The sequence below is a fragment of the Chromobacterium sp. W521 genome (assembly GCF_052805975.1).
The window spans coordinates 1-47,383 of the sequence record NZ_JBRBAF010000022.1; the positions used below are offsets into that span (position 1 = coordinate 1).

The window sequence follows — 47,383 nt, forward strand, 5'->3', positions numbered from 1 at the left end:
TCCCGACTATCCATGAAAAACGGACCGGCGAAACGCCGGCCCGTCACACCCTAGATACTCCTATTTATATAGAAGCGCCTCCGAAAGATCAGTCCTCGCTACGGCGCTTACTGCTGCTCCGACGCACTGACGGCTTGCGTTGGCGCGGCGCAGGCGAAGCCCCCTCAACCGAAGGCTTGCGCTCAATAGCACCAGACTTATCCGCAGCAGCCTCAACCGCCGGCATCGACTCCGCAGACACCGACTTGGATGCCACGGACCGTTTAACAACGGGTTTGGCTGTCGCGGGCGTTGCCCCTGCGACTTTCGGAGCAGTCAGGTTCGACACGGGCTTATTTTCAACAGGCTTGGCCGCGGAGCTCGTTGCTGGCTTGCTCGCTACTGGCTTGCTCGCTACTGGCTTGCTTGCTACTGGCTTGCTTGCTACTGGCTTGCTTGCTACTGGCTTGCTTGCTACTGGCTTGCTTGCTACTGGCTTGCTTGCTACTGGCTTGCTTGCTACTGGCTTGCTTGCTACTGGCTTGCTTGCTACGGGCTGATTCACCACTGGCTTCGGCGCCGGCGATTGGACAGTCCCCCGGCTTCGTCCCTTGGGCGCAGCCGGCAATGCAGAGGGCTTCGCTTCCACGGACTTGGACTCGGAGCCCCTACGCGGACCAGCTGGGCGCGCCCCAACACTACGTGCGGGAACCGGCCTAGGAACCTGCAGGTCCCCCTCCTTGACCAGAGCGAAGTCGACTTGGGCACTTTCCAGGTTAGCGCTCATCACCTTCACAGTCAGAGTATCGCCCAAGCGGTATTGCATGCCGCTTTTCTCCCCGACGATCGCCTGGACGTCCTTCTTGAAGTGGAAGTAGTCCTTGCCCAACTCCGAGATATGCACCAAACCCTCGACATACACATCATCCAACAACACGAATACGCCAAAGCTGGTCACCGCACAGATCTTGCCCTTGAAGATCTCACCCACCTTGTCTCGCATATAGTAGGTTTTCAGCCAGGACTCCACATCACGGCTGGCATCGTCCGCCCGGCGTTCGGTCATTGAACAATGCACGCCCAGTTGCGCCCACTTGCCAGGCTTGTATTTACCGCCTTTAAGCACAGCCTTGATCGAGCGATGCACCAACAGGTCCGGGTAGCGGCGAATCGGAGAAGTGAAATGAGCGTAGGCCTCGTAAGCCAGACCAAAGTGCCCGTTATTGTCCGGGGTATAAACCGCTTGCTGCATGGAGCGCAGCAACATGGTCTGCAGTACCGGCGCGTCGGGCCGTCCATGAATCTGCTCAGCCAATTTGGCATAGTCTTTAGCGGTGGGTTTTTCACCGCCGCCCAAGCTCAAGCCGACCAGGCGCAGATAGTTGCGCAGACTCTCCAGCTTCTCTTCAGTCGGCCCTTCATGCACCCGATACAAGGCTTTGTGCCCGTTCTTCTCCAGGAAATCAGCGGCACAAACGTTGGCCGCCAGCATGCACTCTTCAATCAGGCGGTGCGCGTCGTTGCGCACAACGGGCACGATGCGTTCGATCTTGCCCGCGTCATTGAAGATCATCTGGGTTTCCACCGAGTCGAACTCGATCGCCCCGCGCTGACTGCGCGCCGCAAGCAACACCTTGAACAACGAGTACAAGGTCTGGATCTGCGGCAACACCGGGCTGTCGCTTCCCTTCTGAATCCACTCCCAAACCTGGTTGTAGGTCAACCTCGCCTTGGACAGCATCACCGCCGGATAGAACTGATAGCGTTTGACCACGCCCTTGGCGTTGATCTGCATATCGCAGACCATACACATCCGCTCCACATCCGGATTCAGCGAGCAGATCCCGTTGGACAGGGCTTCCGGCAGCATCGGAATGACGCGGCGCGGAAAATAGACCGAAGTGCCGCGGTTAAGCGCTTCCTGATCCAAAGCGTCGCCGGGCTCTACGTAAAAGCTGACGTCGGCAATCGCCACGATCAAACGGAAGCCCTTGCCCTGCTTCTCGGCATATACGGCATCATCAAAGTCGCGCGCGGTTTCGCCGTCTATCGTCACCAAGGGCAGATCACGCAGGTCGACTCGATCCTTGGTCCAATCTTTCTTGCGCACCTTTTTCGGTGTCGCCTTTGCTTGCGCCAGCGCTGCCTCAGGGAATTGATGAGGCAGATCGTGCTTGCGCAGCGCAATTTCGATTTCCATGCCTGGGTCGGCGTAGTTGCCCAGCACTTCCACTACTTGGCCAACAGGCTGACGGTAGGCATCCGGGTATTGAAGGATTTCCACCATGACAACCTGGCCATCCTTGGCGCCCGCCTCTCCGCCCGGCTCAATCAGAATGTCGTGGTTGATGCGGCGGTCTTCCGCCGCCACCACCCACACGCCCCGGACGCGGTTGATGCGGCCGACCAGCCGCGTCACCACATGATCCAACACCTCGACGATCTTGCCTTCCTGCCGGCCTCGGCGATCAAGGCCCGACGGGCGGACCATCACCCGATCGCCATGCATCGCTTTTTTCATTTCCCGCTCGGGCAGGAAAATATCTCCGCCCTGGCCTTCGCTTTCATCCGGGATGGCAAAACCGTAGCCATCGCGGTGACCGGACACTTTGCACTTGATCAAGTCCAGCTTTTGAGCGACGCAGACTGCGCCTTTGCGATTGATGATGACTTCGCCGTCTCGCTCCATTGCCCGCAAGCGGCGTTCGAAATAAATAGATTCGGCTCGCGTAATCGACAACATGCGCGCCAATTCATCAGGAAATAGCGGCACCCCCTGCTCGGCCAAAATTTTTAAAACGAACTCTCGGCTCGGCAAGGGATTGGAATATTTAAGTTTTTCCCGTTCCAGGAAGGGGTCCTGTTCGCGGAGGGACAGGGTCTTTTGTTTTTTTTGTGTTCTAGCCATTGACACCCTCAAGAATATGTCTATAATTCGCATCTCGTTGCAGAGATGCAGCGAAATAATACAGCAAAGCGAAGCCCAGGTGGCGGAATTGGTAGACGCACTAGGTTCAGGTCCTAGCGCCCGCAAGGGTGTGGAAGTTCGAGTCTTCTCTTGGGCACCACTGATTTACTCTATTGTAATCGTGATGTTCGCTCTGTATAGTAACAATTTGGTTGGCCCAGGTGGCGGAATTGGTAGACGCACTAGGTTCAGGTCCTAGCGCCCGCAAGGGTGTGGAAGTTCGAGTCTTCTCTTGGGCACCAACAGTTTAAATGACTCCGATGATGTTTATATCGTAGTCCAGCAGTAAAACAATTTAAGTTTTATGCCCAGGTGGCGGAATTGGTAGACGCACTAGGTTCAGGTCCTAGCGCCCGCAAGGGTGTGGAAGTTCGAGTCTTCTCCTGGGCACCAATAAAGCCCCGTTGATCTATGATCAACGGGGCTTTTGCATTTCTCTTCTCAGCGCGAGGCCAACTCTTCCCCGGCTCGCGGATCCAGCGTGGCAAACATCAGGCTGGACAACATGGTCAAGGCGCCCATAATGGCGAAAGCCCAGGCAAAATCGACCACGGTCAAGACTGCATGCCCCTGCATTCCGCTCACTCCCTGCACGACAAAAGCCCCTGCCGTCACCCCGCAACCCGCAGCCAACTGCTGCGCCACCCCTGAAAGACTGGTGGCATGGCTCATGCGTCCCGACTCAACCTCGGCAAAAGAAATCGCGTTCAGGCTGGTGAACTGCAAAGAGCGGAGACAACCTCCCAATACGAAGACCAGCAACATCCAAACATAACTCGGCGCCTCGTAGAACATGGCGTACGCCGCGATGGAAAGGCCCGCCAGCATGCTATTAACCATCAATACCCTGCGGAAGCCGTAACGCCGCAGTATGCGCATCACCAGCGTCTTCATGAAAATGGCGCCCACCGCGGTAGAACAGGTCAACAAACCGGAGACAAAAGGATTGAGACCCAGGCCCAGTTGTAACATCAGCGGTAACAAGAAGGGCGTGGCGCCAATGCCGACTCGGAACACGAAGCCGCCCACCACGCCGGCATGAAAAGTGGGCAAGCGCAACAAGGACAAGTCCAGCAAGGGATGAGCCGCGCGACGATAATGCAGCAGATAAAGCCACAGCAAGCCGGCGCCAATCACCGCTAGCAGCGCCGACCATTGCACCGAGATCAAATGCTTGCCTTCGGAAGCCAGACCCAGCATCAACAAGGACAAACCAACTCCGCTCAAGGCAAAGCCCAACCAGTCCAGCGGCGGCACTTGCTCGTCCTTCAAGTCTTCGATGTGACGCTTGGCAAGCACCCAGCCCAGCACGCCAATAGGAATATTGATCAAGAATATCCAGCGCCAATGCAGATAGGTGCTGATGAAACCGCCCAAGGGCGGCCCAATGACCGGCCCCAGCAAAGCGGGAACCGTCAAATAACTGAGCGCCCGCACCAAATCCGCTTTCGCCGTGGTGCGCAAAATCACCAAACGCCCCACCGGCACCATCATTGCGCCGCCGATACCTTGCACAAAGCGCGCCAGCACAAAGCCGCCCAATGTATTGCCAAGCGCGCACAACACCGAACCCAATACAAAAACGGCGATGGCAGCGCGGAAAATACGCCGCGAGCCAAAACGGTCCGCCATCCAGCCGCTAATGGGGATAAACACGGCCAAGCTGACCAGATAAGACGTCAGCGCCAACTTCAAACCAATCGGCTCCACCAACAGGTCGCGCGCGATAGCCGGCAAAGAGGTGGAGATCACTGTGGCGTCCATGTTCTCCATGAACAAGGCGGTGGCCACGATCAACGGGGTCACCATGCCGGCGGCGAGCTTAAGCTGCATGACGATAAAATTTCAGGAAAGGAAACGCCAGTGTAGCACCGGCTGCCGCTGGGACAAGGAGACAGGGCGGCGCAAATGATGTCGAAACGTAAAGCGAAAGCCGGGGCCGCTCTCAAGCGACCGGGAGGCAAAACAGGCGTCGCCCTTCCCGCGCGCTCCGCTCTCCTTGTTCCAACAAGGCTATCACCCTCCACGCTTCCCTCGCCGTCACCGGATTAGGCCCCAAGCCTTGCGCGGCGCGAGCCACCTCACAGTAGAAATCGCGATAATCCCCCAAAGGCGATGGCCGGGGCTCCCGTATTTCTCCGTCGTCCCGCAGATGGAACAAGATGCCCGGCTCAAGGTCCACGCCCCAGCCCGCTTCGCCAGGGCGGCCGCCACGCTTCAAATAGTCTTCCTGGCTATCCAGGCCGAACTTGACGTAACTGGCGAGCGCGCCGTGCAAACTAAAGCGCGGAACGCCGCCGCTGACCAAGCAGGAACCGTGCAGCACCGCCTGATACTCCGCATAGCCCAGCTGTACGTGAAAGTAGTCCGTCGCCTGCGCCCCTGCCCTTTGTTTGAACAAGCTTGCATAAATCGTCTGCGGCCAGCCCAGCAACTGCAAGGCCTGATCGAGCAAGTGCGGTCCCAGGTCGTACCACAGCCCTGCTCCCGGTTGGTCCTGCTCACGCCAACGCGCGCGGACCTGCGGCCGATAACGGTTGAAATGGGACTCGAAATGGCTGAGCGCCCCCAGCTCACCGCCAGCCAACAAGGCCTTGAGCGCCAGAAAATCAGCATCCCAACGTCGATTGTGAAACACCGATAACAGCGGGCTGCCCGGCCGCTCAGCCATCAAGCACAACTCCCGCGCCTCCGCCTGCGTCACTGTGAACGGCTTGTCCACCACCACGTGCTTACCTGCCATCAAACCCGAGCGCGCCTGCGGATAATGCAATCGGTTGGGGCTGGCGATAACAAGCATATCGATGGCGGGGTCAAGCAAGGCCTGCTCTAAACCGGCCAGCACCGGCACCTGCGGCCAATCCGCCCTCACCTCGTCCGGCCGGCTGCTGACCACGGCGGCCAGCTTCAGCTCGGGCGTGGCGGAGATCAAGGGCGCGTGAAAAGTCTTGCCTGCATAACCGTAGCCCACCAAGGCGACATTCAATGGCTGCATGTGTTTTGCTTTCGGAAACCAGAATCCAAACAGTCTACGCCCGCCGCGAGCATGAAAAAACCCGCCTGGCAGGCGGGTTTCCGGCGATGAGCCAAATCGGACTTACAGACCGAAGGGATGACGCATCACGATGGTTTCTTCACGGTCAGGACCAGTGGAGATGATGTCCACCGGCGCGCCGCACACTTCGGCGATACGGGTCAGGTAAGCCTGGGCGTTGGCCGGCAGATCTTCCCAGCGCTTGGCGCCGAAGGTGCTTTCGCTCCAGCCGGGCATGGTTTCATATACCGGCACGCACTTGCTGACCGCGTCGGAGCCAAACGGCAGGATATCCACCTTTTCACCGTCCAGGGTGTAACCCACGCACAGTTTGATCTCTTCCAGACCATCCATCACATCCAGCTTAGTCACGCACAAGCCGGACACACCGTTGATCTGGATAGAACGCTTGAGCGCGGCGGCGTCGAACCAGCCACAGCGGCGCGGGCGGCCGGTGACCGAACCGAATTCATTGCCGCGCTTGGCCAGGAACATGCCGATATCGTTCTCTTGCTCGGTCGGGAACGGACCAGAACCCACGCGGGTGGTGTAGCCCTTCACGATGCCCAGCACATAGTTGAGCATTTGCGGTGCCACGCCGGCGCCCGGCGCTGCGGCGCCGGCCACGCAGTTGGACGAGGTCACGTACGGATAGGTGCCGTGGTCGATGTCCAGCAGGGTGCCTTGCGCGCCTTCGAACAGCAGCGGGATATCCGCCTGGTTCATGTCGTACAGGGTGCGGGATACATCGGCCACCATCGGCTTGATGCGCTCGGCCAGTTTCAAGGTGTCGGCCAGGATGGCGTCGAAGCTCACCGGCTCAGCCTGGAACAGCTTGGTCAGCATGAAGTTGTAGTATTCGACGTTTTCCTTCAACTTCTCGGCAAAGCGGGCGGTGTCGAACAGGTCGATCACCTTCAAGGCGCGGCGCGCCACCTTGTCTTCATAGCAGGGGCCGATGCCGCGGCCGGTGGTGCCGATCTTGCCGGCGCCCTTGGCGGCTTCGCGAGCCTGATCCAAAGCGACGTGGTACGGCAGGATCAGCGGGCAGCCTTCGGAAATTTTCAGGCGAGCGGCGACGTTAACGCCGGCGGTTTCCAGCTCGTCGATCTCCTTGAGCAAGGCTTCCGGGGACAACACCACGCCATTGCCGATAAAGCACTCGACATCATCACGCAGAATGCCGGACGGAATCAGGCGCAGCACAGTTTTCTTGCCGCCCACCACCAGAGTGTGGCCCGCGTTGTGGCCGCCTTGGAAGCGAACCACGGCACGCGCGTGGTCGGTCAGCCAGTCAACGATCTTGCCCTTGCCTTCATCACCCCACTGGGTACCGATCACGACAACGTTCTTGGACATTGGAAAAAACCTCTTCTTCAGTCAGATTCAAAAATCAGTTAAATGAAACCACATGCCAATCCGAGCCGTCCGGGGTCAGCTCGCGATCACAATTCAAAGCCTGGGCGGACTCGCCCAGATAATCAATCACCACCATCTCGCCCGCCTCGCGCAGGCGAGCCACTTCGGCCCGCGCCTGGGGCCAGTGCTTGCCGGCCAGGCGAATCCCCCTGACCGAGCCTTGCTCGGGCAGGATGCGGATCAAGTCGCGCAAATCCAGACTGAAGCCAGTCGCGGGTCGGGCGCGGCCAAAACGGCGGCCGACATTATCGTAGCGCCCGCCGCGCGCCAGCTCCTCGGCCCAGCCCTCAGCATAGGCTGCGAACAGCAGACCGTTGTGATACTGAGTGCCGCGCAATTCGGTCAGGTCGAAACTCAGGGCCACCCGGCCCTCCAGCGCCTTGGCTACCGCGGACAGCTGCATCAAGCCAAGTTCCACCTCGGGCAAGGACGGTAAACGGGAGCGCGCCCGGTCCAGCTCTTCGATCGGACCATACAGCTCAGGCAAGGCCAGAAAAGCGCTGCGGTACGGTTCGGCGACATCGCAGACCAACTCGCGAATGCTGGCCAAGTCCTTGCTCTGCAGCTTGGCGAACAGCGCCCGGCTGGTCTCCCCCGACAAACCGGCGGCGGCGGCAATGCCGCGATAAATCGCCATATGCCCGATGTCCAGCCGCAGGCCGGACACGCCGGCGCGCTCCAAGGTGCCCAGCATCAATTCGATGATTTCCAGGTCAGCCTCGATGCCGGCGTAGCCGTACAACTCCGCCCCCACTTGCAGCGGCTCGCGGGAGCTGGCCAGGCCGTCCGGCCGGGTATGCACCACGCTGCCGGCGTAGCACAGCCGAGTCACTCCGGTGCGCTCGCCAAGCAGATGCGCATCAATGCGGGACACTTGGGGCGTGATGTCGGCGCGCAAGCCCATTTGCCGGCCGGACAACTGATCGTCCAGCTTGAAGGTTTTGAGCTCGAGCGAAGCGTCTTCCTCGCTGACCAGTGAATCGATGTACTCGATCAGCGGCGGCAGCACCAACTCGTAGCCCGCCACGCGAAAGCCTTCCAGCATCGCCGCCTTGGCGGACTCCACCTGGCGCGCGGTGGCGGGCAGAATATCCGCGATGTATTCCGGTAACAGCCAATTACGCATGATTCTTTTCAACAGAATAAAAGGCGGGAAGCCCCCGCCTTGTTATCAGCAAACTGGCCAGGTCGCCCCGGCCAGTGTTCCATACTCCGATTGTTTTGCGCGGCGTCTTTCGCCAGCCTTGACCGTTTACTTGGCCTTGGCCGCTCCAGACTGCGGGTTCTTGAAATACTTGAAGAACTCGCTGCTCGGCTCCAGCACCAAGACGTCGCTCTTGTTCTTGAACGACTCCTTGTAGGCGTCCATGCTGCGCCAGAAGGCGTAGAAGTCCGGGTTCCTGCCGTAAGCCTCGGCGTAGATCGCCGCCGCCTTGGCATCGCCCTTGCCCTTCAAGTCCTGAGCCTGGCGATACGCTTCGGCCAGAACCACTTCGCGCTGCTTATCCGCTTCAGCCCGGATACGCTCTGCGTCCGCGGCGCCCTCGCTGCGCAACTGGCTGGCTACGGTGCGGCGCTCGGACTGCATGCGATCGAAAACCGAACTGCTTATTTTATCCGGAAAATCGACTCGTTTTAAGCGCACGTCGAGAATTTGTACGCCTATTTTACGCGCATCCGCGTCAGCGCGCTTGCGAACCGTATCCATCACCTGGTCGCGCTTGCCGGAAATGACGTCGGCAACCATTTTTTGGCCGAATTCCGCGCGCAGCCCGTCATTGATGGTCTGTTTCAAACGCGCCACAGCGGCCGCCTCGGAGCCCACGCTCTTATAGAACTGCTCAACGTCCACCACGCGCCATTTGACGAAACTGTCCACCAACACGTTCTTTTTCTCGCGGGTATTGAACAATTCCGGCGCCTCGGCGTCGATGGTCTGCACGCGGCGATCGAAATAACGCACGTTCTGCAACAGCGGCACCTTGAACTGGATGCCCGGCTCCTTGATGATGCGCACCACTTCGCCAAACTGGAAAACCAACGCGTACTGGCGCTGATCCACGGTGAACAGCGACAGGCTGGCAACAAATAGCACACCGGCTATGGCAACTACAGTCGGAATCAGTCTATCCATTGCTTATCGCTCCGCCCCAAAAAAATCACGACCGCGGGTCACGTCCCGCCCCCCTTTGCCACTGCCGGCCTGAGCGGCCGGCGGCGTAGGCTCCGGCGGCTGTGGCGCCGTGCCGGCGGCGGGGGCCGCGGCGCCGGAGGCTCCCGGACTGCTTTGCTGAATCAGTTTGTCCAAGGGCAAGTACAACAGATTATTGCCGCCCTTCTGATCCACCACCACCTTGGTGGTGCTGCTCATGATCTGCTGCATCATGTCCAGATACAGGCGATCGCGCATGACTTTGGGCGCCTTGTTGTATTCAGACAACACTTGCTTGAAGCGCGATGCGTCGCCTTCCGCGCGGGAGACGACTTTCTGCTCGTAGGCCTCGGCCTCCTGCTGCAGACGCGCGGCCAGGCCCTGGGCCTTGGGCAGCACCTCGTTGGCGTAAGCCAAGCCTTCGTTGCGCAGCTTGTCCTTGTCCTGACCCGCCTTCACCGCGTCGTCGAAGGCCGCCAACACTTGCTCGGGAGGCTGCACCGCATTGATGTTGACTTTGGCGATGCGCACGCCCAGAGAGTAGCGATCCAGCACCTCCTGGATCAACTTCTGAGTTTCCACCGCGATCTGGGTTCGCCCTTCGTTCAGCACGAAATCGACCTTGTTGCGTCCCACCACTTCACGGATCGCGGTTTCGGTCGCTTGCTTGACGATGTCCTTCGCGTCGCGCTCGCGCGAGGCGTTGTTGAACAGGAAGGCGCGCGCGTCCTTGATGTCGTATTGCACCGACAGTTGGACATCGATGATGTTCTGGTCCGAGGTCAGCATCAGCGACTCTTCCGCAACCCGCGTTTGGGCGGTATTGCGGTAGCCGACTTCCACACTGCGCACTTCGGTCAGGTTAACGATCTCCACCTTTTCAATCGGGAACGGCGCGTGCCATTGCAGCCCCGGCTCTGTTACCCGGTTGAAGCTGCCCAGACGCAGCACCACGCCTTGCTCGCGCGCGTCCACCACGTAGAAACCGCTGGCCAGCCACAGCGCGGCCAATACACCGACCACGGCGACAGCGCCGCCTTTGAACGGCGGCTTGGCGCTGGACGCCGGGCCTCCGCCGGCGCCGCTGCCCTTGGCGCCCAGCAGCCTCGACAGCTTCTGATTTAGGTTGCGGAATACTTCATCGAGGTCCGGCGGCCCTTCATTGCCTCGGCGGCCTCGGTTAGGGTCATTCTGCGACATGCTCGTAATAGTCTTTATGGTTGTTTTGGGAAGGATGCACGCATTCGGCAACCGCCGCGCGCAAGAGTTCCAGGCCGGCGCCGGTCAGGGCCGAAACCCGCACAGAAACCGGACGGCCCGTCGCGTCGCGCTCAATCTCCGGCTCCATTTCGCGCAGATCGCACTTGTTCCAGACCAGCAATTGCGGAATGCCGTCCGCGCCGATCTCCGTCAACACTTTGTTGACTTCCTCGATCTGCACATCGCGCATATCGCTGGAACAATCCACCACATGCAACAAGAGGTCCGCACGCACGGTTTCTTCCAGGGTCGCGCGGAACGCGGCCACCAGAGTGTGGGGCAGATCGCGGATAAAGCCCACCGTATCGGAAATCACGATGGATGTCTCGTGGTTAAGAAACAGCTTGCGGCTGGTGGTGTCCAGCGTAGCGAACAGCTGGTCCGCGGCATAGATGCGCGCCTTGGTCAGCGCATTGAACAAAGTAGACTTGCCGGCGTTGGTGTAGCCGACGATGGACACCGAAGCAATGCCGGCTCGTCCACGTCCTTTGCGCTGAGTATTGCGTTGTTTTTGCACTTGTGCCAGACGCTCTTTCAGCGCCTTGACGCGGATGCCCAGCAGCCGACGGTCGGTTTCAAGCTGGGTTTCGCCGGGGCCGCGCAGGCCGATGCCGCCCTTTTGCCGCTCCAAGTGGGTCCAGCCGCGCACCAGGCGGGTAGACATATGGGACAGCTGGGCCAATTCGACTTGCAGCTTGCCCTCATGGCTGCGCGCGCGCTGCGCGAAAATATCCAGAATCAGACTGTTGCGGTCGATGACGCGACACTGCAGCGCCCGCTCCAGATTGCGCTCCTGACCAGGCGCCAAGGCATGGTTGAATATCACTACATTGGCATCAGTGGCGCGCACCAGCAGGCCGATTTCCTCAACCTTGCCCTTGCCCGCGAACAACGCGGCGTCCGGGCGCTGCCGCTTGCCCTGCACCACGCCCATCACCTCGACGCCGGCGCTCTTGACCAGCTCGGCGCACTCGGCGATGTTTTCCTGGTAATCGGCATCTCCAAAATCCAGGCAGACCAGAACCGCCTGGTCGCCTAAGTCGGGACGATCAAACACTATTCGGAAACCATAGTTGGGGCGCAAAAGATAAAAGGCCGACAAGCCGCGCCTGATTGGCGCGGCCGATCGGCCCGGTTACAAGCACAGCAACGCTTTAGGCGTCTTGCTGCTCCTGCTTTTGCACCGGGTGTTCATGGGGAAGATTGACCGGACGGGCGGGCACGACGGTGGAAATGGCGTGTTTGTACACCATCTGGGTCACCGTGTTTTTCAACAGCACCACGTACTGGTCAAAGGATTCTACCTGACCCTGAAGTTTAATGCCGTTCACCAGGTAGATGGACACCGGCACATGTTCCTTACGCAGGATGTTCAGGAACGGGTCTTGTAACATTTGCCCTTTAGAGCTCATTCGTTATTCTCCGAATCGTTGATTGTTGTATTAACTGAACCTTACAGCCCGGTTGTCTGCTTATTATTAGCAGAAAACATCCCGGCGTACTATTTTTTACTGCTGCTGCCCTTGCCGTTCTTGCCGTAACGCACTTCTTTTTCGCGTCCGCGCATTTTGGACATCGGCTTGGGCTTGGCTCGGGACTTCTCCTTGCCGTCGTCGGTGTCGAACGGATTTTCCGAAGACTTGTACTGCACGCGCAACGGCGTGCCCTGCAGCTTGAACACTTTCCGGAAAGTATGTTCCAGATAGCGGGTATAACTGTTCGGCACCGCATCCAGCGCATTGCCGTGCACAACAATAATGGGCGGATTCTGCCCCCCCTGGTGCGCATAGCGCATCTTCGGGCGAATCAGGCCTGAGCGCGGAGGCTGCTGACGTTCCAGCGCCACTTGCAGCACTCGGGTCAGCTTGGGCGTGGCCAGTTTGGCCATGGCCGCCTTGTAGGCCTCGTCGATGGACTTGAACAAGTCTGCCACGCCGCGGCCTTCAATGGCGGAGATGTAATGGAACTTTGCAAAATCCAGGAAGTTCAGTTTGCGCGCGATCTCGCGGCGCACTGTTTCCTTTTGCTCCCCGTCCAGGTTGTCCCATTTGTTCACCGCCACCACCAGTGCCCGGCCCGCTTCCAACGCAAAACCGGCGATGGTGGCATCCTGCTCGGAGATATCCAGTTGGGCATCCAGCACCAGCACCGCCACGTTGGCGTCTTCGATCGCCTTCATGGTCTTGATCACCGAGAACTTCTCCAACATCTCGCTGACCTTGGCCCGACGACGCACTCCGGCGGTGTCAATGATGGTGTAGGTATGGCCATCTCGCTCAAAATCAATATATATGCTGTCGCGAGTGGTGCCCGCCTGGTCAAAGGCGATGACGCGCTCTTCGCCCAAGATGGCGTTGACCAGGGTGGACTTGCCGACATTGGGCCGGCCGATCACCGCGAATTTGGGATGGCGCGAGGCTTCTTCTTCCACTTCTTCGGGGAAGTCCGCCAGCACCAATTCCATCAATTCGCGCACGCCGTCGCCATGAGCGGCGGAGATCACCAGCGGCTCGCCCAGCGCGAGCTCGTGGAATTCCGCGCCGGCGATGGCGTGGCGCATCCCTTCCGCCTTGTTGACGGCGAGGAAAACCGGGCGCTGCAACTGGCGCAAACGGTTGGCGATGATTTTATCTTGCGGCGTCAGGCCGTTTCGACCATCCACCAGGAACACCACGGCATCGGCTTCGTCCACGGCCTGCAGCGTCTGCTTGGCCATCTCAAACAAGATGCCTTCGTCCACCACCGGCTCGAAGCCGCCGGTATCGACCACCAGATACGGCTTCTCGCCCACGCGGCCATGGCCATAGTGGCGATCGCGCGTCAGGCCGGGCTGGTCGGCGACCAGGGCGTCGCGGCTGCGGGTCAGCCGGTTGAATAAGGTCGACTTGCCCACATTGGGGCGGCCGACCAGAGCTACGGTAGGTTTCATGAATACTGCTTTATTATCCCAAAGTCAGCATCGCCAGACGCCCGTCCTTGCCTTGCATCAAGGCGGACGAACCCAGCGACACCGGTTGATTGGCCAGGGCGGACCCGACCTTGACTCGGCCTACGATGCTGCCGCTCTCATTGGATAGCAGATGGGCGTAACCTTCGCCATCGCCAACCAACACGAAGCGGCCCAACAGCGCGGGGCCGGTGACGTCCCGATATTTCAGGTCGTCGGTTTTCCAAATATTGCGGCCGGTGCCGCGGTCAAACGCCCAGACAGAGCCGTCTTCCGCGGTCACGTAGACATTGCGTCCATCCACGGCCAGGCCGCGGCTGGAGGAAATTTCACGCGCCCACAGCAAATTGCCGGAACGCGCCTCGAAGCAGGCCACTCGTCCCTGATAGGCCACCGCGCACACCTGGCCGGCGTCGAACACCGGCCGCGAAGTCACGTCGGTCATCCGTTCCAGTTCGGTGGCGCCGCGCGGATTGGCCACCGCGCCCTGCCACAAGGCGTTGCCGGTCTGCGGATTGATGATGTCCAGGCGGCCGCCGGCTTGCCCCACCATCACCGCTTCCTTGCCCACCGCCTGCATCGAGCCGTTGTTGCGCACGGTCAGCTGCGGCAGCACATTGCCGCTGGACCACAGCTGCTTGCCGCCGTCGCTCAGGGAGAACCCGGTCAGGCGTGCGTCGTTGGTGCGCACCAGCACTATGTCTCCGGCCACCTGCGGAGCCTCCAGCATCAAGCTGGTCAGCGGCTGTTGCCACAGCACTTTGCCGCTGGCGCGCTCCACCGCCAACAACTTGGCGTCCTGAGTGCCCACCAGCACCATATCGCCAGCCACGGCGACACCTGCGCTCAGCTTGCGCTTCAGGTCCACGTCCGCGCTAACGCGGCCGCTAAGGGCGTCGATGCTGCGCACGCGGCCATCGGCGTCGGCGCTCACCACCAGGCCGTTGGCGTATACCGGCAGGAAGCCGGCAGCCGGCGCGGCCTGAGTCGCTGTCCATTTAACGTCCAAACCCTGCAAGGGTTTGATCGCGGCAAGCGGAGTGGGCTTGAACTGGGTATTGCCTTCAAACCAGCTGGCGCAACCGGCCAGCAGCGAGGAGGACAGCACAGCGGTCAGCAACAATTGGCGGCGCATGCGATCAGCCTCCCAGCGCATCAAGTTTGGTCTGGATGAACTGGCGGTTGGGCGAATCGCCCACCAACTTGGCCAGCGCCGATTTGTAGGCGTCGCGCGCGGCTGCGGCGTCGCCCTTGGCGACCAGCACATCGCCCTTCAAATCCAGGAACAACGCGTCGAAACCGGCGGGGTGTTCCTTGTTCAGTTCGGCGATCGCGGCGTCGTAAGTTTTCAGATCCAGCAGCAAGGAAGCCAGGCGCAGGCGGGCGATGGCGCTTACCGATTCGTCCTTGCTATTGGCCAGCACCCACTCCAACTGACTCTTGGCCAACGCAAGGTCGCTCTTGTCGAAAGCGGCCTTGGCCAGAATCAGCGAGCCCCGCGTGGCATAGGCCGAGGAGCCGAAGTCGTTCTGCAACAGGGTTACCGCCGACTTCAACTTGGCGATGTCCTTGGCGGCTACCGCCGCGTCGATGTTCTCGTACGCGGCCGCCGCTTTTTGCGCCTGCTGCTCCTGATGATAGCGGTAGCCTTTGAAACCCAGATAGGCAATGGCGGACGCCGCCAGCACGCCGGCGATCAGCTTGCCCCACTGCTGCCAGAAGGCCTTGATCGAATCAATCTGTTCTTGTTCCTGCAAGTCGAACGCCATTGCGCCCCTCTCCCTTAAGCTTTCAGTGAGATCAGCGTGGCGGCCACCGCTTCCGCCGCCACAGTTTGTTGGTCCATCTCGGCGCGCAGCGCCTTGATCACCGCCTGACCCGTCTTGATTTCATTTTCGCCGACGATGACGGCGAACTGCGCGCCGCTGCCGTCGGCTTTTTTCATTTGCGACTTGAAACTGCCTTCGCCCAAGTGCTGCACCACCGAAAGGCCGGCTGCGCGAAGGCTTTGCGCCAGCTTCATCGCATACAGCGCCGCGCCTTCGCCTTGGTTCACCAGATAAATGTCGACGCTGCGTTGCGCCGGCAGCAGTTGCTTGTCCTGCAGCAACAGCACCACGCGCTCCAAGCCCATGCCGAAACCAATGCCGGCCGCGGGCTTGCCGCCCAGTTGTTCGATCAGGCCGTCATAGCGGCCGCCGGCGCAAATCGTGCCTTGCGCGCCAAGCTCGCTGGTCACCCACTCAAACACCGACTGGTTGTAGTAATCCAGCCCACGCACCAGTCGCGGGTTTTCCACGAAGTCGACGCCCAGCTCGCGGATCATCGCCTTCCAGCCTTCGTAATGCGCGCGGGACGCCTCGCCCAGATAGTCGGACAGCTTGGGAGCCTCGTTGGCCATCTGCTGCAAGGCCGGGTTTTTGGTGTCAAGCACGCGCAGGGGGTTGCTGTACATGCGACGCTTGCCGTCTTCGTCCAGAATATCCACGTGCTTTTCCAGATAGGCGATCAGCGCCTGACGATGCGCGGCGCGTTCCTCCTGGTTGCCCAGCGAATTGATTTCCAGACGCACATACTGGGACAGGCCCAGGCGACGCCACAAATCGGCAGTCATCGCGATGATTTCGGCGTCAATGTCCGGACCGCCAAAGCCCAACGCCTCCACGCCCATCTGGTGGAACTGGCGATAACGGCCTTTCTGCGGGCGTTCATGACGGAACATCGGCCCCATGTACCACAGCTTCTGGGTGGCATTGTACAGAAGGTTGTGCTCGACCACCGCGCGCAGGGTGCCCGCGGTGCCTTCGGGACGCAGCGTCAGGCTGTCGCCGTTCAGGCTGTCGATGAAGGTGTACATCTCCTTCTCCACCACGTCGGTGACTTCGCCGATGGCGCGAACAAACAGCGGCGTGGTTTCGACGATGGGGGTGCGGATATTCTGGTAGCCGTAGTCGGCCAGCAGCTCGCGGAGTTTGCCTTCAAAAAATTCCCACTGGTAGGACTCGGCCGGCAGCACGTCATTCATGCCTTTGACCGCTTGATATTTTTGAGCCATTGCTTGTTTTCTTGTATATCGCTTGAATCAATGCCCGGTCATTGCGCCAAACGCGCTCAAACGCCTACCGGACGAATCGGAATGGTGCGGCTGCCACCCTCTCGGCGCTTGGCGCCGCCTTCGCCATAACGGCTTTGCACGTAGCGATCAACCAAGGCGGTGAACTCGGCGGCGATGTTGTCGCCCTTGAGGGTAACATCCTTTTGACCGTCGACGTAAACCGGCGCCACCGGCACTTCGCCGGTGCCGGGCAGCGAGATGCCGATATCGGCCAACTTGCTCTCTCCCGGGCCGTTGACAACGCAGCCCATCACCGCCACCTTCATGTCCTCTACGCCCGGGTACTGCAAACGCCATACCGGCATCTGGGTGCGCAGATAATTCTGGATCTGGTCCGCCAGCTCCTGGAAAAAGGTACTGGTGGTGCGGCCGCAACCCGGACAAGCGGTCACCAACGGGGTGAAGCTGCGCAGACCCATGGTTTGCAGCAACTCTTGCGCCACCACCACTTCCTTGGTGCGCGCCTCGCCCGGCTGCGGCGTCAGCGAGATGCGAATAGTGTCGCCGATGCCTTGCTGCAGCAAGATCGCCAGCGCCGCGCTGGATGCGACGATACCCTTGGAACCCATGCCGGCCTCGGTCAGCCCCAGGTGCAAGGGGAAGTTGCAGCGGCTGCCCAGATCGCGGTACACGGTGATCAGATCCTGAACATTGCTGACCTTGCAGGACAGCAGGATTTGCTCGGCCGGCAACCCCAGTTCCATCGCTTTGTCGGCGGACTCCAGCGCGGAAACGATCAACGCTTCGCGCATCAGTTGCTCCAGGGGCAGCGGCTGGGCGACGCGGTTGTTGGCGTCCATCATTCTGGCCAGCAAAGCCTGATCCAGGCTGCCCCAGTTGACGCCGATGCGCACGGGCTTGCCGTACTCGATGGCGGTGCGGATCATGAAGGCGAACTTGTCGTCGCCCTTGGCACCCTTGCCCACATTGCCCGGATTGATCCGGTACTTGGCCAAGGCCTGCGCGCAGTCGGGATACTCCCTAAGCAGGCGATCGCCATTGAAATGAAAATCGCCAACCAAGGGGACGGCACAGCCGGCGTCGTCCAGGCGCTGGCGGATTTCCGCCACCTTGGCCGCCGCCTCCGGGGAGTTGACGGTGATGCGCACCAGCTCGGATCCGGCTTCCGCCAGTTCCAGCACTTGCCGCACCGTGGCCGCCGCGTCGGCGGTATCGGTATTGGTCATGGACTGCACCACCACCGGAGCATCCGACCCTACAATGACATGCCCCACCCGAGCCTGCAGGGTGGGGCGTCGCGCGATGTTCACGCTATCCATTCGCTACCTTGAATTACTTGAGTTCCAGCTTTGCCGTGGTGCCGCGGATCTTGTCCGAGAGGTCCACCGCTTGGCCATTGAAATTCACTGCCACTTGCGAGGCGTTGCCGATCACCAGCTTGAACGGCGGCGTGCCGACCGCTTCCTGGGTACTGCCCGGCTGCAAGGTCTGGAATACCAGCTTCTTGCCCGTGGCGTCCACCACGGACACCCAGGCTTCAGCCTCCTTGACCGTCAACACCAGCTTGCCGCTGGCGGCCGCCGCCGCGGCGGCGCTGGCCTGCGGCTTGGCAAGCGGCGGCGCCGACGGAAGCGGCGCGCTGGCCACGCTGGCCACGCTGGCCGCCTTGACCGGCTGCGGCGCGGAAGCCGGAGAAGGCGCGACGATGGCTGCCGGCGCCGAAGCCGGCGTCTCCGCGGAGAATGCGGCGGGAGCGGAGGCTTCGCCCATCGGCGCTGAAGACAGCTCAGTCGCGATGGCGGAAGAAGCGTCTGCAGCCGGCCGGCTGTCGCCGCCGTGGTTGCTGGCCAGCCATGCGACGCCGCCGCCCAGGGCCACCACCACCAGCAGGCCTACAATCCACTTGCCGGAAGAGCCGCCCTCCTCCAACGCCGCTGGCTCGCCGACATGCCCCGGAGCCTCATGCGCGCCGTCGCGCACCAGATTGGCGACGTCGTTGACAGCGGAAGGAAACTGCCTGTCCAGCGCATGCATCAACGGTTCGGGATCAATCTGCAAAAACCGGGCGTAATTACGCACAAAGCCGCGCACGAAGGTCGCGCCCGGCAAGATCGTGAAATCGTCGCGCTCTATCGCTTCCAACTGCCGCATCGACAGTTTCAGCCTATCCGCGACTTCCCCCAAACCCATGCCGGCCGCTTCGCGAGCGGCCTTCAGCCGGGCGCCGACGCTGGATTCCGTCGGTTGTCCCTGTTGTTCGAATTGTTGCTCCATCCTCAGCTTCCACTCAACAGCAGTTGTGTTTCTTTGGAATCCGGATAACGGTTCTTGAGCGCGGCGGAACATTCGCTTTCCAACGTCCTGTTGCCGCTCTTGCGCCCAATCTGCACGCCAAGCCACAGGTCGTCGGCTTGCAGCGCCGCGCTCTTGCCTATCCGTTCGAAATAGAAAGCAGCCAATTTGGCATTACCCAGCCCAAGATGCAACTGTGCTAATTCCCGCAGCGCGGGTGCGAAATTGGGCGCGGCGCGCAGCGCCGCCAGCAAGTAATCGTTGGCCTGCTCTTGATTGCCGGCCTTGGCACTGCAATGCCCCAGGTTCAAATAAGCCGTCTGAGGCGAATCATACAGCGGGTTGGCCAGCGCTTTCTGAAAATAGGACAAAGAATCCTGCAGCCGGTTTCGATCGCACAAAAACAAACCGTAATTATTGTTGGCCTCGGGGTTGCTTGGATCCAGTTGCAGGGCCTTGCGGTAATTGGCTTCGGCGGGCCCGTCCTCGCGCAACTGGGTCAAAACATAAGCTCGGGACACATAGGCCGGGACATAGGCCGGGTCCGCGGCGACGGCCTGATCCGCCGTTTCGAGCGCCACTTTGTAATTGCCGATCTTGGCGTATTCAATCGCCAGCTGGCTGCGTATCGTCGCCAACTCGCGCGACACCTCGGCATCGGCGGCAAATGCGGTTGAACTCACAGCCATCCATAAACAGGCCATCAACCCCATTTGCCGTATCGTCATTGCTTATTGTCCTCTACGAGCTGCATCCATTTGGCTTGACGGCGGGTTTTGTCCATCACTTGGCCTGCCAGTTGGCCACAGGCGGCGTCGATGTCGTCGCCGCGCGTTTTCCGCACCGTCACCACGTAACCGCGTTCCTGCAGAATTTCACGGAACGCGCGAATCGCATTGTTGCTGGAACGCTCATAACCCGAGTTCGGGAACGGATTGAACGGTATCAGATTGAACTTGCACGGCACGTCCCGCACCAGTTCCAGCAGTTGGCGAGCATGTTCCGGTCTATCGTTGACACCGTCAAGCATCACGTACTCGAAAGTGATGAAGTCGCGCGGCGCCTTTTCCAGATAGCGCTGACAGGCCGCCATCAACTGCGCCAACGGGTATTTCTTGTTTATAGGCACAATCACGTCGCGAATGGCGTCGTTGGGCGCGTGCAGCGACACCGCCAGCGCCACGGGGCACTCTTCGCGCAACCGGTCCATCTGCGGCACCAGGCCGGAAGTGGACAAGGTCACTCGCCTGCGGGACAGGCCGTAGCCATGATCGTCCAGCATGATCTGCATCGCGCTGACCACATTGTCGAAATTGGCCAGCGGCTCGCCCATGCCCATCATCACCACATTGGACACGACTCGCTCGTTCTTGGGCGTCACGCCCATCGCCTTATTGGCCCACCACAGCTGGCCGATGATCTCGGCGGTGGACAGATTGCGATTGAAGCCCTGGCGGCCGGTGGAGCAAAAAGTGCACTCCAGCGCGCAGCCCACTTGGGATGACACGCACAAGGTGCCGCGTTCATCCTCGGGGATGAAGACGGTTTCGACGCCGTTGCCGGTACCGACGTCGAGCAGCCACTTGCGGGTGCCATCACTGGACGCCTGCCCGGTCATCAGCGAGGGAACCTTTACTTCGGCGCGTTCATGCAGCTTGGCGCGCAAGCTTTTGGCCAGGTCTGTCATCGCGTCGAAGTCGGCTTCCGCCATCTGGTGCATCCAGCGCATCACTTGCTTGGCGCGAAACGGCTTCTCGCCCATTTCGGCGAAATGCCGGGTCAGCTGGTCCAGATTGAAGTCGAGCAGGTTGGTTTTCATGCATTCCTCGGGATAAAGCAAAGGCGGTGTGGACGACCGCCTTTTCGACGGAGCCCGTCCATGACGACAGGCTCCGCAAACAACGGAGTACTATGAGATTAGCGGGCGCTGATCTCGGATGCAGCAAAGAAATAAGCCACTTCGATCGCGGCGTTTTCCACGCTGTCGGAACCATGAACGGCGTTGGCGTCGATGGAGTCGGCGAAATCGGCGCGGATGGTGCCGGCTTCAGCCTTCTTCGGATCGGTCGCGCCCATCAGTTCGCGGTTTTTCAGCACGGCGTTTTCGCCTTGCAGCGCCTGGATCATCACCGGGCCGGACACCATGAAATCAACCAGATCCTTGAAGAACGGACGGTCTTTGTGCACGGCGTAGAAGCCTTCGGCTTCGGCGCGGGACAGTTGCTTCATCTTGGCGGCCACGATTTTCAGGCCGGCGGATTCGAAACGATCGTAGATTTTGCCGATGACGTTTTTACCAACGGCGTCCGGCTTAACGATGGACAAGGTGCGTTCAATTGCCATATAAATTCTCCCAAACATCAAGACAAGTGGCTAAACTTGAGTATTATGCAGCCACTCGGGTTACCCAATTTTGACGAACCCGATATTTTAGCAGTGTTTTCAACCATGTGCTGCACATTTCTCAGTCTCACGGACCATGCGCGAACAAAATCAACAAGACCCCGATAAGACCGGCGGCGAGGCCGACCTCAACAGCAAGCTGAAAAAGCGGTTGATGATCGCCGGCGGCCTGGTCGCCGTGGCGCTGGCCGCCATTCCGCTGACCGACAGCCTCAATAAACCCAAGGTGGAAATGACCGCCAGCAGTCAGAGCCCCAGCTCCGGCAAAATCATCAAGCCCGCCTCCGCCCCGGCGGAAGCGGCGCCGGCGCCCGCTCCAGCCAGCGCGCCGGCAGCGGAAAGCAGCGCCCCCGCGACGGAAGCCGCCGGCGCGCCGCAAGCGCCCAGCGCCGCCAGCCCAGCCAGCCCCGATCTGGACAAGACCCCTGCCGTGGTCAACAGCCGCCCGCCCGTCCACGCTGCGGCCCCAGCGCCGGCCCATGAGCGCGCGGCGGCGAAAGCGCCTCCCGCCCCTAGCCCGGCAGCGGCTCCGCCGCAGACGGCAGCCGCCAAAGCCTCGCCGGCCGAACCCGTCAAAGCCCCCCCGCCCGCCGCCGCCATCGCGACGGACAAGCCTGTTGCTCCAGCCAGGGAGGCCGCTGTCAAAGCCAAGCCGGCAGGCAGCTCTATCGGCTATCAAGTCCAGCTGGGCCTGTTCTCCAGCATCGGCAACGCCGAAAAACTGGTGAAGGAGCTGAAACAGCACGGCATCCCAGCCCATACCGTCACCCGCGTGCAGGTCGGCCCGTTCAAGAGCCGCGCCGAAGCAGACGAAACCATGGAGAAGTTGCGCGGCCTGGGTTATGCGCCGCTGTTGGCTCCCGCCGGACAATAAGAGCCTGTTTACGATCTGCCGCGCATCGTGCGCCGCACGGGGAGCACAACTCCGGAATGCTCATTGACAATGTATAGGCTCCGCTTTCTCAGCGGTTGTCGCTTTGTCTCGCATTCTCTCGCGAGAGCGAGAACACACTGGACATATAAAAAAACCCTCTTCGTCAGCGAAGAGGGTTTTTTCGTCAGGCTATTCCCTGCCATCAGCTCCAGTCCAGAATCACCTTGCCGCTCTGGCCCGACAACATGGCTTCAAAACCTTGCTGGAATTCCGCCACGGGGAAGTGATGAGTGATGATGGGGGTGATGTCCAAGCCTGACTGGATCAGCGCCACCATCTTGTACCAGGTCTCGAACATCTCCCGGCCGTAGATGCCCTTGATTTCCAGGCCCTTGAAAATGACATGGTTCCAATCGATGGCGGTATCGGCCGGCGGGATACCCAGCAGCGCCACTTTGCCGCCATGATTCATGGTGTCCAGCATCTGGCGGAAGGCCTGCGGATTGCCCGACATTTCCAGGCCGACATCAAAGCCCTCGGTCATATGCAGCTCGGCCATCACCTGCTTGAGGTCCTGCTTGGCCACGTTCACCGCGCGGGTGGCGCCCATCTTGCGCGCCAGCTCCAAACGGTATTCGTTCACGTCGGTGATCACCACATGACGAGCGCCGACATGGCGCGCGATAGCCACCGCCATGATGCCGATCGGACCCGCGCCGGTGATCAGCACATCCTCGCCCACCAGGTTGAAGCTGAGCGCGGTGTGCACCGCATTGCCGAAGGGATCGAAGATGGACGCCAGGTCATCGGAGATGTCGTCCGGAATCGGGAAGGCGTTGAAGGCCGGGATCACCAGGTACTCGGCGAACGCGCCCTCGCGGTTGACGCCCACGCCGAAGGTGTTACGGCACAGGTGACGGCGGCCGGCTCGACAGTTGCGACAGTGGCCACAAGTGATATGCCCTTCGCCCGATACACGCTGGCCGACGCTGAAGCCCTGCACTTCCGAGCCGATCGCTTCCACCACGCCTACGTATTCGTGGCCAACGTGCATGGGCACCGGGATGGTCTTCTGGGCCCAGTCGTCCCAGTTCCAGATATGAATATCGGTACCGCAGATCGCGGTCTTGCGAATCCGGATCAATAGATCGTTATGGCCGATTTCCGGCTTGGCCACATCGGTCATCCACAGGCCGCGCTCGGCCTTCAGTTTGGATAATGCTTTCATTGCTGTTCCTATCCGCCGCGGCGCCCTCATGGGCGCGCGGCGCTACGCCTCAGATCACGCCGAGTTCGCGGCCCACTTTGATGAAAGCCGCCACCGCCAAGCGAACCTGTTCTTCGCTATGGCGCGCCGACATCTGAGTACGAATGCGCGCCTTGCCCTTGGGCACCACCGGGAAGGAGAAGCCGATCACGTACACGCCCTCCTCCAGCAGCTTGGCCGCCATCTCGCCCGCCAGCCTGGCATCGCCCAGCATCACAGGAACGATGGGGTGCTGACCCGGCACCAGGGTGAAGCCGGCCGCGCTCATTTCCTGACGGAACAGTTCGGCGTTGCGGCGCACTTTGGCGCGCAGTTCCGCGCCCTCTCCGCCCTTGAGGATGTTCAGCACTTCCAGGCTGGCGGCGGCGATGGCCGGAGCCAGAGTGTTGGAGAACAGGTACGGGCGCGAGCGCTGACGCAGCAGATCGATGATGGCTTTGCGGCCGGACACATAGCCGCCGGACGCGCCGCCCAGGGCTTTGCCCAAGGTGCCGGTGTAGATGTCGACGCGATCGGCAACCCCGCACAATTCCGGCGTGCCCGCGCCGCTATCGCCGATGAAGCCTACGGCGTGGGAATCATCCACCATCACCAGCGCGCCATGACGTTCCGCCACTTCGCACAGAGTTTTCAGATCGGCGATGATGCCATCCATGGAGAACACGCCGTCGGTAACGATCAGCTTGAACCGCGCGCCGGCCTGTTCCGCTGTGATCAACTGCGCCTCCAGATCGGCCATATCGTTGTTCTTGTAACGGAAGCGCTTGGCCTTGGACAAGCGCACGCCGTCTATGATGGAGGCGTGATTCAGCTCGTCGGAAATCACCGCGTCCTCTTCGCCCAGCAAGGTTTCGAACACGCCGCCGTTGGCGTCGAAGCAGCTGGAATACAAAATAGTGTCGTCAGTGCCCAAAAAGCCGGAAATCGCCTGCTCCAAATCCTTGTGCACTTGCTGGGTGCCGCAGATGAAGCGAACCGAGGCGCAGCCGTAGCCGAAGTCGTCCATGCCCTTCTTCGCCGCCTCGATCAAACGCGGGTCGTCGGCCAGGCCCAGGTAATTGTTGGCGCAAAAATTCAGCACATTGCTGCCGTTGCTCAAGGCGATGTCGGCGCGCTGCGGCGTGGCGATCACGCGCTCGGGCTTTTCAAAACCATCGGCGCGAATCTGCGCCAGCGTGGCTTCAAGATGGGCTAAGTAGGTTCGGTTCATGACTGTCCTTGTCCAGGGATGACAAAAGAATCACCATTGCGCCGCCAGATGCGTGGCGACCCAAAAACTGGCACCATTCTAGCCCAGTCATTTCGCAGCCATCAGTGACAGTTCAACTTGTTTTTCCAAGATACTGTACCCTTGAAAAATTAATACGAGTAGACACTGTCACCATAAAATACTGCGTGCCGACAATCGTTACTTCATATATTTGGCGACAATTTTCTCCAGCTTTCCGCTTTCGCGCAGTTGTTGAAACGCTCTGCTCAACTTCAACGCGGTCGCATCCGACATTTTCGGGCTGCAGGCCATATAGATGCTGGTGGTTTGGACCTGCAAGGCCTCACGGATATTGTCGGTTGGCGTACCCACTTGTTTGATGGTGTAGTTGGCCACCACGTCATGCACCGCCCACACATCCGCCACGCCGGCAGCCAGTTCGCGCTCGGCTTCCTCTGGAGTGGGCCTGACGGAATAGGCGATATTGTTCTTTTTCAAATAATCCGCCATCGACGACCCCAGCAACACCACGACGCGCTTGCCCTTGGCGTCGTCCAGCGAATTCAAGACGACCGGGTGATGGCTGTTAATGAACAAGGATTGATTGCTTTCCATCACCAAGCCCACCCAGCGGTACATCTTCTCTCTCTCAAAGGAACGCGTAAAAGGCACCAAGCAACTGTCCGCGTCTTGCTGCACCTGCATTTGAGCCCGCTTCCAGGGGATCTCCGGCATGCGCACGCCCATGCCGGCCAATTGCACCGCCTGAGCCACCGCCTCCGCGGCGATGCCGCTCAATTTTCCGCCTTCCCCCTTCAACACCAGCGGCGGATACTCCACGCTGTAGATGGAAAGCGTCGACGGTTCCGCCGCCAGCGCCGCCAGGCTCCACAAGCCAATCATCATCCACCCCAGTTTCATCCCGTTGCCTCCGCCCAATGCCTATCACAGTCCTTAACATGATTTTTAGTCCAGCCGCCGGCGTTTGCGCATAGAAACCGCGCAGCCGCCGGCGGCGATGCTAGAATCTGCGCCATGTCCTTGTCCGCCCGTCTTATTTCCGTTTCCCTGCCCCTGCTGCTTGCCGCCTGCGCCAGCACCTCGCAACCCGCCGCGGTGGAGTCCGCCGGCTTTTACCGCGTCAAGCCGGGAGACACCTTGTTCCGCATTGCCCAGAACCACCGGGTCAGCGTGGCGAACCTGGTGCGCTGGAACGGACTGAAAGACCCCGGCAGCATCAACGCCGGCCAGTTGCTGCGCGTCTCCCCGCCCGCCGGCGCCGCTCAAGCCCCCGCCAAGCGCCCACAGCCCAGCCGGCCCGCGGCCAAGCCTTCCGCTTCGGAACCCAGCAAGCCCGCGGCTCGTCCGGTGGCCAACATCAAGCTGGTCTGGCCGGCCAAAGGTCCCATCATTGCTAAATTCAACGGCCAGGGCAGCAAGGGCATAGACATCGCCGGCGAAGCTGGCTCCCCCGTCCGCGCGGCGGCCAACGGCAAGGTTACCTACGCCGGCAAGGGCATCCGCAGCTACGGCAATCTGTTGATCATCCAGCATGACAACGCCCACCTCACCGTCTATGCTCACAATCAGTCATTGCTGGTCAAAGAAGGGCAGGCGGTCAAAGCCGGCGACGCCATCGCCACCATGGGCAGTTCCGGCACCACTCGGGTCAAGCTCCACTTTGAACTGCGCGTCCGCTCCTCGGCGGTCGACCCCATGCCTTATCTGACGGACTAAGCCGCACGGCCGCTTGTCAGCGCCGGCGACGAACGCGCAAAATACATTTCATGCATCATGCGCAACTCTATCGCCCGGACAGCATGGTTTCCGCTGCGCGGGCCAGAAGCGAGGAAGTTGAAAAGGCAAGCCAATGGGGAGATTACTGTTACTAGGCAGCTTGCTGCTGGCCCTCGGCGCCAACGCTCACGCACACAAGCTCGTCAAGGTGGCGTTTGGCGAATCGCTGGAGCCTTATGTGATGGAGGGCGGCCAAAACGGGCTGGAGCTTGAGATCGTGCGCGCAGCCCTGCAAGAACGCGGCTACCGGATTGAGCCGGTCTTCTTTTCCCAGCCCCGCCTGCCGATGGCGTTGAAGAACAAGGATATCGACGCGGTGGCCACCGTCGGCGAACAGGCCGGATTGCAAGCCGAGTATTCCGACGTCTACATCAGTTACGAGGATGTGGCCATCACCCTCAGCAGCCGTCGGATCCAATTGCACCAAACCAAGGAACTGGGCGCTTACCGGGTGCTGGCTTTTTCCCTGGCCAAGCAATATCTGGGCGAAGCTTTCAAGGACATGGCCAAAAACAACCCCAACTACGCCGAAACCGCCAACCAGGTGGATCAAAACCGGCTGCTGTTCCGCGGCTCCGTGGACGTGGTGGTGGCCGACCGCAACATCTTCGCTTGGATGAACCACAAGCTCGCCACCCAATTCAAGGAAAAAACCGCGCCGGTGGACATCCACCGGCTGTTCCCGCCCACCGTTTACCGGATGGCTTTCCGCAGCGCCCCTTTGAGGGACGAATTCAACCAGGGCCTGCGCGCGATTCAAAAAAGCGGGGTCTACAAACAAATCGTGAATCGTTACCAGAACCTCTGAGCGCGATTGCCGATGACAGCAAGATAGCCTAACCTTCACGGTTTGATTCCGCATCCTCCCGCGCACCGTGAAACCGTCCCGCTTGCTGTTTGCCCTATTGCCCGCGCTGCTGAGCGCCTGCGCCAACGTCAGCCCCCCCGCGCCTGTCGCCGCGCCCGTTGTCGCCCCCGTCCCCGCCGAACCGGAAACCCAGCCGCCGGCGGTCGAAACGCCGCCCTCGCCCCCTCCCGTGACCGCGCCGCCGCTCAGGCCCGCCTACAACGACCCTCAAGCCGGCCGCCTGCTGCTCAACCGTCTGCTGCCGGCAAAAATCCGCGACCGCCAGGGCTGGAGCAACGACATGCTCGCAGCCTTCACTCACCTGAAAATTCCTTATACCGCGGAGAATTTCTGCGCGCTGGCGGCGGTGATCGAGCAAGAGTCCAGTTGGCAAGCCGACCCCACCGTGCCCAATCTGCCCGCCATCGTCTGGGACAAAATCGCCGAGCGGGCTCACGGCTACCTGATCCCGCTGCCGGTGGTCAAAGCCGGGTTGATGAAGACGTCGCCCAACGGAAAAAGCTATAAGGCGCGCATCGACAGCCTGCGCACCGAACGGGAAATGAACGATCTGTTCGAAGACATGGCCCGTGAAGCCGGCAAGCTGGGGCTGCCGATGAGCATGAAGAACCCGATCCGCACCGGCGGGCCGATGCAAGTCAGCGTCGAATTCGCCGAAGGGCATGTCAAAGTCTGGCCCTACCCCTACCCGCGCAGCGGCAGCATCCGCCAGGAAGTGTTCACCCGCCGCGGCGGCGTCTACTTCGGCGCGGCCATCCTGCTGCAATATCCTGCGCCATACAGCCAGATGCTGTACCGCTTCGCCGACTTCAACGCCGGCCGCTACAGCAGCCGCAACGCGGCTTTTCAAGCCGTCATGGAAAAACTCAGCGGCAAGGATTTGACGCTGGACGGCGACCTGCTCAGCTACAAGGACGGCAAGGCCTACGCCAGCGCCACCCAAAGCGCGGTCCTCAGTCAGGGCGGTAAATTGGGCATGGGCCAGGGCGAGATTCTGCGCGACCTGAAACTGGAGAAAAGCGCGGCGTTCGGCCAAAGCGAGCTCTACCGCAAAACCTACGCGCTGGCGGACCAGCGCTTCGGCAAACCCGCGGCGCGCGAGCTGCTGCCGCAAATCGACCTGAAAAGCCCCAAGATCACCCGCAAGCTGACCACAGAATGGTTCGCCAAGCGCGTCGACGGCCGCTATCAGAGTTGCCTGGCCCGCGCGCGTTGATCCAGCGGGCGGCGCTTCGCCAAAGCGCCGCGCTTATAATTCCACGTCATTCACCGCTCGCGCTTCCGATGCGAGCGGCGGGCGGGCTAGGGCCCTCCGCACAATAAGGCAAATCCATTCATGCGCACCACGCTCTCCTACTTTACCGGTTCGCTGCTGTTCAGCGCCGTCGTGCTGGCCGCCGCCGGCTGGTACGGCTTCCAACTGGGCGGCCCCGCCATGGCCGGCTCTTTTCTGGTCACCGCCCTGGTGCTGGCGATTCTGGAAACCAGCGTGTCCTTCGACAACGCGGTCGTCAACGCCAGCGTGCTGCAGGCGATGAGCTCGCTGTGGCGCAAGCTTTTCATGACGGTGGGCGTCGCCGTCGCGGTGTTCGGCATGCGCATACTATTCCCGCTGCTCATCGTCGCCGTCGCCGGCGACACGCCCTTGCTTGAGGCCTTCTCCATCGCCACCCGCGAACCGCAGCGCTACCAGCGGATCATGCATGACTCGCACCTGATGATCATGGGCTTCGGGGCCACCTTCCTGCTGATGGTGGTGGTGGAATACTTCGTCAAAAAGGAAAAGGACGAACACTGGCTGCCGGCCATTGAGCCGCTGCTGGCCCGATTGGGCTCGGTTGAAAACGCCCAGTCGCTGATCGCCATCCTGCTGATTGCGCTGGTGGCCGCCGCCATTCCCGCCGGGCAAAAGATGGAGTTTCTCAGCAGTTGCTTCTGGGGTTACGTGGTGTTCATGACGCTGCACGTGTTCAAGCAGCTGTTCGGCGGCATGGACATTCAAACCGCCGCCGCCAAGAATGGCCTGATCGGTTTCGTCTATCTGGAAACGCTGGACGCCAGCTTCTCCATGGACGGCGTGATCGCCGCCTTCGCCATCACCAACAATTTCTGGCTGATCGCCGCCGGGCTCGGCATCGGCGCAATGTTCGTCCGCTCGATGACCATCCTGCTGGTGGAGCGCAACATCATCGGCCAATTCAAATACCTGGAAACGTCCGCGTTCTGGGCCATCGGCGCCCTGGTGGCCATCATGTTCGCCGCAGCGCTCCACATCGAACTCGGAGAAGTGCTCACAGGCCTGATCAGCGTCGCCATCATCGGCTTGGGCATTGTCACCAGCTTGCCGGGGCGCAAACGCCATCGCGACTAAACCTGTTTTAGGAGCCGTTTCGCTTAGAACCTGTTTACGATCTGCTGCGCGTCGGCGATGCGGCGTTAAAAACAAGCTCAAAATGCTCATGCACCACGCGTACATTTCGCTTTTTCAGCCGCTTTCGCCTTGTCTCGCTCTTGCTCGCTAGATCGTAATCAGGTTCCAAGAGGCCCGCGCCGAAATGCGAACAGGCCTGAAGTCCAGGCCTGTTCTTTTTTAAAGACCGCTCTGTCAAAGCCGGTAGCTGGCGCCCGTCATCACCTTGGCGGACAACTTCATCACGCCCTTCACCGGGGCCGGCAATTGCGCGGCGCCCAGGTCATGGGCCATGTCCGCATGCTTCAACTCGTCGTCACGCATCTGCTGGACAATCGCGCGGCTCTTGACATCCGCCGCCGGCAAACGGCTCAGATGGCTGTCCAGATGCGCGCCCACCTGCTGCTCGGTTTCCTCGAGAAAACCCAGGTTCCACTTGTCGCCCAGCACCCCGGCGGCCACGCCTATCGCCAGCGAGCCGGTATACCACAGCGGATTGAACACGCTGGGCCGGCCGCCCAATTCGCGGATGCGCCTCTCGGTCCAGGCCAGATGCTCCACCTCTTCCTGCGCCGCCTGGCGCAAGGCCTCGCGCGCCTGAGGCGTGCGCGCCGTCAGCGCCTGCCCCTGGTACAAAGCCTGGGCGCACACCTCGCCGCAGTGGTTCACCCGCATCAGCCCCAGCGCGTGTTTCTTTTCCTCCGCCGCCAGCTCCGCCTCGTCCAGCGCCGCGTCCGGATGCGGCCTCAGGCTTTGCGCGGAAGCGAACAGGGTGCGCAGCCCCTTGTCGAACTCGACGATCCATTTGTCCAGCATCAATCCATTCTTTCTCGCGCTAACACAATCGCCGGCGATTATACCCGCCTGATACGCAGCGCGGCAGCTACTGCTATAATTGCGCGGTTTATCGAAACATTGTGTTCAACACGTTCAACAAGGATTCCCTGATGGATCTCGCTAGCATCGGCCCGGGCAAAGACATGCCGGGCGACTTCAACGTCGTCATCGAAATCTCCGCCAACGCCGCCCCGATCAAGTACGAATTCGACAAAGACTGGAACGCGCTGGTGGTTGACCGCTTCATGGGCACGTCCATGATGTATCCGGCCAACTACGGTTTCGTGCCGCAAACCCTGGCCGGCGACGGCGACCCGGTTGACGTGCTGGTGGTGACGCCGTTCCCGCTGCCGCCGGGCGTGGTGGTGCGCTGTCGCGCGCTGGGTCTGATCAAGATGGAAGACGAATCCGGCGTTGACGCCAAGCTGGTGGCCGTGCCGGTGGAAAAACTGTGCCCGATGTACAAGTCCATCCAGAAGCTGGAAGACCTGCCGGAACTGCTGCGCAACCAGATGGTTCACTTCTTCGAGCACTACAAAGACCTGGAAAAAGGCAAGTGGGTCAAGGTGCAAGGCTGGGGCACGCTGGACGACGCCAAGGCCGAACTGGTCGACGGCATCGCCCGCTTCGAAAAATAAGCGCGCGGCGCTTGCCCTGAAAGACAACCGGCGCGGGTCGCCGGTTTTTTCATGCCCGTCCTTCCCATCCGCGCACATTCGCCTACGCTGATATTGCAACGCAATATGCCATTATTATTTGCTACAATCGCTCAAGCTTGGACGCCTTTTTCGCATCCGGTTAGTAAAGCAAGTGATTGTTACTAAATACCATAAATAATTCTTTTACCCATCGCCGCATTGCAGGTATCGTTCAATGAGGAGCGCCGGGGCGCGCTCAGGACGGCGATGCCGCAGTCGCTCGCCCAACACCCCGCCGCCCGCCGTCATCGCATCGGGCAGCCCAACCGGAACCACAGTGACCTATATCGCCCAAGGCTCAGCACCGCAACTCCACTGGCTCCAGCAACGCCTGGCCAGCCGAGGAGTGTCCGCGACCGCGGACGCAAGCGGACTGCCGTCTTGGCTGCCTTCCGACTGGCAAGGGTTTTACCTGTCCTCCGGCTGCTGGATCAATATCGACCCCCTGCATCAAGCTCCCTTGCCATCCCGGCTGCGGCTCTGTCTCGAACAAGGCATCTCCTTGCTGGAGCTGGATGGCGCCTGGCAGCCACTGGGCGCCGACTTCGGCTTCATGCTTTTGCTGGGGGCCGAACCCGCTCCGCCGCCCGCCGCCCTAACCTTGCTGGACGCGCTGGCTCCGCTGCCGGCCGCCTGGCTGCGTTGTGGCCCGGCGGGCAGCGCGCGCTATACCCGTCAAGTCTGGGAGGCCCTGCTGTTCATGCTGAGACGACATGCACCGCCCAGCCCGGTGACTCAAACCCTGCCGGACTGGGAAGCCTCGCTGCGAGAACAGTGGCAGCTATGGGAACAGCTGGTGCGCCTGTCTCAGCGCTATCTGACGGAGCGAAACCTGACCGCGGACAGCGCGACGGCGCGTCAGGACTTCGCCGAGCCTCCCCGGCAGCAAAACCACTACGCCGCCAGCCTTGCCTCGCTGATTCTCCAGGCAAACGGCTGCCGGCACGCCTGGGAGCGGCTGTGGAGCGATTTTGCGACCCAGTCGCCTCTGGCTTCCGGAAACTAAAAAAGCCCGCACGAATGCGGGCTTTTTTTAACGACAAGGACCGGAATCAGGCGGCGCTGGTCGCCTTCTTGCCGCGGGCGACAGCGGCGCTGGCGGCCTTGGCGGAGTTGGTGGCGGCTTCAACGCTGGCTTCGGCGATTTCCGCGCTGACTTTCTTGGCGGTCTTGGACACGCTTTCGAAAGCGGCGTTGGAAGTGTTCACCAGGCTTTTCAGAGCCGTCACCGCGGCATCGGAGCCCGCCGGCGCGTTCTTGGACAAACGATCCAGATTGCTCAGCAGGGTTTGGTTGCCTTCGGCGATCTGCTCTTCGACAAAAGCGGCCAGTTCATTCTGAGTGGCCAGCGCGGCGTCGTACACATTGCGCGCCACGGAGAAAGCCTGGTCGATGGACGGCTGTGCCAGGCTGCTCTGCACTTCGGCGAAAGCCTTGGGATCCTTGGCTTCGCTCAGCGCCTTGATTGCCTGGGCGTTGTCTGCCAGCAGCTTGCGCGACAGATCCAGTTGCAGCGCGGCCAAACGCTCAGCGCCGGCCAGCACGATGGAGGAGAAACGCACGGCCTTGTCGAACTGCGACTGGCCGAGAGCGGAGAATTCTTGAGTAGTGGTAAACATGACGACTCCTAAAAAATATCCAAAATTGACAGCTCAGCAACGACAGCGAACTTAACCTGCGCTCTTGATGTTGCATCGCAACAATTGCCATTGTGGCGACTCGTCTTTCTCGAGTCAAGAAAATGTTGCAACGCACAAGCCGCTAAACCACTATTTTTCATGGATTTTTACAACACAAACATTCCAGGGACATGACAGCAAGGCCCTTCCCTCCCGCTTCTAGCAATGTTTCCCGCAATTGCAACACTTGTCCGCGCCCAAGCCCGTTACGCTAGCCGATTTCCACCTTTTGGCCCCAAGCCGAGCAACGCCATTGAAAGCCCGTCAGCAACCCAGTACACTCGCCCCATAGAATAAATCTATCTACATAAAGCCAAGTACAATGAGCCCTGCGGCCAACGCATTCGACATAAAATCCGCCAGCCTGGATCTGCTGGCGCTCTTGCTGCGCACCGACGACCTGGATGAGCTGAGCCAGGCGCTGGATGCGCGCTTCGGCACCGGCCACGACGCGCCGGTAGAAGCCTTCGTCCTCGACGTGGAAGCCTTGCCCGCCCCGGCCGAACTGGATTACGGCCGCCTGCTGCCCATGCTGAGCCGTCGCGGCATCCGCGCGGTGGCCCTGCGCCACCCCAGCACCGCGCTGGCCGGCGTCGCCAGCCAGTTCGGCCTCGCCTACACCAGCAGCGCCACGCCGCCGCGCTCGGCGCAGAACGCGCCGGAGCCTGCCGACAAACCCGCCGCGCCGGAACCCGCCCAGGCGACCGGCGCCATGATCGTGGACCGTCCCGTGCGCGCCGGTCAGCAGATTTACGCCAAGGGCTGCGACCTGATCGTGCTGGCCATGGTCAGCGCCGGCGCTGAAGTCATCGCCGACGGCAACATCCATATCTACGCGCCCTTGCGCGGCCGCGCTCTCGCCGGCGCCCGCGGCAACGCCGGCGCCCGCATTTTCGCCCGCAGCATGGAAGCCGAACTGGTGTCCATCGCCGGGGTCTATCGAACTATCGAACAAGCCTTGCCCGACAGCATTCTGGGCAAGCCGACTCAAATCTATCTCGAGAACGAGCGCCTGGTCATGTCCGCGCTCGGCGAGTAACAAGCCATTATTCAAAGGGATCGACTGTGGCAAAAATCATCGTTGTGACGTCCGGCAAGGGTGGCGTCGGTAAAACCACTACCAGTGCCAGCTTCTCCTCCGGCCTGGCGTTGCGCGGTCACAAAACCGTCGTCATCGACTTCGACGTCGGCCTGCGCAACCTGGACCTGATCATGGGTTGCGAACGCCGCGTGGTCTATGACCTGATCAATGTCGTCAACGGCGAAGCCAGCCTGAACCAGGCGCTGATCAAGGACAAGAACTGCGACAACCTTTACATCATCCCCGCCTCGCAAACCCGCGACAAAGACGCGCTGACGCTGGACGGCGTGGAGAAGGTATTGAAAGACCTGGCCGAAGCCGGCTTCGAATACATCGTCTGCGACTCTCCGGCCGGCATCGAAAAAGGCGCGCTGATGGCGCTGTACTTCGCCGACGAAGCGCTGATCGTCACCAATCCGGAAGTCTCCTCTGTGCGCGACTCCGACCGCATCCTGGGCATTCTGTCCTCCAAGTCCAAGCGCGCGGAAGAAAGCCGCGAGCCGGTCAAGGAACACCTGCTCATCACCCGCTACTCCGCCGGCCGCGTCGACAAGGGCGAAATGCTGTCGGTGGACGATGTGAAGGAGATTCTGCGCGTGCCGCTGCTGGGCGTGATTCCGGAGTCGCAGACCGTTCTGCAAGCCTCCAACTCCGGCACCCCGGCCATCCACCTGAAAGGCTCGGACGTTGCCGACGCCTATTCCGACGTGGTGGCCCGTTTCCTGGGCGAAGAGCGCCCGATGCGTTTCCTCGATGCCCCCAAGGTGGGCATTCTGAAACGCCTCTTTGGAGGTTAAGTCATGTCCCTGATCGAAATGATCTTTGGCAAACGCCAGAAAACCGCGGCCATTGCCAGAGAACGGCTGCAAATCATCCTGGCCCACGAACGCAACGGCCGCAGCGCGCCCGACTATCTGCCGGCTCTGCAACGCGAGCTGATGGAAGTGATCTCCAAATACGTCGCGGTCAATCTGGACGACATCAAAGTACAGGTGGAGCGTCAGGACGATTTTGAAGTGCTGGAAGTCAATATCGTGCTGCCGGAGCACCAGCGCTGAGCCATGACGCTGACCGAACTTCGCTATATCGTCGCGGTGGCGCGGGAGCGCCACTTCGGCCGCGCCGCGCAAAGCTGCTTCGTCAGCCAGCCGACGTTGTCCATCGCCATCAAGAAGCTGGAGGACGAACTGGGCGTCACGCTGTTTGAGCGCGGCGGCCAGGAAGTCAGCGTCACCGAGATCGGCGAGCGCATCATCGAGCAATCGCAGCGCGTGCTGGAAGAAGCCGAAACCGTCAAACGCCTGGCCGGCGAGCATCAGAACGAGCTGGTGGGCCCGCTGAAGCTGGGGGTGATTTTCACCATTAGCCCCTATCTGCTTCCGCGCCTGATCCCGGCCTTGCGCATCCTGGCGCCTGACATGCCCTTGATCCTGGAGGAGAACTACACCTCCCGGCTCTCGGAAATGCTCAAGCGGGGCGAGGTGGACGCCATCATCGTCGCCGATCCCTTCGACGAAGCCGGCACCGTGGCGAGCCCGTTGTACGACGAGCCCTTCGTCGTCGCCACGCCCAAGGGCCACCCCTGGGAAAAGCTGGGCGCCATCGCCGCCAATCAACTGGCAGACGAGAGCGTCTTGCTGCTGACCCAAGGCAATTGCTTCCGCGACCAGGTGCTGCAAGCCTGCAGCGACCTCGCCAGCCGGCAAAGCCATGGCGGCACGCTGGCGGCCAATCTGCAAGGCAGCTCGCTCAACACCATCCGTCACATGGTGGCCAGCGGCATGGGCGTCACGGTGATGCCGTCGACCTCGATAGGCCCGACCGATGAGTCGCTGCTGTCGGTGGTGCCGTTCAAGACGCCGGCGCCGCAGCGCCGCGTGCTGTTGGTGACTCGCAAGCAGTTCTTCCGCAAGAAGGCGATCGACACCCTGCAACAGGCGGTGTTCCGCTCCGGGCTGGAAGGCGTTTCCATGCTGGAAGGCGCAACGCCAACGCCCTGAGCCGGTGCCCAAACCGCCCCAACCGCTGCGCCCCGTGCCTCAGCGGTTTTTTTCCGCCCAGCCACTGGTCACAAAAATCGGCCAAGCTCCTCGTTCAGTATCGCGAACAAACTGTCCGGCCTCCCATTCAGAAAGAAGTGATCGCCGGGAAGGATCTCGCTGCGGAAGCCGCCGGTGGTGTAGCCGCGCCATGAAGCCGCCGCCTCCGCGCCCCGGACCTCTTCGCTGCCGCCAAGGGCAAGGATGCGGCAGCTCAGCGGAGGACGCGGCTCGGGATGGTAGGTCTCTATCGCCTCGAAATCGGCATGCAACACCGGCAGAATGATCTGAACCAGTTCCGGGTGCTCCAGCACTTCCGCCGGCGTGCCATTCATCCTCATCACCTCGTCCAGAAACTGCTCGTCCGGCAAAGCGTGGATCGGCCGATCCCTCGCGGGCAAGTGCGGCGCGGCGCGACCGGAAACGATCAAACACGACGGCGACGGCAGGCTTCGCGCCTGCGCCCGTTGAGCCACTTCAAACGCCAGGCTCGCGCCCATGCTGTGCCCGAACAAGGCGTAAGGCCGGTCCAGAAACGGCGCAATCGCGTCCGTCGCCTCGTCGGCCAGCTGATCCAGCCGGTAGCGCAGCGCATCGTGAAACCGCCGCCCCCGCCCCGGCGGATGCATCGGACGGACATCCACCTCGGCCGGAAGCCGCTCCTCCCAGCCCCGGAACACCGCCGCGCCGCCGCCCGCATACGGAAAGCAAAACAGGCGCAGCGCCGCATGCCGGCCCGCCGGCGCGGCGTCCACCCACGCGCCGCCCGGCGCCGGCTTCCATTCGCGGTTCATGGCGCCACCTTGCGAACGAAACCGCTGGCCTCTTTGATCGCCGCCCTCGCCTCCGGCAGCATGGGCGCCAAGGTGGCCCATGCGTGCGGTAGCCGCCGCCACACCTTGAAGTCCACCGCGACGCCGGCCGCGCTCGCCTTGCGAGCCACGCGCGCGGCGTCGTCCAGCAGCACCTCGGTGTCGCTGGCCTGAATGAATAGATCGGGCAAGCCAGCGTAATCGCCGTAGAGCGGCGAGGCGATGGGATGATCGGCCGCGGCGTCGCCAAGGTAGTAACGCGAGAAATTCCTCACCGCAACCGCGCTCAGCATCACGTCGGACGCATCGTTCGCTTCCAGAGACGCTCCGGTCGCCGCCAAATCCGTCCACGGCGAGAACAGCACCGCCCCGGCCGGCAAGGGCGCGCCCGCGTCGCGCAGCGACAGCAGCAAGGCGAGCGCCAGCCCGCCCCCCGACGAATCGCCGGCGATCACGATCCGGTCCGCCGCCACGCCCTCGTCCAGCAGCGCCTGATACGCCGCCAGCGCGTCGTCGACGGCGGCGGGGAACGGATGTTCCGGCGCAAGCCGGTAATCCAGCGAAAACGCCCGCGCGTCCGCTTCCCGCGCCAGCGCGGCGGCCACGCCCCGGTGCGTGACCGGGGAGCAGAAGCAATAGCCGCCGCCGTGCAGATACAGAATGACCCGCCCGGTCGCCTCGCGCCGCTCGGCGGTCTCCGGTTCTATCCACTCGCCTCGCAGCGCCTGCGCGTCCAGCTTGCGCACCCGCCATCCGCGCGGCGGCTTTGCTTCGCCGCGAGCCCATTTCGCGCTGCGCTCGCGCATTTCCTGAGCGGTCAGGCCGGGTTTGCGGGTCAGAGATTTGGCCGTTCTGCGCAACAGCCACGAAAAACATAGGTTTTGCCAACTCATTGATCTATTTCCGGTAGCAAGAAAGAGAAATGCGCCGCCACGCCCCGCGCGCGCCTCACCCGAACACCAACTTGCGATGCGCGGCGATGCCCGCCAGCGCGCCGTTGCCGATGGCCAGCGCCACGGTGCCGCCCCGATGCGTGATGTCGCCGCAAGCGAACACGCCCGGCGTGGAAGTCTCCATTGCGTCGTCGGTCCGCACATACGGCCCCAGCGGCCCCTCCTCTATCGCGCAGCCCAGTTGTTCCGCGACGGGGCTGGACAGGCGCATGCGGTTCATCGTGAACAGCCCGTCGAACGCGATCCGGCGCCCATCGGCAAGTTCGACGGTGGCGCGGTCGACAATGCGCGCGATCCGGTCGCGCACGATCTCAACGCCCCGCCGCGCCAGCGCCTCGCGCTGCTCCTCGTCCGGCTCGAAGCTAGCGTCGGTCAGAAAAACGGTCTGCCCCCACTCCGGCATCAACATCGCCGACAAATAGGACAAGGGCCCGCTGCCGAGCACGCCGATGCGGCCCCCATCCAGTTCGTAGCCATGGCAGTAAGGGCAGTGGAACACGCTGTCCCCCCAGCGTTCCTCCAGGCCCTCCAGTTCCGGCAGCTCGTCCACCACGCCGAAGGCGAGCACCAGTTGGCGCGCTCTGTAGTGTTGCCCGGATGCGCAGATGAGCGTATAGCCGGCGTCGCTCCGCTCCGCCCGGACCACGCTATCCTCCCGCCATTGCGCGTTAGGGTAAGCAAGCAGTTGCGCCTTGCCGTCCGCGGCGATCGCGTCCGGCGAACGTCCGTCCTGGCCGATCACGCCGTGAGATTGAGAGGCGAAGCGGTTGCGGCGCGCGCCGGCATCAATCACCAGCACGCGGCGGCGCGCGCGCGCGATCTGCAGCGCGGCGGATTGTCCGGCGTGACTGCCGCCGATCACGACGACGTCGAACAACATTGGGGAGGTTTCGGAATTCATGGGTCGAGTGTCCTTGATTGGAAATGAATGGGATGGCGCGCGGGCGGCCTTCATAGGCGGCCGCCGCCGCATGCTTCCGCCGCGCGGTCCAGCAGCCAGCGCACGATCAACTTGGCGCGCGGCACGCGCTGGCCTTCGTCCCGCCGCCGCAGCGCCAGTTGCTGCGTGATCACCGCCAAGCGCAGTAGGCCGTAGGCGTACCAGTAGGCGGGTTCCGTGACCTCGCGTCCGGCCGCCGCCGCGTACAAATCGACCAGCGCCTCGCGCGTCGGCGCACCCGGCGCGCAGCTCGGTCCAGGCGCGTCCAGCCGCAGCAGCGACGAGTCCCGGCTCTCTATCCAGTAAGCGAGCGCGGCGCCAAGGTCGGCCAGCGGATGGCCGACGGCGGCCAGCTCCCAATCGACGACGCCCACCACCCGCGCGGGGTCGCCCGGATCGACGAGGATGTTGTCCAGCTTGTAGTCGTTGTGCAGCCAGGCCGCGGGCGCGGTCTCGGGCATACGCTCGGTCAGCCAGTCGGCCACGGCGCTGAAGTCGGCGTCTATCGCCCCGCCCGCCTCCTCCGCGTTCCAGCGCCGCCGCCACTCGCTCAGAATGCGACGCAGATAGTCGGGGGGCCGATCGGCGGGCGCGACCTCCAGCGCATGCAGGCTCGCCAGCGTCCCGATGAAGTTTTCCGCGAGCCGGCGCACCGTGTCGGGCGCGAGCGGCCCGCAAGCCGCCGGCGCGACGCCCTCCAGCTTTTCGACCAGCAGCAAGGCGGCGTCGCCGTCCTCATCAACCGCCAGCGGCCTGGGCGCGAGCCGGAACTGGCCAGCCATCCGCTCAAGGAGCGCGAAACGACGCCGTGCTTCCCGCGCGCCGCCCTCCGGCAGCCAGTAGGCAATGAGCTCGCTGTCGCCCCCCTGCACCAAAAACACTTCGCTGGCCCGGCCGCCGCCGACCCGCGTCGCGCGCGCGCCCATGCCGGAGCGGCCCAATGCCGCCATCGCCCGCTCCGCGATTCGCGCGCTCATGTCAGCTCCCGGCGGAAGCCGGCCAGCGCATGGCGCGCCACCAGCGCTTTGTGGACCTCGTCCGGGCCGTCGTAAATCCGCCCCGCTCGTTCATGCCGCCACAACACGTTGAGAATCGTGTCGCCGCTGACGCCCAGCGCGCCTTGCACCTGCAGCGCGTGATCGAGCACGGTCTGCGTTGCGCCGGCCACGAAAAATTTCGCGATCGAGATGTCGATCTGCGCGCGCTCATGACGGTTTTGCAGCCGCGTGGCCGCCTGAGTCACCAGCAGCCGCGCGGCGTCTATCGACGCGCGGCTCTCGGCGATCCAGTTCTGCACGGTCTGGCGCGAGGACAACAGCTCGCCCGCCGCCAGCTCCCGGCGGCACGCGCGCCGGCACATGATGGCGAACGCGCGCTCGCACACGCCTATCCAGCGCGCGCAATGATGCAGCCGCCCGGTGGCGAGCCGGGCCTGCAACACGACGAAGCCCTCTCCCGGCTTGCCCAGCATCGCATCCTCACCCACCCGGCAATCGTCCAGCTCCAGTTCGCCGTGGCTGGCCCAGCCGCAGCCTTCGTCGCCCATCACGCGCAGATTGCGGACATGGCGGAAGCCCGGCGCGTCGGTCGGCACAATGAAGGTGCTGGTGCGCGCATGCAGCGGCGCGGCCTCGTCGGTGACGGCCAGCACGATGGCGAAGCCCGCGCCGTCGGCGCCGGACGCGAACCATTTGCGGCCGCTCAAGTGCCAGCCGCCGTCCTTGTACACCGCTGTCGTTTTCAGCGAGGAGGGGTTGGATCCGGCGGACTCGGGCTCCGTCGCCGCGAAGCAGCTGCGCAGCTCGCCGCGCAACAGCGGCTCCAGCCAACGCCGGCGCTGCGCGGGAGTCGCGTACTCCAGCAGCACGTCGATATTGCCGGCGTCGGGCGCCTGGTAATTGACCGCGTAATGGCCCAGCGGCGAGGCGCCCAGCAGTTCGCCGACTTCCACCAGCTCAAGCAGGCTCAAGCCCAGGCCGCCGTCCGCGCGCGGCACCTGCGGCAGCCAGACGCCTTTCATCCGGTTGCTCTCGCGGATGCCGCTCATCAGCCGTTCAACGGTTTCGAAATCGCCGTTGGCGAGCGCCGCCTCCGGTTCCGCCAGCGCCGCTTCAACGGCGGCGAATGCCTTCACTCGTGTATTCATTGTTCTTCCTCGGTTTGCTTCACTGAAACGGATCGGCGCGCGGCGGCTTCCGCGGCGCGCAAAGCGGCGGCTAACCCGTTGACGAACGGGCGGCGCATGATGCCGATATGGTCGCCGGCCAGGCGAACCGCCGTCGCCGCGCCCGACGCAGCCTGACGCCAGCCGCTTATCAGCGCTTCACCGTCCCCGTCGGCGGCCACGATCACGTGCAAGGCTCCCGCATAAGGCGTCGCCGGTGTGTAATCGGTCAGCGAATGCGAAATGAAGGCGCGCACGCGCGCCGCGAATTCGGGCAGGCCGAGCGCCTCCGGCACCGCGCCCGCCTCGACCAAGCGCTCGCGCAAATGTTCGACTCTCCGCGCATCGTCCAGCGCGTCGAATTCGCCTTCGTCGAACACCAGTTCGGCGTCGGCCAGGCGCGCGAAGCTGTTGCCGATCTCCGCGACCCAACGGCCACCTTGCCAATCCTGTTTCCGCGACTGCGCCGCCGGCCCCGGCGGCAAACTGTCCACCACCGCGACCCAGTCCACCGCCTCGCCCTGTCCGGCCAATTGCCGGGCAACCTCAAAAGCGACCCAACCTCCAAAGGAATGACCGCCGAGACGATACGGGCCGTAAGGCTGCACCCGCCGGATGTCCGCGATCAGTGCCGTCGCCATCGCTTCCACGCTGCCGGCGTCGCCGGGCAGCGTCATGCCCCACACCGAGAAGGCATTCGGCAACTCGGCCGCGAGCGCGCGCAGATACGGCACATGGCCGCCCGCGCCAGGCGCGAAGAACAGCGGCGGCGCGTCGCCCTGCGCGGACAAGGCGACGAGCGAGCCGACCCGGGCGCCGTCTTCGCCCGCGCCGTCTGTCTCAATGACGCGGGCTTGCTCGGCCACCGTCTGTGCCGTCAGCAAGCGAGCCACCACCGCTGAGTTCAGCCCAAACGCCCGGCCGGCGCGGGAGCAGATCCGCAGCATCAGCAGCGAGTCTCCGCCCAACGCCACAAAATCGCTGTCGTCGGACGGCGGTTCGCGCTTGAGCACGGCTGCCCATAGCGCCCTCAGTTCGCATCGCAGGGCCGCGCCGCTAGGCCGCGCCGCCGCGGCCCTCCCGACTGCGGCCGGCGTCGCGGCGGTAGAGGCCCCGCTCCGGCGCTCTCCGCCGTCCGCCCTTATCGCGCCGACGGCGCCTGCGCCCTCTGCCGCGGGCTCGCCCAGCAGCGTTCGCAAGGCGTCCGCATAGAGAGCCGCGAAGCGGTTGACGGTCGCCGTAGAGAAATACCCGCGCGACGGCACCAGCGTGATCCGCAGTGCGCGCTGCCGGCCGTCGAAGCTGCTCTGCACCACCAGCGGCACATTAGTCATATCGCTCGCATAGCCGTCGGAAACCTCGATGTCGCGCACCGCTTCCTCCAGAGCGCGGAAATGCGTGAAGTTGAACAGCGCGTCGAACACCGTGCCGGCCTGTCGATGCAATTCGATCAAGGGATAGCGCCGGCGACTGAAGACTTCCAGCTCGGCCGACTGCACCGCGCGCACCAACGCGACGGCGTCGAAGGCGCCGGCCGGAAAGTCGAAACCCAGCGGCAGACTGTTCAGGAACAGGCCCAGCACCCGATCGCCGTCAACACCCTCGCTGCGGCCGTTGAACACCACGCCGCTGGTCACCGAGGATGCGCCTGCGATGCGCGACAAGGCGAGCAGATGGGCTGTCAGCAGCACGCTTTTCACTGATGCGCCCGCGCTCGCGGCAAGCGCTTCCAGGCCAGCCGACTGGGCCGCCGAAATAGGCACTTCGACCGGCTCCGCGTCGCCACCCGGCTCCCGCGCCAGCCGCGTGACCGGCAAGGATTGCAGACGCGCGCGCCACCAATCGCGCAGCGATTCCGAACGCGCCGCCTCGCGCTCCCGCTCGACGAAATCGCGGAACCGGCTCGCGGGCGCAGCCAGCGTCAGCGGCCGGCCGGCCAGCCGCGCCGAATAGTCGGAGATCAGCTCGGAGAGCAGCAGGTTGAAACTCCAACCATCTAGAATCGCGTGGTGCTTGGTCACGCCGATGTGCATCGCCTCTTCGCTCAAGCGGTGCACGGCGAAGCGGATCAGCGGCGGACGCTCGACGTCGAAGCGCCGGCGCCTCTCGGCTTCGCGCCAATCTCGAATCCGTGCGTCCTGCCGCTCCGGGTCCAGGCCTCGCCAATCGCTGACCGTCAGCGGCAAAGGCACTTGACGATGCACGTACTGCAGCGGCTCCTCGTCGGCCGCGAGGTCGAAAGCGGTGCGCAGCGCCGGATGGCGTTCAAAGGCGCCGCGGAGCGTCGCCTCTAGCGCGGCAGCGTCGAATGGCAGAGCCAGACGCTGGCCGTTGACGTTGTGGTAAGCCGAGTCCTGGCCGTGCCGCATCTCGTTGGCGAGCATCGCCATCTGCATTGCGCTGAGCGGATAGGCGTCCTCGTGGACGGCATCTAGCGGCGGCGCGCTCGCGGTCGGCGGCGCCGAGCCCGCCTGCCGGACGCGCGGCGCGAGCCGCTCTATGGTCAGCGAGCGCATCAAATCGTCCAGCGAAAAATCGATGTTGACCTTGTGCGCGGCGGACAGGATCTGAATGCTCAGGATGGAGTCGCCGCCCAGCTCGAAAAAGTTGTCGGTAACGCCGATAGGCGAGCGTTTGAGCACGGACTCGAACACACCGACCAGCGCCTGCTCCACCGCGTTGCGCGGCGCTATGCGCGGACGCGCCGCGTCGGCGTCCACCGCCAGCGCGCCGGCCAGCCTGCGGCGATCCAGCTTGCCGTTGCTCGTCAGCGGAATCGCGTCCATCTCGACCACACGCGCCGGCACCGCGTGCGGCGGTAGGCGCTGGGCAAGCCAGTCCCGCAGCGCGGAACCGGACACGCGCGCCGAACCGCGCGCCACCACAAAACCCGCCAATTGGGCGTGGCCGTCTATGGTCGCGTCGTCGACCATGACCGCTGCCGCGGCGACGTCCGGATGCCGGGCCAGCGTCGCCTCTACTTCGCCCAGCTCGATGCGGAAACCGCGGATCTTGACCTGGTCGTCGATGCGGCCCAGATAGTCCAGCTCGCCGCGCGCGTCGAAGCGCCCTAGGTCTCCGCTGCGATAAAGCCGCTCGCCGGGCAGGAACGGGTCCGCGATGAAACGCTCGCGGTCGAGCTCGGGGCGATTGTGGTAACCGCGCGCCACGCCCTCCCCGCCCACGTGAATTTCGCCCGGCACGCCCGGCGGCACCGGATGCCCGGCGGCGTCGAGCAGGTAGACGCGGTAGCCCGGCAAGGGCCGGCCCACAGGGCTACGCGACGACTGCGCGTCGCCCGGGCCCAATACGCGCTCGGTGACATGCACCGTGGTCTCGGTGATGCCGTAGAGATTGACCAGCGCCACCCCGCCCGCATCGTTCAGGCAGGCGGCGAACTGGCTGGGAATCGTCGCCTCGCCGCCAAAGAACACATAGCGCAAGCCGGCCGGCAAAGGCCGCCGCGCGTCGTCCAGCGCGCGCAGCAGTTGCTTGAAAGCGCTGGGGGTCTGGCTCAGCATCGTGACGCCCTCGCGTTCCAGCAGCGCGAGAAATTCGTCCGGCGTGCGCGAGCAGCGGTAAGGCACGATTTCCAGCCGTCCGCCATGCAGCAAGGCGCCCCAGATTTCCCATACCGAGAAATCGAAGGCATAGGAATGGAACAAGGTCCATACGTCCGACGGTCCGATGCCGTAGCTCCGGCGCGTGGCCGCGAACAAATGGTCCGCGTTGCGGTGCTCCACGCACACGCCTTTAGGCTGCCCGGTCGAACCCGAGGTGTAGATCACATAGCACAGGTCCGCGGGCGAAGTGTCTCGCGGCGGCGGCGCGTCTTCGCGCTCGTCGGGCGCCGCCGCATCCCCCATCCCGATCAGAACCCCGCCGAAGTCCCCGAAGCGATCTCGCGCCTCCTCGCCGCAGATCAGCGCGCCGGCGCCGATATCGTCCAACATCCATGCGAGGCGTTCCGACGGATGGTCGAGATCCAGCGGCACGTAAAAGGCGCCCGCCTTCAGCACGGCCAGAATTGCGACGACGCTGTCCATGCCGCGCCCAAACGCCAGCGCGACAGGCGCGTTGCCGCGCACCCCGGCCGCGTCCAGCCGCCAGGCCAGCCGGTTGGAGCGGCGATCCAGTTCCGCGTAAGTGAGCGTCTCGCCGTCGCACTTCAGCGCAACGGCGTCCGGCCGCGAGCGCGCTTGCGCCTCAAAACGGCGATGCAGGCACTGGCGCTCCACATCGTCCGCGCGACGGGCCGCCGCGTTCCAGCGCGCGGCCAGCGCGCCGCCAGCTTCGTCGCCCAACAGCGACACCCGCGCGACGCTCAGCGCCGGGCCGCCGCGTTCGAACTGGCCCAACACCCCCGCCAGCATCTCGACGACCCGCTCCGCCGACGCCGCCGAAATCCGCTGGCGGTCGAAATGCAGACGCAGGCTCAAACGCTCGCCGGGAATCGCCACCACTGTCAGCGGGTAATTGGTCTGCTCGACCACCTCGACATCGCTCACGCCCAGTTGCTCGCGATAGCGTTTCGCATCCGCCCGCGCCGGGTAGTTCTCAAACACCACCAGGCTCTCGAACAAGGGCGCGCCGGGAGCGACTCCGCTCCAGCCCGGAATCGCGTGCAGCGGGGTATACGCATAGGCTTCGGCGTCGACGTGCTGGCAATGCAGCCGCCGCAGCCAGTCGCCCAGCGTCAGTTCAAGGTCAACGGACGCGCGCGTCGGCAGCGCGTTGACAAAGAGCCCCACCATCTGCTCGACGCCGCGCAGCGCCGCCGGCCGGCCGGACACGGTGGTGCCGAACACCACGTCGTCGCGGCCGCTCGCGCGCGCCAACAACAAAGCCCAGGCGGCCTGGATCACCGTGCTCTGCGTGAGCTCGCACTCTCGCGCCAAACGCTGCAACCCCTCGCTCGTTCGCGCGTCGAGCTCGCGTTCTATCAGACCGTGGCCGGGCGCGCGGTCCGGACGCGCGTCGTCGGCGAACGGCAGGGGCGTGGCCGAGCGCACATCGCCCAGCCGCGCTCGCCAGAAAGCCTCGGCCTCGGCGCCGTCCTGTTCGTCCAACCAGCGCAGGAAGGCGCTGTACGGCTGGGGCGGCGGCAAAGCCGGAACGGCGCTGCGCCGGTAAGCGTCGTAAAAGGCGAGCGCCTCCCCCAGCACAATCTGCACCGACCAACCATCCAGCAGCAGATGGTGATAGCTCCACACGAACTCGTAGCGCTCCTCTCCGGTGCGGAATAAGGCGCAACGCATCAGCGGCGCGCGGCTCAGGTGAAAACCGGGACGCCGGTCCGCGTCCCGATAGGCGGCGAGACGGCGCTGCTGCTCCTCTTGGTCAAACGCTCGCCAGTCCTCCTCCACCCACGGCAGTTCGACGTCGCGGAAGACCACCTGCACCGGCTTGGACGGGCCGTCCCACAAAAAGCCGGTGCGCAGCACGCCGTGCCGCGCGACCACCGCTTCCAGCGCGCGCCGGTAATCGGCGGCGTTGAGCGCGGCGTGGAAGGAGCAAGCCACCTGTTCGTAATAGACGCCGGACTCCGGCGCCTTCAGCGTATGAAACAGCAGGCCCTGTTGCGTCGGCGTCAACGGCAGCATGGTCTCGACTTTCGAGCGGGCTTGCTGTGCGGTATTCGATAATGTTTGGTTCATAACTGTTCGTTCAGTAGCTGTAACACTTCGTCGATATCGTTCTGGTCCAGATGGGCAAGCGGCAGGTCCGACGGCGTCAGCCCTCCAGACTCCGGCGACTGGCAATGCGCCAGCACCGCGTCCAGTTCCGCGCGGAAACCCTCGGCCAGCGCCTTGATCGCGTCTTCCCGCTGTCGCGCCGCGCTATACAGCCAGTCCACCCGCAAGCGCCCTTCGTGCACCTGCGCCACCACGTCCAGCCCGTAGCGCCGCGTCATCCCCGCCCCGCGCGTACCCCCCGGCGGCTCCCCCAACCACGTGGAGCGCGGCTCGCCGCCCTCCTCCAGCCGCCATTGGCCCAGATAGTTGAAGCACACCGTGCGCGCATGGCCGCCCAGCTCCGACCCGCGGCCGCCGTAACGCAGCGCGTGGTAAGCCAGGCCGCCGTCCGGCACGCTCCGCATCCGCTCCTTCACCCGTTTCAGGTCTCCTGACAGCTCCCCGCTCAGCGGCAGCCGCAGCGGATACAGGCTGGTGAACCAGCCCACGGTGCGCGACACATCCACGCCCGCCAGCCCGTCACGGCCA

At 62.8% G+C, this 47,383-nt stretch carries 41 protein-coding genes and 3 tRNA genes; 14 read left to right on the plus strand and 30 right to left on the minus strand.

Annotated elements, in window-relative coordinates:
- Positions 1 to 88 precede the first annotated feature (88 nt).
- Positions 89 to 2,887: a ribonuclease R gene (gene rnr, locus ACUXV1_RS22315; protein WP_446016651.1), complete on the minus strand. Its 2,799-nt coding sequence runs from the start codon at positions 2,885 to 2,887 to the stop codon at positions 89 to 91.
- A gap of 73 nt (positions 2,888 to 2,960) precedes the next feature.
- Between rnr and ACUXV1_RS22320 the strand changes: the two genes are divergently transcribed.
- The 3 genes from ACUXV1_RS22320 to ACUXV1_RS22330 all read left to right on the plus strand — a co-directional run bounded on the left by ACUXV1_RS22320 (position 2,961) and on the right by ACUXV1_RS22330 (position 3,340).
- A tRNA-Leu gene (locus ACUXV1_RS22320) sits at positions 2,961 to 3,047 on the plus strand.
- 55 nt (positions 3,048 to 3,102) lie between these two features.
- A tRNA-Leu gene (locus ACUXV1_RS22325) sits at positions 3,103 to 3,189 on the plus strand.
- Between the two features lie 64 nt (positions 3,190 to 3,253).
- A tRNA-Leu gene (locus tag ACUXV1_RS22330) sits at positions 3,254 to 3,340 on the plus strand.
- Positions 3,341 to 3,388: 48 nt separating this feature from the next.
- Here the strand turns inward: ACUXV1_RS22330 and ACUXV1_RS22335 are convergent.
- The 17 genes from ACUXV1_RS22335 to ndk form a co-directional block, all read right to left on the minus strand.
- Complete coding sequence (locus tag ACUXV1_RS22335) at positions 3,389 to 4,780, minus strand: MFS transporter (RefSeq protein ID WP_446016652.1); 1,392 nt, start codon at positions 4,778 to 4,780, stop codon at positions 3,389 to 3,391.
- Positions 4,781 to 4,892: 112 nt separating this feature from the next.
- Positions 4,893 to 5,942 carry an oxidoreductase gene (locus ACUXV1_RS22340; RefSeq protein ID WP_446016654.1) on the minus strand — a complete coding sequence of 350 codons (1,050 nt, stop codon included), beginning with the start codon at positions 5,940 to 5,942 and terminating at the stop codon, positions 4,893 to 4,895.
- Positions 5,943 to 6,044: 102 nt separating this feature from the next.
- Positions 6,045 to 7,340, minus strand: coding sequence for an adenylosuccinate synthase (locus ACUXV1_RS22345; RefSeq protein ID WP_019104360.1), 1,296 nt, complete (start codon positions 7,338 to 7,340; stop codon positions 6,045 to 6,047).
- Positions 7,341 to 7,374: 34 nt separating this feature from the next.
- Positions 7,375 to 8,526 carry an ATP phosphoribosyltransferase regulatory subunit gene (locus ACUXV1_RS22350; protein WP_043594438.1) on the minus strand — a complete coding sequence of 384 codons (1,152 nt, stop codon included), beginning with the start codon at positions 8,524 to 8,526 and terminating at the stop codon, positions 7,375 to 7,377.
- Between the two features lie 126 nt (positions 8,527 to 8,652).
- Positions 8,653 to 9,534, minus strand: a complete 882-nt coding sequence (hflC, locus tag ACUXV1_RS22355) for a protease modulator HflC (protein WP_039756762.1) — start codon at positions 9,532 to 9,534, stop codon at positions 8,653 to 8,655.
- A 3-nt stretch (positions 9,535 to 9,537) separates the two neighbouring features.
- Positions 9,538 to 10,752 carry an FtsH protease activity modulator HflK gene (gene hflK / locus ACUXV1_RS22360; protein ID WP_052370755.1) on the minus strand — a complete coding sequence of 405 codons (1,215 nt, stop codon included), beginning with the start codon at positions 10,750 to 10,752 and terminating at the stop codon, positions 9,538 to 9,540.
- Positions 10,739 to 11,869, minus strand: a complete 1,131-nt coding sequence (gene hflX / locus ACUXV1_RS22365) for a ribosome rescue GTPase HflX (protein WP_043640549.1) — start codon at positions 11,867 to 11,869, stop codon at positions 10,739 to 10,741. Before hflX ends, hflK begins: the two co-directional genes overlap by 14 nt.
- Positions 11,870 to 11,966: 97 nt before the next feature.
- Positions 11,967 to 12,224, minus strand: coding sequence for an RNA chaperone Hfq (hfq, locus tag ACUXV1_RS22370; RefSeq protein WP_039756760.1), 258 nt, complete (start codon positions 12,222 to 12,224; stop codon positions 11,967 to 11,969).
- A gap of 89 nt (positions 12,225 to 12,313) precedes the next feature.
- Entirely contained in the window at positions 12,314 to 13,741 is a 1,428-nt protein-coding gene (gene der, locus ACUXV1_RS22375; RefSeq protein WP_019104354.1) for a ribosome biogenesis GTPase Der, read from the minus strand.
- A gap of 13 nt (positions 13,742 to 13,754) precedes the next feature.
- Positions 13,755 to 14,894, minus strand: coding sequence for an outer membrane protein assembly factor BamB (gene bamB, locus ACUXV1_RS22380; protein ID WP_446016655.1), 1,140 nt, complete (start codon positions 14,892 to 14,894; stop codon positions 13,755 to 13,757).
- Positions 14,895 to 14,898: 4 nt separating this feature from the next.
- Complete coding sequence (locus tag ACUXV1_RS22385) at positions 14,899 to 15,528, minus strand: YfgM family protein (protein WP_019104352.1); 630 nt, start codon at positions 15,526 to 15,528, stop codon at positions 14,899 to 14,901.
- A gap of 14 nt (positions 15,529 to 15,542) precedes the next feature.
- A complete protein-coding gene (gene hisS, locus ACUXV1_RS22390; protein WP_043640481.1) occupies positions 15,543 to 16,814 on the minus strand; it encodes a histidine--tRNA ligase in 1,272 nt (423 codons plus the stop codon).
- Positions 16,815 to 16,870: 56 nt separating this feature from the next.
- The gene (ispG, locus tag ACUXV1_RS22395) at positions 16,871 to 18,154 is read right to left on the minus strand and encodes a flavodoxin-dependent (E)-4-hydroxy-3-methylbut-2-enyl-diphosphate synthase (RefSeq protein WP_043640484.1); all 1,284 of its coding nucleotides are present in this window, start codon (positions 18,152 to 18,154) and stop codon (positions 16,871 to 16,873) included.
- A 13-nt stretch (positions 18,155 to 18,167) separates the two neighbouring features.
- The gene (locus tag ACUXV1_RS22400) at positions 18,168 to 19,109 is read right to left on the minus strand and encodes a RodZ domain-containing protein (RefSeq protein WP_203389338.1); all 942 of its coding nucleotides are present in this window, start codon (positions 19,107 to 19,109) and stop codon (positions 18,168 to 18,170) included.
- A gap of 2 nt (positions 19,110 to 19,111) precedes the next feature.
- The gene (pilW, locus tag ACUXV1_RS22405; protein WP_043640551.1) at positions 19,112 to 19,816 is read right to left on the minus strand and encodes a type IV pilus biogenesis/stability protein PilW; all 705 of its coding nucleotides are present in this window, start codon (positions 19,814 to 19,816) and stop codon (positions 19,112 to 19,114) included.
- Between the two features lie 35 nt (positions 19,817 to 19,851).
- On the minus strand, positions 19,852 to 20,946 hold the full coding sequence (gene rlmN, locus ACUXV1_RS22410; protein WP_019104100.1) for a 23S rRNA (adenine(2503)-C(2))-methyltransferase RlmN: 1,095 nt from the start codon (positions 20,944 to 20,946) through the stop codon (positions 19,852 to 19,854).
- A gap of 98 nt (positions 20,947 to 21,044) precedes the next feature.
- Complete coding sequence (ndk, locus tag ACUXV1_RS22415; RefSeq protein WP_043594449.1) at positions 21,045 to 21,470, minus strand: nucleoside-diphosphate kinase; 426 nt, start codon at positions 21,468 to 21,470, stop codon at positions 21,045 to 21,047.
- Between the two features lie 136 nt (positions 21,471 to 21,606).
- Here ndk and ACUXV1_RS22420 point away from each other — a divergent pair, with 136 nt between their 5' ends.
- Entirely contained in the window at positions 21,607 to 22,404 is a 798-nt protein-coding gene (locus ACUXV1_RS22420; protein ID WP_194427838.1) for an SPOR domain-containing protein, read from the plus strand.
- Between the two features lie 202 nt (positions 22,405 to 22,606).
- On the opposite strand, the gene tdh is transcribed toward ACUXV1_RS22420, so the two are convergent.
- From tdh to ACUXV1_RS22435, 3 genes are all read right to left on the minus strand, one after another.
- On the minus strand, positions 22,607 to 23,632 hold the full coding sequence (tdh, locus tag ACUXV1_RS22425) for an L-threonine 3-dehydrogenase (protein WP_043640495.1): 1,026 nt from the start codon (positions 23,630 to 23,632) through the stop codon (positions 22,607 to 22,609).
- Between the two features lie 49 nt (positions 23,633 to 23,681).
- On the minus strand, positions 23,682 to 24,881 hold the full coding sequence (locus ACUXV1_RS22430; RefSeq protein WP_203389337.1) for a glycine C-acetyltransferase: 1,200 nt from the start codon (positions 24,879 to 24,881) through the stop codon (positions 23,682 to 23,684).
- A 198-nt stretch (positions 24,882 to 25,079) separates the two neighbouring features.
- Entirely contained in the window at positions 25,080 to 25,802 is a 723-nt protein-coding gene (locus ACUXV1_RS22435) for a substrate-binding periplasmic protein (protein ID WP_081555630.1), read from the minus strand.
- Positions 25,803 to 25,916: 114 nt separating this feature from the next.
- Between ACUXV1_RS22435 and ACUXV1_RS22440 the strand changes: the two genes are divergently transcribed.
- The 4 genes from ACUXV1_RS22440 to ACUXV1_RS22455 all read left to right on the plus strand — a co-directional run bounded on the left by ACUXV1_RS22440 (position 25,917) and on the right by ACUXV1_RS22455 (position 29,917).
- Positions 25,917 to 26,618 (plus strand): peptidoglycan DD-metalloendopeptidase family protein, encoded by a 702-nt coding sequence (locus ACUXV1_RS22440; RefSeq protein ID WP_194427837.1) that lies wholly within the window; start codon positions 25,917 to 25,919, stop codon positions 26,616 to 26,618.
- Positions 26,619 to 26,751: 133 nt separating this feature from the next.
- Positions 26,752 to 27,486, plus strand: a complete 735-nt coding sequence (locus ACUXV1_RS22445) for a substrate-binding periplasmic protein (protein WP_114152513.1) — start codon at positions 26,752 to 26,754, stop codon at positions 27,484 to 27,486.
- Positions 27,487 to 27,553: 67 nt separating this feature from the next.
- Positions 27,554 to 28,762 carry a DUF1615 domain-containing protein gene (locus tag ACUXV1_RS22450; RefSeq protein WP_043640506.1) on the plus strand — a complete coding sequence of 403 codons (1,209 nt, stop codon included), beginning with the start codon at positions 27,554 to 27,556 and terminating at the stop codon, positions 28,760 to 28,762.
- Positions 28,763 to 28,882: 120 nt separating this feature from the next.
- The gene (locus ACUXV1_RS22455; RefSeq protein WP_114155008.1) at positions 28,883 to 29,917 is read left to right on the plus strand and encodes a DUF475 domain-containing protein; all 1,035 of its coding nucleotides are present in this window, start codon (positions 28,883 to 28,885) and stop codon (positions 29,915 to 29,917) included.
- Between the two features lie 234 nt (positions 29,918 to 30,151).
- On the opposite strand, the gene coq7 is transcribed toward ACUXV1_RS22455, so the two are convergent.
- Positions 30,152 to 30,772 (minus strand): 2-polyprenyl-3-methyl-6-methoxy-1,4-benzoquinone monooxygenase, encoded by a 621-nt coding sequence (gene coq7 / locus ACUXV1_RS22460; RefSeq protein WP_081555625.1) that lies wholly within the window; start codon positions 30,770 to 30,772, stop codon positions 30,152 to 30,154.
- Positions 30,773 to 30,903: 131 nt separating this feature from the next.
- On the opposite strand from coq7, the gene ppa reads away from it, so the two are divergent.
- Together ppa and ACUXV1_RS22470 are read left to right on the plus strand one after the other, a co-directional pair.
- Positions 30,904 to 31,431 carry an inorganic diphosphatase gene (gene ppa, locus ACUXV1_RS22465; protein WP_019104111.1) on the plus strand — a complete coding sequence of 176 codons (528 nt, stop codon included), beginning with the start codon at positions 30,904 to 30,906 and terminating at the stop codon, positions 31,429 to 31,431.
- Positions 31,432 to 31,768: 337 nt separating this feature from the next.
- Positions 31,769 to 32,497 (plus strand): hypothetical protein, encoded by a 729-nt coding sequence (locus tag ACUXV1_RS22470; RefSeq protein ID WP_446016656.1) that lies wholly within the window; start codon positions 31,769 to 31,771, stop codon positions 32,495 to 32,497.
- Positions 32,498 to 32,543: 46 nt separating this feature from the next.
- Here ACUXV1_RS22470 and ACUXV1_RS22475 read toward each other — a convergent pair whose 3' ends face one another.
- On the minus strand, positions 32,544 to 33,110 hold the full coding sequence (locus ACUXV1_RS22475; protein ID WP_019104113.1) for a phasin family protein: 567 nt from the start codon (positions 33,108 to 33,110) through the stop codon (positions 32,544 to 32,546).
- A 382-nt stretch (positions 33,111 to 33,492) separates the two neighbouring features.
- On the opposite strand from ACUXV1_RS22475, the gene minC reads away from it, so the two are divergent.
- Genes minC through ACUXV1_RS22495 form a run of 4 tightly spaced genes read left to right on the plus strand, consistent with a single transcriptional unit; the run spans position 33,493 to position 36,251 of the window.
- On the plus strand, positions 33,493 to 34,209 hold the full coding sequence (minC, locus tag ACUXV1_RS22480; protein WP_019104114.1) for a septum site-determining protein MinC: 717 nt from the start codon (positions 33,493 to 33,495) through the stop codon (positions 34,207 to 34,209).
- A gap of 26 nt (positions 34,210 to 34,235) precedes the next feature.
- Entirely contained in the window at positions 34,236 to 35,048 is an 813-nt protein-coding gene (gene minD / locus ACUXV1_RS22485) for a septum site-determining protein MinD (RefSeq protein WP_019104115.1), read from the plus strand.
- A 3-nt stretch (positions 35,049 to 35,051) separates the two neighbouring features.
- Positions 35,052 to 35,309, plus strand: coding sequence for a cell division topological specificity factor MinE (gene minE / locus ACUXV1_RS22490; RefSeq protein WP_019104116.1), 258 nt, complete (start codon positions 35,052 to 35,054; stop codon positions 35,307 to 35,309).
- A 3-nt stretch (positions 35,310 to 35,312) separates the two neighbouring features.
- On the plus strand, positions 35,313 to 36,251 hold the full coding sequence (locus ACUXV1_RS22495) for a LysR substrate-binding domain-containing protein (protein WP_019104117.1): 939 nt from the start codon (positions 35,313 to 35,315) through the stop codon (positions 36,249 to 36,251).
- Between the two features lie 68 nt (positions 36,252 to 36,319).
- Here ACUXV1_RS22495 and ACUXV1_RS22500 read toward each other — a convergent pair whose 3' ends face one another.
- From ACUXV1_RS22500 to ACUXV1_RS22530, 7 genes are all read right to left on the minus strand, one after another.
- Positions 36,320 to 37,084, minus strand: a complete 765-nt coding sequence (locus ACUXV1_RS22500) for a thioesterase II family protein (RefSeq protein ID WP_194427834.1) — start codon at positions 37,082 to 37,084, stop codon at positions 36,320 to 36,322.
- On the minus strand, positions 37,081 to 37,995 hold the full coding sequence (locus ACUXV1_RS22505) for an alpha/beta hydrolase (protein ID WP_446016657.1): 915 nt from the start codon (positions 37,993 to 37,995) through the stop codon (positions 37,081 to 37,083). Before ACUXV1_RS22505 ends, ACUXV1_RS22500 begins: the two co-directional genes overlap by 4 nt.
- Before the next feature lie 55 nt (positions 37,996 to 38,050).
- Positions 38,051 to 38,956, minus strand: coding sequence for an NAD(P)/FAD-dependent oxidoreductase (locus ACUXV1_RS22510; RefSeq protein WP_081555621.1), 906 nt, complete (start codon positions 38,954 to 38,956; stop codon positions 38,051 to 38,053).
- 50 nt (positions 38,957 to 39,006) lie between these two features.
- Entirely contained in the window at positions 39,007 to 39,972 is a 966-nt protein-coding gene (locus ACUXV1_RS22515; RefSeq protein ID WP_194427833.1) for a phosphotransferase family protein, read from the minus strand.
- Positions 39,969 to 41,141: an acyl-CoA dehydrogenase family protein gene (locus ACUXV1_RS22520; RefSeq protein WP_039756561.1), complete on the minus strand. Its 1,173-nt coding sequence runs from the start codon at positions 41,139 to 41,141 to the stop codon at positions 39,969 to 39,971. The genes ACUXV1_RS22515 and ACUXV1_RS22520 overlap by 4 nt, the downstream gene beginning before the upstream one ends.
- Positions 41,138 to 46,816 carry an amino acid adenylation domain-containing protein gene (locus ACUXV1_RS22525; protein ID WP_446016658.1) on the minus strand — a complete coding sequence of 1,893 codons (5,679 nt, stop codon included), beginning with the start codon at positions 46,814 to 46,816 and terminating at the stop codon, positions 41,138 to 41,140. The genes ACUXV1_RS22520 and ACUXV1_RS22525 overlap by 4 nt, the downstream gene beginning before the upstream one ends.
- Positions 46,813 to 47,383, minus strand: a 571-nt coding sequence (locus tag ACUXV1_RS22530) for a condensation domain-containing protein (RefSeq protein WP_446016659.1), incomplete at its 5' end; no start/stop codon positions are given. The genes ACUXV1_RS22525 and ACUXV1_RS22530, both read right to left, overlap by 4 nt.

Excerpts from the sequence above, each read along its gene's own strand:
- hisS (WP_043640481.1), bottom strand. The coding sequence starts at position 16,814 with ATGGCTCAAAAATATCAAGCGGTCAAAGGCATGAATGACGTGCTGCCG.
- ACUXV1_RS22495 (WP_019104117.1), top strand. The coding sequence starts at position 35,313 with ATGACGCTGACCGAACTTCGCTATATCGTCGCGGTGGCGCGGGAGCGC.
- ACUXV1_RS22350 (WP_043594438.1), bottom strand. The coding sequence starts at position 8,526 with ATGCGTAATTGGCTGTTACCGGAATACATCGCGGATATTCTGCCCGCC.
- ACUXV1_RS22445 (WP_114152513.1), top strand. The coding sequence starts at position 26,752 with ATGGGGAGATTACTGTTACTAGGCAGCTTGCTGCTGGCCCTCGGCGCC.
- ACUXV1_RS22400 (WP_203389338.1), bottom strand. The coding sequence starts at position 19,109 with ATGGAGCAACAATTCGAACAACAGGGACAACCGACGGAATCCAGCGTC.
- ACUXV1_RS22500 (WP_194427834.1), bottom strand. The coding sequence starts at position 37,084 with ATGAACCGCGAATGGAAGCCGGCGCCGGGCGGCGCGTGGGTGGACGCC.
- ispG (WP_043640484.1), bottom strand. The coding sequence starts at position 18,154 with ATGGATAGCGTGAACATCGCGCGACGCCCCACCCTGCAGGCTCGGGTG.
- rlmN (WP_019104100.1), bottom strand. The coding sequence starts at position 20,946 with ATGAAAACCAACCTGCTCGACTTCAATCTGGACCAGCTGACCCGGCAT.
- bamB (WP_446016655.1), bottom strand. The coding sequence starts at position 14,894 with ATGCGCCGCCAATTGTTGCTGACCGCTGTGCTGTCCTCCTCGCTGCTG.
- ACUXV1_RS22340 (WP_446016654.1), bottom strand. The coding sequence starts at position 5,942 with ATGCAGCCATTGAATGTCGCCTTGGTGGGCTACGGTTATGCAGGCAAG.
- hflC (WP_039756762.1), bottom strand. The coding sequence starts at position 9,534 with ATGGATAGACTGATTCCGACTGTAGTTGCCATAGCCGGTGTGCTATTT.
- hfq (WP_039756760.1), bottom strand. The coding sequence starts at position 12,224 with ATGAGCTCTAAAGGGCAAATGTTACAAGACCCGTTCCTGAACATCCTG.
- ACUXV1_RS22505 (WP_446016657.1), bottom strand. The coding sequence starts at position 37,995 with ATGAGTTGGCAAAACCTATGTTTTTCGTGGCTGTTGCGCAGAACGGCC.
- minC (WP_019104114.1), top strand. The coding sequence starts at position 33,493 with ATGAGCCCTGCGGCCAACGCATTCGACATAAAATCCGCCAGCCTGGAT.
- hflK (WP_052370755.1), bottom strand. The coding sequence starts at position 10,752 with ATGTCGCAGAATGACCCTAACCGAGGCCGCCGAGGCAATGAAGGGCCG.
- pilW (WP_043640551.1), bottom strand. The coding sequence starts at position 19,816 with ATGGCTGTGAGTTCAACCGCATTTGCCGCCGATGCCGAGGTGTCGCGC.
- rnr (WP_446016651.1), bottom strand. The coding sequence starts at position 2,887 with ATGGCTAGAACACAAAAAAAACAAAAGACCCTGTCCCTCCGCGAACAG.
- ACUXV1_RS22335 (WP_446016652.1), bottom strand. The coding sequence starts at position 4,780 with ATGCAGCTTAAGCTCGCCGCCGGCATGGTGACCCCGTTGATCGTGGCC.
- ACUXV1_RS22385 (WP_019104352.1), bottom strand. The coding sequence starts at position 15,528 with ATGGCGTTCGACTTGCAGGAACAAGAACAGATTGATTCGATCAAGGCC.
- ACUXV1_RS22455 (WP_114155008.1), top strand. The coding sequence starts at position 28,883 with ATGCGCACCACGCTCTCCTACTTTACCGGTTCGCTGCTGTTCAGCGCC.
- ACUXV1_RS22435 (WP_081555630.1), bottom strand. The coding sequence starts at position 25,802 with ATGAAACTGGGGTGGATGATGATTGGCTTGTGGAGCCTGGCGGCGCTG.
- ACUXV1_RS22430 (WP_203389337.1), bottom strand. The coding sequence starts at position 24,881 with ATGAACCGAACCTACTTAGCCCATCTTGAAGCCACGCTGGCGCAGATT.
- ndk (WP_043594449.1), bottom strand. The coding sequence starts at position 21,470 with ATGGCAATTGAACGCACCTTGTCCATCGTTAAGCCGGACGCCGTTGGT.
- ACUXV1_RS22440 (WP_194427837.1), top strand. The coding sequence starts at position 25,917 with ATGTCCTTGTCCGCCCGTCTTATTTCCGTTTCCCTGCCCCTGCTGCTT.
- ACUXV1_RS22510 (WP_081555621.1), bottom strand. The coding sequence starts at position 38,956 with ATGAATTCCGAAACCTCCCCAATGTTGTTCGACGTCGTCGTGATCGGC.
- der (WP_019104354.1), bottom strand. The coding sequence starts at position 13,741 with ATGAAACCTACCGTAGCTCTGGTCGGCCGCCCCAATGTGGGCAAGTCG.
- coq7 (WP_081555625.1), bottom strand. The coding sequence starts at position 30,772 with ATGCTGGACAAATGGATCGTCGAGTTCGACAAGGGGCTGCGCACCCTG.
- ACUXV1_RS22515 (WP_194427833.1), bottom strand. The coding sequence starts at position 39,972 with ATGAGCGCGCGAATCGCGGAGCGGGCGATGGCGGCATTGGGCCGCTCC.
- ACUXV1_RS22345 (WP_019104360.1), bottom strand. The coding sequence starts at position 7,340 with ATGTCCAAGAACGTTGTCGTGATCGGTACCCAGTGGGGTGATGAAGGC.
- ACUXV1_RS22420 (WP_194427838.1), top strand. The coding sequence starts at position 21,607 with ATGCGCGAACAAAATCAACAAGACCCCGATAAGACCGGCGGCGAGGCC.
- minE (WP_019104116.1), top strand. The coding sequence starts at position 35,052 with ATGTCCCTGATCGAAATGATCTTTGGCAAACGCCAGAAAACCGCGGCC.
- ACUXV1_RS22475 (WP_019104113.1), bottom strand. The coding sequence starts at position 33,110 with ATGTTTACCACTACTCAAGAATTCTCCGCTCTCGGCCAGTCGCAGTTC.
- ppa (WP_019104111.1), top strand. The coding sequence starts at position 30,904 with ATGGATCTCGCTAGCATCGGCCCGGGCAAAGACATGCCGGGCGACTTC.
- ACUXV1_RS22525 (WP_446016658.1), bottom strand. The coding sequence starts at position 46,816 with ATGAACCAAACATTATCGAATACCGCACAGCAAGCCCGCTCGAAAGTC.
- tdh (WP_043640495.1), bottom strand. The coding sequence starts at position 23,632 with ATGAAAGCATTATCCAAACTGAAGGCCGAGCGCGGCCTGTGGATGACC.
- ACUXV1_RS22520 (WP_039756561.1), bottom strand. The coding sequence starts at position 41,141 with ATGAATACACGAGTGAAGGCATTCGCCGCCGTTGAAGCGGCGCTGGCG.